The organism is Micromonospora sp. BL4 (assembly GCF_003667505.1).
Classification (GTDB): Bacteria; Actinomycetota; Actinomycetes; order Mycobacteriales; family Micromonosporaceae; genus Micromonospora.
Genome location: NZ_RCVJ01000143.1, coordinates 1 through 56712, shown reverse-complemented (window position 1 = coordinate 56712; position 56712 = coordinate 1). Strand labels below are relative to the sequence as shown.

The following is a 56712-nucleotide window of genomic DNA, read 5'->3' as shown; positions in this document are numbered from 1 at the left end:
TTGATCTGCGCCGGGTCGAACGCCAGATCCATGCCGGGCTTGCCGCTGGCCGCCCAGTAGCGCACCGCGTCCGAGCCGTGCTGCTCCAGCAACGCCAGCGGGGTGACCACGTTCCCCTTGGACTTGGCCATCTTCTTGTGGTCCGGGTCGAGGATCCAGCCGGAGAGCACCGTGTCCCGCCAGGGCAGCACCCCGTGCTCGAAGTGCGACCGGACCACGCTGTCGAAGAGCCAGGTCCGGATGATCTCCTGCCCCTGCGGCCGGAGGTCCATCGGGAAGACCTGGGCGAACAGCTCCGGGTCGGTCTCCCAGCCGCCGACGATCTGCGGGGTCAGCGACGAGGTGGCCCAGGTGTCCAGCACGTCCGGGTCGCCGACGAAGCCACCCGGCTGGCCACGTTGCGACTCGTCGTAGTGGGGCGGCGGATCGGTGGATGGATCGACCGGAAGCGCGGACTCGTCCGGCGTGAGAGGCTGGGACCAGTCCGGCTCGCCAGCGTTGTCGAGCCGGTACCACACCGGCACCGGCACGCCGAAGAAGCGCTGCCGACTGACCAGCCAGTCCCCGGTCAGGCCGGCCACCCAGTGGTCGTAGCGGTGCTTCATGTGCGCCGGCACCCAGTGCAGCTCGTCGCCCCGCGCCAGCAGCGTCGCCCGCAGATCGTCGTCCCGGCCGCCGTTGCGCACGTACCACTGCCGGGTCGAGACGATCTCCAGAGGCCGGTCGCCCCGTTCGTAGAACTTGACCGGATGGGTGATCGGGCGCGGCTCCCCGATCAGGTCGCCCGCGTCGGCGAGCATTCCGACGATCTCCCGACGGGCGCCGTTGACGGTCTGCCCGGCCAGCGCCGCGTAGGGCTGCGCCGGCACCCCGGCCGGCGGCTCGGGGAGCAGCCGGCCGTCCCTGCCGAGCACCACCCGGGTGTCCAGCCGCAGCTCACGCCACCACGTCACGTCCGTCAGGTCGCCGAACGTGCAGACCATCGCGACGCCGGTGCCCTTGCTCGGGTCGGCCAGCGGATGCGCGTACACCGGCACCTCGACGCCGAACAGCGGACTGCGCGCCGTGCCGCCCACCAGGTCGGCGTACCGCTCGTCGTCGGGATGGCAGACCAGCGCCACGCAGGCGGGCAGCAGCTCGGGCCGGGTGGTGTCGATGAGCACCTCCCGCCCGCCGGGCCCGGTGAACCGCAGCCGGTGGTAGGCGCCGGGCCGCTCCCGGTCCTCCAGTTCGGCCTGGGCGACCGCCGTGGCGAAGCCGACGTCCCACAGCGTCGGCGCCTCCGCCTGGTACGCCTCACCCCGGTGCAGGTTGCGCAGGAACGCCCGCTGGCTGGTGGCCCGAGCCACCCGGCCGATCGTGGTGTACGTCAGGGACCAGTCCACGGAGAGCCCGAGCCGCCGCCAGAGCGCCTCGAAGACCTGCTCGTCGGCGACCGTCAGCCGCTCGCACAGCTCGATGAAGTTGCGCCGCGAGATCGGGGTGGGGTCGCGGCGCGCCGCGTCGTCGACCGGGGTCGCCGGTGGCCGCCACACCGGGTCGTACGGCAGCGACGGGTCGCACCGCACCCCGTACACGTTCTGCACCCGCCGCTCGGTGGGCAGGCCGTTGTCGTCCCAACCCATCGGGTAGAAGACCGCCTTGCCACGCATCCGCTGGTAGCGCGCCACGGTGTCGGTGTGCGTGTACGAGAAGACGTGGCCCATGTGCAGCTCGCCCGATACGGTCGGCGGCGGGGTGTCGATGGAGTACACGTCGGCACGCCTCTTCGAGCGGTCGAACGCGTACGTGCCCTCCTCCTGCCAGCGGCGCGCCCAGCTCTCCTCGAGCCCGTCCAGGGTCGGACGCTCGGGAACGCCGGCGCGGGCCGTCCTCGCCGTTTCGGTCATCCTGCGATCGTAGGCAGGGGCCAACGGCCGGGCCACGGGTTAAGCCGCGCGCCACGATGGATTTCGTGCGGGGGAGCCGACCGGCTCGCGCCGGTCGGCTCCCGTCACCGGGCGACCGGCCCGGCCACCGGGCCGGAGGTGGCCAGCCGGATCCGCAGCCTTCCGTCGCTGCGGGCGTTCGCCCGCTCCAGGATCGTGGAGACCGGGGCGTACGAGTTCCGCTCGTTCGGGTTGGTGCAGGCCCCCTGCCCCGGGTCGCCGTTCGAGAGGATGCCCAGCGCCTTGCCGTCGGCCTCGGTGAACAGCGGGCCGCCGCTGTCTCCCGGCCGGGCACAGATCCGGACGTCGATGCCACCGCTGCTCTTGCCGGTGATCTCCCCGCACCGGGTGCCGGGCACGTAGCCAGCGCCGGCGCCGGAGTCGACGTACTGCTCACCGGCCTTCGGCGTGTACGCCGACCCGGTCGCGCAGACCACCCAACCGGTCTGGATGGCGCTCCACGGCACGTAGCCGGTGATCGGCACGTCCCGGCTGCCGCGGGTGGCGCACTGCTTGTTGTCCGGAACGCACCAGTAGTTGACCAGGCTGGGCCCCGAGGTGGCGCCCCGCGGGTACGCCCATCGGGAGAGCGCCCCGGTCTGGTACGGCATGATCGCGTAGTCGTACGGGTAGGCGTTCTCGGCGAGGCTCGGGTTAGGCGACTCCACGTTCACCGGCACCTTCGGGCCGAGGAACTGGTGCCAGGTCCGGTCCACCTGCTGGTGCCGTCCGCCGACGACGCAGTGCCCCGCCGTCAGCACGTACGCCTCGCGCACTCCGACGATCAGGTTGAAGCCGGTCGTGCAGCCGCCGACGGTGCCGTCGTCGCGCGGCACGTCCAGGCGGATGCCGCCGCGCATCGGCGCCTGCGGGCAGTAGCGGGGGTCGCACGCCTTCGGCACGCTGGTCGCGGGGGTCCGGGCCTGGGTCCGGGTCGGCACCCCGGCGGCGCGGCGCGCCTCGGCGAGGCGCGGTTCGTCCGCCGCGATCCGGTCGCCGGTGAGCACCACGACCTCGTTGGCCTGTTGGTCCACCACCACGTCCGAGCCGGGGGACGCGTCGAGCGCGGCGGCGACACCGGCCGCGGCCTCGGCAAGCTGACTCAGCGTGTGTCGCACGGCGACCACCCGGACGTGCGTCCGGTCCGGTACGTCGGCCACGGCCGCTTGGACCGCCGCGACGTCGGTTGCTCCGACCGTGAGCACGCCACCGGCCGCCTGGTCGAGCCACATGCCGCCGTACGAGTGCGGGACCTGCTCGGTCAGCCGCGCGTCCAGGGGCGTGGAAAGCTCCTGGAGGGCGAGCCGGCGTGCCGCCTCGGTCGTGGAGATCCGGTAGCGGTCCCGCAGGTACGCGACGGAGGCGGGCGCCGCCTCAGCCACCACCTTGGCCGGTCGGGTGCGTACCGGCCCGGAGACGGCCTTCGACTCCGTCGCGGTCCTCGTCTGCGGTGCGGTCGCCGCTGCACCGGGCGCGGCTGCACCGGACGCGGTCGCGCCCGGCGGTACGGTCGATTCGCTGGCTGTCGCGCTGCCCAGCCCCTCCTCCGCCGCGACCGCGGTCACCGCGCGGCGCTCGGCCGCGTCCCCACTGGTCACCGCGACAGTGGCCCCGACCAGACCGGCGACAGCCAGCCCAGCCACGATCATGCGTCCCCGTGTGCGCACCCCCGTGCCCTCCCCGTGCGTTCGTCGGTGCCCGGCCGGAACAGAGCAGCCGTCGTTGCCGACCGCACCGGGCGAAACCGAGATAGACGAGCCGTGATTGTAGCTACAGAAGCGACTCCCGCCACTGCCGGTGCAGGGCGGCGTACCGGCCACCGGCGTCGGCGAGCTGGCCGGGCGGGCCGTCCTCGACGATCCGTCCGCCGTCGAGGACGAGCACCCGGTCGGCGGTCTCCACGGTGGAGAGTCGGTGCGCGATCACCAACGCGGTCCGGTCCCGCAGGATGGTGCTGAGTGCCCGCTGGACCATCCGCTCGGTCGGCACGTCCAGTGCGGACGTCGCCTCGTCCAGGACCAGGACGGTCGGGTCGGCGAGGAACGCCCGGGCGAACGCGACCAGCTGCCGCTGCCCTGCGGAGAGCCGTCCGCCGCGCCGGTGCACCTGGGTGCCGTACCCCTCGGGCAGCGCGGCGATGAACTCGTGCGCGCCGATCGCCCGGGCGGCGGCCCGCACCGCGTCGTCGTCGGCGTCCGGCCGGCCGAACCGGATGTTCTCCGCCACGGTGCCGCTGAACAGGTGGTTCTCCTGGGTCACCAGCACCACCGCGCGGCGCAGATCGGTGTCGCGCACGTCGCGCAGGTCGATCCCGTCCAACCGGACCGTGCCGGCGTCCGGGTCGTGGAACCGGGCCACCAGCTTGGCGATGGTCGACTTGCCCGCGCCGGTCGGCCCGATCAGCGCGACGGTCTGCCCGGCCGGAACGGTCAACTCCAGTCCGGCGAGGATCGGGGTGTCCGCGCGGTAGCCGAAGGAGACCGCCCCGAAGGTCAGCTCGCCGCGGCCCGCGCCGGTCGGCAGCGGCACCGGCCGGGCCGGTTCGGCGACCGCCGGCCGCTCGTCCAGCACCCCGGCCAGCTTCTCCAGGGCGGCGGTGGCGGACTGGAGCGAGTTGTAGAACTGGCTCAGCTCCTGCATCGGCTCGAAGAAGCGGCGCAGGTAGAGCAGGAACGCGGCGAGCACCCCGACCTCGGTCCGACCGCCGAGCACCCGCCAGCCGCCGTAGCAGAGCACCACCGCCACCGTGACGTTGCCGATCAGCTTGATCGCGGGGGAGTAGGTGGCGATCAGCCGGAAGGCGTGCAGGCTGCTCGACCGGTAGTCCTCGCCGAGCGCCACGAAGATCCGCTGGTTACGCGCCTCCCGGCGGAACGCCTGCACCGCCCGGATGCCCCGCATCGACTCGACGAAGTGGACGATGACCAGCGCGACCGCCTCCCGGGTCCGCCGGTAGGCGCTGGCCGACGCCCGGGCGAACCAGCGCGAGAGCCAGAACAGGAACGGGAAGGCGAGCAGCGTCACCGCGGCCAGCGGCAGGTCCAGCCAGAGCAGGATGGCGGCCACCGACAGGATCGACAGCCCGGCGAGCACCAGGCTGTCGATCCCGCCGTCGACCAGCTCGGCGATCGAGTCGAGGTCACTGGTGAGCCGGGAGACCATCCGACCGGAGGTGTACCGCTCGTGGAAACCCACCGACAGTCGCAGGAAGTGCCCGAAGACCCGCTGCCGCAGGTCCAGCAGGACGGCCTGGCCGATCCGGGCGGACAGGGCGAGGAAGCCGCGCCGGGCCGCGTACTCGGTCACCGCCGCGGCGGCGAACGCCCCGGCGACGGCGACCAGCGGGCCGGGGTTTCCGGCCCGCAGCGGCGCGATGGCCCGGTCGATGCCGATCATCACCAGGTACGGGCCGGCCATGGCGGCGGCGTTCTGGGCCAGCAGCAGACCGACCGCGGCGGCGAGCCGCCTCCGGTGCGGGCGGAGCAGATCGGCCAGCAGCGAGCGACTGTGCCGGCGCAGCCGGGCGACCGCCTCGGGAGTGCTCTCCTCGGCCTGGCTGCGGTCGGCCTCCGGGTCGGTGGCCGTTCCGCGCCAGCGGGTCACCTCCGGCTCCTCCCCGGGCGGATCGGCCTGCTCCGGCACACTCACGAACGCACCAGCCCCCGTCCGTCCGCGGTGGGCGCCGTCGGCCCGGCCGCTCCGGCCGGCGGTGGCTGCCCGGCCGGTGGCTCGGCGGCGAGCAGGGCCCGATAGGCCGGTACGGTGGCCAGCAGGTCGGAGTGCCGGCCGATCGCGGTGATCCGCCCGCCGTCGAGCAGGGCCACCCGGTCGGCCAGCGCGATCGTCGACGGCCGGTGCACCACCAGCAGCGCGGTGCTGTTCCGCAGCACCCGCCGCAGCGCCGCCTCGACCAGCGCCTCGGTGTGCACGTCGAGGGCGGACAGCGGGTCGTCCAGCACCAGCAGCGCCGGGCGACCGAGCACCGCCCGTGCCAGCGCCAGCCGCTGGCGCTGGCCTCCGGAGAGGGACAACCCCTGCTCACCCACCCGGGTGGCCAACCCCCACGGCAGGTCGTACGCGAAGTCGGCCTGGGCCAGCGCCAGGGCGGCGCGTACCTCGTCGTCGCCGGCGTCCGGGCGCCCCAGGGTGAGGTTCTCCCGGACCGACATGGAGAAGAGCGTGGGCTCCTCGAACGCCACCCCGACCAGTCGGCGCAGCGAGTCGAGCCGTAGCTCGCGCAGGTCGTGCCCGTCCAGGGTGATGCGGCCACCGGTCACCTCGTGCAGGCGGGGCACCAGGGAGAGCAGTGTGCTCTTGCCGCAGCCGGTGGCGCCGACCAGCGCCAGCGTCTCGCCCGGCTCGATGGTGAGGTCGATCTCGCGCAGCACCGGCGTGGTCGTGCCCGGGTAGCGGAACGCGACCCGTTCGAAACGGAGTCGGCCGTGGACCGCGTCGCGGGGAAGGGCGAGCGCGCCGGGGGCGTCCGTGATCCGCGGCGGGGTGTCCAGGACCTCCTGGATCCGGTCGGCGGCGGTGGCCGCCTCCTGGCCGTTGGCGATGATCCAACCCAGGGACTGCACCGGCCAGATGAGCATCAGTTGGAGGCTGACGAACGCGACCAGCTCGCCGATGGTGAGCACGCTCCGCGCGGCGGCGGCGGCCCCGGCCACCAGCACCACGCCGAGGGTCAGGTTGGGCACCAGGTCGAGCAGCGCCGCCGTGTTGGCCAGCAGCCGGCCCTTGCCCACGCCGGTGTCGTGCAGCGTCCGGGCGCCGCCGGCGAAGCGGGCGGCCAGCTCGACACCCCGGCCGTACGCCTTCATGGTGCGCAGGCCCTGCGCGGTCTCCTCGACCACGGTCGCCACGTCGCCCTGCTGATCCTGCATCCGGCGGGACGCGGCGTGGTAGTGCCGGCCGAACCGGCGGCTGATCAGCAGCAGTGGCACCGCGCTGGCCGCGACCAGCAGCCCCAGCGCCAGATGCAGGTTGATCAGCAGCAGCACCACCACCAGATAGGTGGTCAGGTTGAGCACCAGGAAGAACACGCCGAAGGAGAGGAACCGCCGGATCACCGAGAGATCGCTGGTGATCCGGGAGAGCAACTGGCCGGACTGCCAGCGGTCGTGGAAGCTGGCCGGCAACCGTTGCAGGTGGGCGTAGACGTCGGCGCGCAGCGCCGCCTCCATGCCCACCGCCGAGGAGGACTGCACCCAGCGGCGGATGAAGATGAGCACCGCCTCGACCACGCCGAGCAGCAGCGCCAGGCCACCGAGCTGGAGCAGGCCGGCGGGATCGTGCCGGGCCACCGGCCCGTCCACCACCCGTTGCACCACCAGCGGTACGGCGATCCCGGCCGCCGTGCTGGCGAGCCCGGCGACCAGCAGCCAGGCGAACTCGGAGGCGTACGGGCGCAGGTAGCGGCGCAGCCGCCAGAGGTTGTGCACGGGGTGGGGGCCCGCGGCGACCCGGGCGGCCGGGTCGCCGTCGCTCTCCACAGGCACTACCCGACGGTAGCGTCAATGGGTGTCGATGCTTGTGTCAGGTTGTTGTCAACCGCCGCTCATGACCGAGAAGCCACTTCTTCACGTCCAGCCCCCAGCGGTAGCCACCGAGCGTTCCGTCGGTACGCAGCACCCGGTGACAGGGCACGAACAGCGCCACCGCGTTACGGGCGCAGGCGGCCGCCGCGGCGCGCACCGCCGGCGGCCGCCCGGCCAGCGCGGCGTACCCGGTGTAGGTGACCGGGGTGCCCGGCGGGACCTCGCGCAGCACCTGCCAGGCGTGCGCCATGAACTCGCCACCGGTGCTCTGCCGCACCGGCACCGCGTCGATGGCGGTGAGGTCGCCGTCCAGGTAGGACCGGACGGCCACGCTCACCGGCCCGAGGTCGGTCCGCGGCCGCAGGGGCGCCCGCAGGGTGGGGTGGACCAGGGGCAGCAGCGCCGCCGGGTCGGGGGTGAAGCCGGCCGCCCGGACCTCGCCGTCCGGGCCGGCGAGGATGCTCAGCGGACCGGTCGGGGTGCTCAGTATGGTGCTGTCGATGTTCATGCCGCTCTCCAGAGTCTGATCGTGGCGTAGGACCGCCAGGGGCGCCAACGTTCGGCGTACGCGTCGAGGGTCTTCGCGGTGTCCGGCAGGCCGAGCGCGGCCGTGCCGCGTCGGACCGCCAGGTCGGTGGGGAGCAGGACGTCGGGGTCGCCGAAGGCGCGCATGGCCAGGTAACCGGCGGTCCACGGGCCGATGCCGGGCAACGCCAGCAGCCGCCGGACGGTCTCCTCCCGGTCGCCGCCCGACGCCAGGTCCAGTTCCCCGCCGGCTACCGCCCGCGCCAGCGCGCGCACCGTCTCCCGCCGCCCGACCGGCATTCCGAACCCCTCGTCCGGCACCCCCAGCACCTCCTCCGCGCTGGGGAACCCCCGAAGGCCTCCCGGCTGGGCACCGCTGTCATCGGTGGGATCTCCGTGCGTCCCGTCGACGCCGGGGTCGACGCGGTCACGGGCGGCCAGCAGGCGGGTGAGGGTGGTGCGGGCGGAGGTGACCGAGACCTGCTGGCCGATGATGGCGCGCACCGCCAGCTCGAAGCCGTCCACCGCACGGGGGACCCGGATGCCGGGTTCGGCGGCGACCGCCGGGGCGAACGCCGGGTCGGCCCCGAGCGTGGCGTCGATGGCGACCGGGTCCGCGTCCAGGTCGAGCAGCCGGCGGCAACGGGCCACCGCCGGCGCCAGGTCACGCAGGTCGGCCAGGCGCAGCGTCGCCGCGACGTGCCCGTCCGCCGGGGTCAGCGCCACCTGGCCCGCGCCGTGCGGCAACCGCAACCCCCGGTGGTACGTCCCGTCGCGGACCTCCTCCACCCCGGGCAGCGCCCGCACCGAGAGGAAGTCCAGCAGCGCCTGGGCGTGCAGCGGCGGACGGTACGCCAGTCGGAGCGTGATCGTCCCCGCCCCGACCGGGGCCGGGTGTCGGCCACGGGCAGCCCGCAGCTCGGACGGGGCGATCGCGTACACCTCGCGGACCGTGTCGTTGAACTGCCGCACGCTGCCGAACCCGGCGGCGAACGCGATCTCGGCCATCCCGAGGCCGGTCGTCTCGATCAGGATCCGGGCGGTCTGTGCCCGCTGGGCCCGGGCCAGTGCGAGCGGCCCGGCGCCCATCTCGGCGCGCAGCATCCGGTGCAGGTGCCGTTCGGTGTAGCCGAGCCGGGCGGCCAGCCCGGGGATGCCGTCCCGGTCGACCACCCCGTCGGCGATCAGCCGCATCGCCCGGCCGACCACGTCCGCGCGGACGTCCCACTGGGGTGAACCCGGTGCGGCGTCCGGCCGGCAGCGGCGGCAGGCGCGCAGCCCGGCGCCCTGCGCCGCGGCGGCGGAGGGGAAGAACCGGACGTTGTGCCGCTTGGGGGTGGTCGCCGGGCAGGACGGCCGGCAGTAGATCCCGGTCGACGTCACGCCGGTGTAGAACCAGCCGTCGAACCGCTGGTCACGGCTGTCCACGGCCCGGTAGCACCGCTCGAAGTCCATCTCCACGTCACCGATGATGCCCCCCTCGCCGGGCTGTCGGCTGGCGGGAATCGGACCTGGGCGTGCGGGGACCGGCCGGCGCGGGCGGGTGACCGTCAGCGGCGGCGCCGATGCGGCTGGCCGGACCGTGCGGGCTGCCCGGACCGGGCGGGCTGACTCGACCGCGCGGGCTGCCCGGACCGGGCGGACTGGTTGGACCGCGCGGTTCGGGCGGTCAGCAGCGCCGACCGGAACACGCCGTCCGGGTCGTACCGCTTCCACAGCCGCCGCACCCGGACGCCGGTCTCACCGGGGTAGATCCGGGCGAACGCGGCCGGGTCCGGCCGGCTCTCGAAGTTGACGTACGCGCCGTCGGCCCGGCCCGCGACGCCCCGCCACGCGGAGTCCAACGCCGCGCCGCCCTGCGGAGGAAACACCGAGGCGACGACGAGGGTGCTCTGGTGGCGGTGCGCGTAGGCGGTCGCGTCGGGGGCGACGTCGTTGACCGCCCCGCCCACCGAGCGGAGCTGGACCACCGCCCGACCCGGCCCGGTCACCGCACGCGTCACGGCCCGTGCGCCGGCGTCGTCCAGCCCGCTGAACAGGCCGTTGGTGGTCGTGCCCCGCTGCTGCCCGACGTTCGGGTGCAGGTGCGCGGTCGGCACCAGGGCCGGGTAGGGCAGCAGGTCGGTCCGGTGTTCGAGCAGCTTCCCGATGGCCAGCAGCGGCTCCACCACGGGCCGGGCCCGGCGCAGGCTCTCGGCGGCGACCACGGCGGTGATGGACAGGAGAGCCGACCGGCCCTCCGCGTACAGCACGGCACCGGCGGACAGCTCTCGGGGCGCCTGCGCCAGGTAGGCCACCCAGTCCCGGACGGTGCGGCCGTCCGGGTGCGCCTCGACGACCAGCTGTGCCACCCCGACGTTGCGCTGCTCGGTGGCTTCGATCTCGAACGCCACCACGATCCCCGCCCCGGCCCCGGCGCCCCGGACCAGCCAGAACAGCTCCGGCTCGTGCTCGGCGTCCGCGCGCACCACCGTGCCGTCGGCGAGCACCACCTCCACCGCCCGTACGCGGTCGATGGTCAGGCCGGACGAGCGGACGAGCCAGCCGACACCGCCTCCGGTGGTCAGACCGCCGACGCCGACGTTGCCGTAGTCGCCGGAGCTGATGACCAGGCCGTACGGCGCCAGCGCGGCGGCGACGTTCGCCCAGCGGGCCCCGGCCTCGACCCGGACCAGCCCGGACCGTTCGTCGAGGACCTGCACCCGGTTGAGCATGGACAGGTCGATGACCAGGCCACCGTTGTTGGAGGAGACGCCGGAGAGCCCGTGCCCGCCGCTGCGGACCGCGATCGGCAGCCGCTGCTCGCGCGCGTAGCGGATCGCGGCGACGACCTGCGCGGTGTTCTTCGGCAGCAGGATGCCGGCCGGTGACGCGGTCGTGGTGTACGTCGAGCGCAGGTGCGCGTACCGGCGGTCGCCGGGTGTGACGAGCTGCCCGGTGAGCGACCCGGGGACCCGGGCCAGCGCGGCGCTCATCGCCGCCCCCGCGGCGCGCGGGCCGGCGGACGGTTGGCGTGCGTCGGCACCGCGCCCGCTGTGGGGCGGGCCTGGTGTGGCGCGGCGTCCCGTTCGTCCACGGACGGATCGAGGCTCCGGCCGACGGCGGTCGGGTGTCCGTGGACGGTCATGATCCAAGAGTGGGCGGACCCCGCCCGTCTTTGCCAAACCGGGGTGACCAGGATCTCCGAGCGTCGCGTACCTGGTCCGGCTGACCTGGCCGGCCACCGCAGCGCCTGCCGGTCGGCCGGGCGGGGGAGCGCCCGGGCCGACCGACCTTGATCACTTCTGCGGGCTGGGCACCACGACCGGCTCGGACGGGCTCGGCTTGACCGTCGGTGTGGGCCGGCCCGGCACGCCCGGCGCCCCGGGCGCGCCGCCCGGCATCCCGGGCGCTCCCGGTACGCCGGGCACAGCGGCCGGCCCGGGTGGGCTCGGCTCGACCGCCGGCCCGGGCTGGCCCGGCACACCGGGCGGACCCGGCTTGGCGGACGGGCTCGGCGCGACCGGCCCCGGCTCGGTCGCCGGGCCGGACGGGGTGGGCACGGGCGGGCTGGGCTCGACCGTCGGGTTGGGCGCGGCCGGTCGGGGCTGGTCCGAGCCGGTCGCCGCGAGGGCGAGCGGGGTGGCGATGAGGACGGCCGCGAGGGTGCCCACCGCCCCCATGGTCACCGTGGCCCGGTGCCGGTTGCGCACCCGCCGTTCCGCTCGGCTCAACTGGTCATGCACGATCGGTGCCTCCTCGGCCAGGTCGGTGAGGGTGGCGCGGATGAGGTGCTCGAAGGGATCGGTCATCGCCGTACCTCCAGCATGTCGACCTCCGGCAGCAACTCGCGCAGCCGACTGACGGCCCGGTGGGTACGGCTGCGTACCGTGCCCACCGAACAGCCGAGCAGCTCGGCGACCCGTGCTTCGGGCAGGTCCTCGTAGTAGCGGAGGACCACCACCGTCCGCTGCGCCGGTGGCAGGTGGCGCAGTGCGGCGCGCATCGCCAACCGCACGTCCGAACCGCCGCTCGGATCCGCGCCCACCGGCTCGTCCGCCGGGTTGAGCGGCGTCTCCCGCCACCGCCGCAGTCGCCGCCACCAGCTGATCTGCTCGCGGTACATCACCACGCGCAGATACCCCTCGGGGTCGGCGTGCCGGATGGTCCCCCATCGCGGGATGGTTCGCGCCAACGCCGACTGGAACAGATCCTCGGCGGCGTTGCGATCCCCGGTCAGCAGGTACGCGACCCGCAGCAACGCCGGAGTCCGGCTGGCGACGAACTCGGCCAACCGGGCACGCTCGTCCTCGTCCACCCACCACCCCCGTTTCGTTGTCACCCGTACAGACGCACCAGGTCATCCTCGCTATCCACGATCCGAGCGGCTTTTCCGCCCGAAAGTGTCGGTCGTGGCGGGTAACGTCCCGGCCACCAACTCAAGAAGGGGTGCGGTGATGGCGAGCGTGGCGGGTCGGGCGGCGACATCGACACGGGACGCGTTCCCGCCGCTGCCCCGCGCGGTGGTGCAGTCCTTCTACCGACGGATGCGGGCCGTGGCGCCGGCCGCCGTCGGGGCGATCGAACGGGACCGGGCGGCCGACGTCGAGCGGGCCTTCGCCGACACCGCCTGCGGTCGGCTGGCCCGCTCGCTCGACGACGCCGGCCTGCGTGCCCTCGGCATGTGGACGCACCACTGGTGCATGCGGTTCTACGACGACGACACCCGGGTCGGCCGGCGGCTGGTCCGGGAGATCGCCGTCCGGCCGGGGCTGGGCTGGACGGCCGACGAGGTGCGCTGGATGCTGCGCGAGTCGGTCTCGGCCGGCCCGGCCGCCGCCGAACGGTTCACCCTGCCCCGCGCCGCCGCCGCGCAACTGCCCCCGGAGGAACGGCCGTTCGCTGAGCTGCCCCCGGGTCACCGGCCGGAGGACGCGCCGTCCATCAGCGACCGGCCGGCCGGCGCGACACCCCCCGTTGGTCCGGCCGAGGGCCAGCCTGGCGAGCCGGCGGAGGGCCCACCCACCGAGCCGACCGCGGCGATCGCCGACGTCCTGGCCCTGGTGCCCCGCCAGAGACGCGCCGGCTGAGCGGGCGCCGGCCTCGGTCTCCGGGCGGGGTGATCGACCGGCGGCCCGCTGCGGCAGGATGAAAGCCGTCCCGCACCGACGGAAGGACCCACATGCCCGCCAGCGAACCGACCATCCTCGCCACCAGCATGGGTTTCTTCCGGGGCGACCGCGGCCCCACCGACCTGCGCCCCGGCCCGGTGTTCGAGCTGGCGGCCGAGCTCGCCGAGGCCGGCCCGCAGCCGCGCATCTGCTACCTCGGGCAGGCCGTAGGGGACCAGCCCACCTCGCAGACGGCCATCTACGGCGCGTTCGCCGGCACCCGATTCCGGCTGTCGCACCTCGCCCTGTTCCCGATGCCGAACGTCGAGGACGTCCGCGCCCACCTGCTCGCCCAGGACGTGATCTGGGTCGGCGGCGGCAGCGTGGCCAACCTCGTCGCGCTGTGGCGGGTGCACGGGCTCGACGAGATCCTGCACGAGTGCTGGCAGGCCGGCGTGGTGCTGGGCGGCGTCTCCGCCGGCTCGATCTGCTGGCACGTCGGTGGCGCCACCGACAGCTTCGGCCCCCGGCTGCGCGGCTTCACCGACGGCCTGGGCTGGCTGCCGTACGGCAACGGGGTGCACTACGACAGCGAGGGCCAGCGGCGTCCGCTGATGCACGAGCTGGTCGGTGACGAGACGTTGCCGACCAGCCACTGCACCGACGACGGGGTTGGGCTCGTCTACCAGGGCACCCGGCTGGTCGAGGCGGTCGCCGACCGCGAGGGCGTTTCGGCGTACGAGGTCAGCCGCGGCGCGGACGGCAGCGTCCGGGAGGCGGTCATCGCCCCGCGCCTGCTCGGCTGACAGCCGTCCGGCGTCCCGCTGGCGCGGGTCCGCCGGAGTCGAAAACCGAGCCGCCTGGACCGGCCCGTCCAGCACCGGCGTAAGCTGGCCCGTCGTGAGTCTCACCATCGGCATCGTCGGCCTGCCCAACGTCGGCAAGAGCACGCTTTTCAACGCGTTGACCAAGAACGACGTGCTGGCGGCGAACTACCCGTTCGCCACCATCGAGCCCAACGTCGGCGTGGTCGGGCTGCCCGACGAGCGGCTGGGCAAGCTGGCCGAGATCTTCTCCTCGCAGAAGGTGCTGCCGGCGCCGGTGTCGTTCGTCGACATCGCCGGCCTGGTCCGCGGCGCGTCGAAGGGGCAGGGTCGGGGCAACGCCTTCCTGGCCAACATCCGGGACGCCTCGGCGATCTGCCAGGTGGTGCGGGCCTTCTCCGACCCGAACGTGGTGCACGTCGACGGCAAGGTCTCCCCGGCCGACGACATCGAGACGATCAACACCGAGCTGATCCTCGCCGACCTGCAGACCCTGGACAAGGCGCTGCCCCGGTTGGAGAAGGAGGCCAAGCTCCGCAAGGACCGCCTGGCCGCGGTCGCCGCCGCGAAGGCGGCCATCGAGGTGCTCGACGGCGGCACGACCCTGTACTCCGGGGCCGCCGCCGCCAAGATCGAGCTGGAGCACCTGCGCGAGCTGCACCTGCTCACCACCAAGCCCTTCCTGTACGTCTTCAACGTCGACGAGGCCGAACTGGCCAACGCCGCGTTCCTCGACGAACTGCGTGCCCTCGTCGCCCCCGCCGAGGCCGTCTTCATGGACGCCAAGATCGAATCCGAGCTGGTGGACCTGCCCGAGGAGGAGGCCCGCGAGCTGCTGGAGTCGATCGGGCAGAACGAGCCCGGCCTCAACCAGCTCGTCCGGGTCGGCTTCCGCACCCTCGGGCTCCAGACGTACCTGACCGCCGGTCCCAAGGAGGCGCGGGCCTGGACCGTCCCGGTCGGCGCCACCGCGCCGGAGGCCGCGGGCGTCATCCACTCCGACTTCCAGCGTGGCTTCATCAAGGCCGAGGTGGTCTCCTACGACGATCTGGTTGCGGCCGGATCGATGGCGGCGGCCAAGGCTGCGGGCAAGGTCCGCATCGAGGGCAAGGAGTACGTCATGCAGGACGGCGACGTGGTGGAGTTTCGCTTCAACGTCTGAATCCGGGCTGTTCCCGCAGGTCAGCGTTCTGATCGATGCTGGCCAGCCGCAATCCGCCGCCCCGGAGACGATAGAGCGTGCACTCCGAGAAGGTGATCACGTATCTGGAGATGACAGGTCCGGCCCAGCTGCGGTGGGCGAAGGCTGTGGAGGGCCTGGCGTTGGCGCCGGTCGAGGACCCTGCCGGGGACAGCCTGTCCCAGTTGCAGGAGGTACACGATCGCATCGCGGCGGCGCATCGATGGTCGAGCCTGGAGTGGTCGACACGGAACTGGGTCGACTGGCTCAGCGACCCGGCGTTGCGGCACTGGTGGATCCGCGTGCGAGACGAGGTGGCCGGTTGGGGCTGCCTGCGCCGACATCCAGGGCGAGACGTGGAGCTGGATACCTTCGGTCTCAGCCCGGAGTACATAGGCCACGGATACGGCGGCTACTCCTTGTCACTGCTGACGCATGCCGCGTGGAGCCTTCAGTGGCCGGAGAACGGTGTGGAACTGGACGTCCGGACGCGCGTCGTCTGGCTCCGTACCTCGAACTGGGACCATCCGCACGCCCTGGCGAACTATCAGGCTCGCGGCTTCGTGCAGCGCTTTCGCCCGGCAGTTGCTCCGTTTCAGGTCGCTCCTCCCGGGAACGACGCTGCCATGTCCGAGCCCATGGAGGAGCGTGCGAAGAACGCGGTGCGCGACGTCCATCGGGCCGCCACCCGGCATCAGGACGACAGTCTGCACCAGGCGGCGGTGGAGATCAGCCGCATGGCTGGTGAACTGGGGCACGATCCTGGCTCGATCGAGGATTGGCGGTCCTGCCCGGTGTGCGGGGCTGAGCCGGGCGCGCTCTGCATCAGCGTGCCGGGGCACGACATGGTCGATAACGTGCATCCGGAGCGGACCAGGGGGTAGGACGGTGACCTTCTCGATCGCCGCACGGTGCCCGCGTACCGGCCAGCTCGGGGTGGGAGCCCTGACGGCCAGGCCTGCCGTCGGCAAGCTCGTCGCACACGTCCATTCGGGCCGTGGTGCGGTGGCGACCCAGGCCACCCCCAATCCGTTCCTGGCCTACGACGGCCTGCCGCTGCTCGGCGAGGGCCGCTCGCCCCAGGACGTCCTGACCGAGCTGCTGGCCCGGGACCCGGGTCGGGAGGTGCGGCAGGTGGGCATGGTCGACCGCCAGGGCCGCTCGCACGCCTTCACCGGCACCCGTACGAAGGACTGGGCGGGGCACCGCACCGGGCCGGGTTACGCGGTGCAGGGCAACCGCCTGGTGGGTCCGGAGACCCTCGCCGAGATCGTCCGGGTGTTCGAGCACAGTGGGGAACTCGACCTGGCGGAGCGGCTCGTTCTGGCCATCGGGGCCGGCGAGGAGGCCGGCGGTGACCGGCACGGCGCGCGGTCGGCGACCGTGACGGTGATCGGTGTTCAGCCGTACCCGCTCTGGGACGTGCGGGTCGACGATTCCGGGCATCCGGCGCGGGAACTGCGCCGGCTGCACGGCGTCTTCCGGGAGGAGGTGCTGCCGACCATCCAGGGGATGCCCACCCGCGACGACCCCATGGGCGAAGCCGCCCGGCAGGCGCTCGGCGCACAGATCGGGCACGAGACACCGTCAGACGCCGGCAACCAGCAGCCATCAACGATGGCGCCCCGCGAGGCCCTGTGAGCAGGCGTCGGACGCGTTTCGGCCGGTGGCGGGAGAGCGGCTACAGGTTCCGCTCCAACGTTTGAATCCGGGCTGGACACGTCCGCTCATGTCGGTGAACGGATGACCCCGGCGAGCATGGCTTCAGCGAGGGCGACCCGACGCTGACCCCTTGGGCCGTCGGCAGGTCCCGACCGGCGGCGAGTGACCTCTCTGACGAGCGACAGTCGCGCGTGCGGCCGCTAGTGGTTGCTTCGGCGTCCGGAGCCGCCATAGAGATGGACACGGTTGTCGACATCGCGGTCCGGTTGGCCGCGCAGGAACCGGTCGTGTCCCACATCGCCGTTGCCGATGTGGATCAACCAGTTCTCGTAGTACCAGCTGGGGTTGCAGGCGCAGTCGGTGAACCGGAACCGGAAGTTGGCCCGATAGCGGCCGACCTGCCCGTGGGTGAGGGTGAACAGGCGGGTCGAAGTTCCGACCCGGGGAAAAGCCGCCCTGCCGGGCAGTCGCTCGACGGTGACCGCCGAGCCGTCGAGGGTGAGCCACAGGGCGAGGCCGCGGGCGATGCTCACGTCGCCGGTCTGTACGTCGTCGTGGCGTGCGTAGTTGACGGCCTCATCGGCCAGCACGTCGTGGACCACGACGTCGCCTGTGGGCAGCGGCCTGGGGAGCGGCACCGCACGGTCGAGTCCTCGACGGGCGTCCGCCTGTGGGGCGCCGCGCCCAGCCGCGCTCCATCGCACGCGTGTCCGCTGGATGACGATCACACCTCAGACCATGGCCCACGGGCTCCACGCCGCGCCAGCCGTTATCGGCTCACTGCCGCAATCAGGTCCGCGGGCCGGGCACCCGACCGGCGTGCTGGCATGTGCGCGCTAGGACGCTTCGCGGACGCGCAGGTCGGCCAGCCACACCTCGGCCAGGTCGCTGAGCGCGACGCCGAGGACCTCGCTGAGGCAGACCACGGTGCCGAACGCGGGTGCCGGGAGCCGGCCCACCTCGATCTTGCGCAGCGTCTCCGGCGAGATGCCGGCCGCCAGGGCCACCTCGACAAGGCTGCGGCCGCCCCGCGCGACCCGAAGCGCCGCCCCGAGACGTTGCCCCGCTGCGATCTGTTCGGGTGTGAGCGGTGGGCGAACCATGTCAGCAGGATAGATCCGCCTTCTCGGCCCGGCAAAGCCAACTCGCGGGGCGCCCCGAACAGCGTGGTATAAATATACCGCTACGGAGAGGGAAGGGCTGGTCGTGATCGAACTTAAATCCCCCGAGGAGATCGATCGGATGGCCGTGACCGGCCAGTTCGTCGGCGAGCTGCTGGCGGAGCTGCGCGAGGTCACCGCCGTCGGGGTCAACCTGATGGACCTGGAACACCACGCCCGCCGCCGGATCAAGGAACGCGGCGCCGAGTCCTGCTACTGGGACTACACGCCGTCGTTCGGCCGCGGCCCGTTCCGCAACGTCCTGTGCCTCTCGGTCAACGACGCCGTGCTGCACGGCCTGCCGCACAACTACGCCCTGCGCGACGGTGACCTGCTGAGCATCGACATGGCGGTCGGCGTCGACGGCTGGGTCGCCGACTCCGCGCTGTCCGTCATCGTCGGCACCCCCGCCCCGGAGGACCTGAAGCTGATCGAGGCCACCGAGGTCGCGCTGGAGGCCGGGATCGACGCCGCGCGGCCGGGCAATCAACTCGGCGACATCTCCGCCGCCATCGGCGAGGTCGCCCATCGCTACGGCTACCGGGTCAACGACGAATTCGGCGGGCACGGCATCGGCCGCACCATGCACGAGGCCCCACACGTGCCCAACAGCGGCCGCCCCGGCCGGGGCATGAAGCTCAAGCCTGGCCTGACGATCGCGATCGAGCCGTGGCTGTGCCGCAGCACCGACAAGATCAGATTTGACCAGGACGGGTGGACGATCCGGTCCGCGGACGGCTCGCGTTCGGCCCACTCCGAGCACACCGTCGCGATCACCCAGGCTGGCCCCCAGGTGCTGACCCGCCGCCCCGGGCACGGCACGAGGCCGGGCGACCGCAGCGGGCAGTCGGCCGCGACGTCCTGACGAGCGGGCCGGCCGGGAGTGACGCGAGGCGCTACCGCTCGGCCCAGACGCCCAGCTCGTTGCCGCTGGGGTCGGTGAAGTGGAACCGCCGGCCACCGGGGAACTCGTACGGCCCGTCCACCACCTGACCGCCGGCGGCCTTCACCGCCTCCACGGACCGGTCCAGATCGGTCGAGTAGAGCAGCACGAGCGGGCCGCCCGTCCGGACCTCCTGGTCGGCGCGCAGACCGCCCACCTCCGGTGCGGAGACACCCTCCGGGCTCCGGATGCCGGCGTACCCCGGCCCGTAGTCGTTGAACTCCCAGCCGAAAGCGTCGGCGTAGAAGCGCTTGGCCCGGTCGAGCTCGGTGACTGTGAGCTCCACGTAGTCGATGGCGTTGTGTCGGTGCGGAGTCGGCTCAGACATGTCCCGCATCGTGCCCGCCGGGTACGACACGGTCCGGACGCACGTCTGCCTTCGGTGGGATCTCGCCCCCGAGCAGCGCCGCGCGCAGTCGGGCGTTCTCGCGTGCGGCGCGGCGTTTCGGGCCGATGCCGGCGGCGACGACGCCCAACCTCGCTTCCGCTGACGGAGATCGACTCCGGGGCCGTGGAGGTCGGGTGTCATCGACAGTGACACATCGACACCACCGGCTCCAGGGTCCCGGAGTCGACCAACCGCCGCTACGGGGCGCGGTAGACGGAGATGTGGGACGTGCTGTCCGCGTCGAACGGTCGACCCTGCCAGTCGGCGTACCGCTCGGTGAGCCGGAGCCCCGCCTGCTGCGCCATCGCGTCGATCTGGTGCGGCCAGGCGTACCGCATCGCGAAGGGCTTCAGGTGCACGCCCGCACTGTCGAAGGTGATGGTCTGCCGGATGAACCGCTGCGCCGGCCGGTCGTACCGGTGCAGCCGGATCGTCGCCGAGCCCTCGGTCACGGCGCGTACCTGCACCTGCTCGTCCCGGTCGAAGCTGCGCGGGTCGGGCACGAACGCCTCGACGACGAACGCTCCGCCGGGCGACAGCACCCGGGCGACGTTGCGGAAGCAGTCCGCCTGTCGCTCGGCGTCCACCAGGTTGAACAGCGTGTTGTAGACCAGGTATGCCAGACGGAACGGGCCCGGCACGGGTACGTCCGCCATGTCGGCGACCACGACCGGGATCTGGTCGCCGCCGGGCTTGGCCCGCATCTCGGCCAGCATCTCCTCGGACGCCTCGACGCCGTGCACGGTGAGGCCGCGCTCGGCCAGCGGCAGTGCGATCCGGCCGGTGCCGATCGCCAGTTCGAGTACCGGCCCGCCGTCGGCCAGGTTGGCCAGGAAGTCGACGGCCGGAATCGGGTCGGGGTTCGGTCCGTCGTCGTAGCCGGCGGCCCACAGCCGGCCGAAGAGGCCGGGATCGTCGAAGACCGACATCAGCGGCCTCCGGGGGTGGTCAGAAGGTCAGCGGTGCTTCCCCGCGTCGCGGATGTCGGAGCGGATCTGCTCACGAAGCCTCGATTCCTCAGGTCGGATGACGTTCGGTCGGAGGGTCTTCGTCAAGTGCGGCATGGCGGCTGCTCCCTTCGCGCGGCTGTCGGGTGAGGACACCAGAGGACGCCGGGGCCCGGCAAGGCATTTACCTCGACCGGGCCCGCGATTGGTCGGGCGGTCAGGAGATGTGGTGCAGGATCACGTTGTGCACGTGGTGGCTCTTCTGCGCGCCACGGAACTCCACCTCGTAGGTGTGTGTGCCGACGTGGATGGCGATCGCCCCGGTGGAGAAGAACGTGCCACCCCAGGACTTGTTGCTGACCACGCTCACGCTGGTGATCTTCGAGTACGGAATGCTGGTGATCGCATGCCGCTTCCCGACGAAGGAGCGGTCCTGGATGATCACGCGTCGGTCGGTCAGCCCGATGAACCCGGTGCCGGTGCCGACAGCGTCGTAGACGGCGATGATCTGTTCACCGTCGAGGAGCCCGCTCTCGATCTGCTGGACCTGCTCCTTGCGGTCGTACGCGATGTTCGCCATGCGAACCAGGCTAGGCAACCGGCGCCAACCGGCTGGCGTGGGCGACGACCAGGAACTCGCCGTCGCCCTGGCCGACCGGCTCGCGGCGCCAACCGCCGTGGATGCGATCCACGGTGAAACCCGCCGTGCCCAGGGAGTCGCGCAGCTGCGCTTCGGTGCGGAACCGCAGCGTGGCCGAGCTGAGCAGTTCCTCGCCGTCGGCGAAGTGGTAGTGGTGGGTGAAGCTGACCGCGTCGTCGCGTACCCCGGTGGTCTCGGTCCACGCGCGGACCTCGTCGCCGTCCGGCAGCCTGATCCGCCGCTGCGAGTCCACCGGGTTCCACCGCTCCCAGCGGCGGTCCGCCGGGTCGCGGGCGTCGAAGACCAGCCGGCCGCCGGGTGCCAGCGCCCGGTGCAGGTCGGCGAGGGTACGCGCCCACTCCGCGTCGTCGACGAAGTACTGCGCCACGTGGCTGGTCAACACCGCCACGTCGAACGCCCCGTCCGGCAGCACGGCCGAGGTGCCCTCGATCCAGGTCACCTGCTGGCCGCCCGGTCTGACCCGGGCGGCGGCCAGGGACGCGCCGGCGGGGTCGACGCCGGTGACGGTGTGGCCGGCGGCGGCGAGGGCGACGGTCAGGCGGCCGGTGCCGCAGCCCAGGTCGAGGACCCGGGCGGCCGGGGTCTCGTCGACCACCGCCCGGAAGAAGTCGTCGTCCGGCCCCCACGCGCACTCGGCGTCGTAGACCTGGACCAGCCGCGGATGGCGGAACTCGCCGTGTCTCACCGGTCCGCGCTGTTCGCGTCGGTCGCGGCACGCACGAACTCCCGTACCCGGGTGGTGGTGTTGCTGGCCAGCCACACCGGACCCCGCTCGATGGGTGGCGCGTCGTGGATCGGCACGTACGTCACGTCGGGGCGTGGGTAGTAGCGGCGGGTGTGCCCGCCCACCGGCAGCACACCGCGGCCCATCGCCACGAGGGACAGCATCTCGGAAAAGGTGTTCCCTGCGGGCCCCTTCGGCACCGGCCGGCCGGTCGGGGTGTGCTCCGGGGTCCGGTCCCGCTTGAATTCCACCGACGTCACCGACGGGTACTGCACCACGGGGTGGTCGGCGAGCACCTCCAGCGACACGGACCGTTCCCGGGCGAGCGGGTGGCCCGCGGCCACCGCCAGCATCCGGTCCTCGGACAACAGCGCCGGGCCGTTGACCATCCCGTCGAACGGGTACGAGGCGATCAGCACGTCGGTCGAGCCGTCGAGCAGGCCGGCCCGGGTGTTGGACAGCTGCGCCTCGTGCACCTCCACCGTGCAGTCGGGGTGCCGCTCGGAGAACAGCGCCACCGCCCGGAGCAGCACCGGCGCCGTCCACTCGCCGAGGAACGCCACCCGCAGCGTCCCGGTGACGCCCCGGCCGGCGTCGACCGCGCGGCGGACCGCCGCGTCGATCCCGGCCACGTGTGGCGTCAGGTCGTCGGCGAGTTGCCGCCCGATCGGGGTGAGCCGGACGACCCGACTGGTCCGCGCGAACAGCGGTGCCCCGATCTGGCGCTCCAGCTTCTTGACCACGTGGCTGACCCGGCCGGTGCTGACCCGAAGTCGCTCGGCGGTCCGGCCGAAGTGCAGCTCCTCGGCGAGGGTCAGGAACGTCTCGACCTCGTACCGCTCCAGCACATCGCTCCCATCGTTGACCGGTGGTCAACGATCGTAGCCGCAACCGATCTTGGTCGGCGGTTCCCGTCGCCGGATAGTGAAGTCGGCAAGGAGAGCACGCTCGACCGAGAGGCTGCGAGATGAGCATCGACGATTACCTGGCCGGCCTGGCCGGCCCGCTCCGCGAGGTCGGGGAGAAGCTGACGCCCGTCATCGCGGACGCCCTGCCCGGGGCGACCGGCGCGATGTGGCACGGCCACCCGGTGTGGAGTCTGGGCGACCGGCCCGGTCGACGTCCGGTCTGCCTGGTCAAGGCGTACGGCTCCTACGTCACCTTCGGGCTGTGGCGGGGGCAGGAGATCGCCGACCCGTCCGGGCGACTGGTGCCCGCCGCGCGGGCCATGGCGGTGGTGAAGCTGCACGGCGTCGCGGACATCGACCCGGCCCTGTTCACCGACTGGCTGCGCGCGGCCGCCGCGCTGGAGGAGGCGTGAGCGAGCGAAGCAGCAGGCACAGCGCCGTACGGGTGACCGGCTTCGACCACCTGGTGCTGACCGTCACGGACGTGGAGCGGGCGCTGGACTTCTACTGCGGCCGGCTCGGGCTCGCGCCGGTACGGGTCGACGAGTGGCGAGCCGGAACCGTCCCGTTCCCGTCGGTGCGGATCAGCCCCGAGAGCATCATCGACCTCGTCCGAGGCGACCGGCGGGGCACCAACGTGGACCACTTCTGCCTGGTGGTGGCGCCGCTGGACTGGGAGCGGGTGATCGAGTCGGGCGTCTTCACGGTGCTGACCGGGCCGGTCGACCGGTTCGGCGCGCGCGGCTCGGCAACCTCGATCTACGTGCGGGACCCGGACGGCAACTCGGTGGAGCTGCGCTGGTACCCGCAGGACGCCCGCGCCGACGGATGAACCCGACCATGCGAAAGCCCCGCCCTTCCCCGTCCGAACGGGAAGTGCGGGGCTTTCCGCGGTGCGTCAGTGGTCGCTGCGCGGGTCGTGGTCGGCGCTGCGGCTGCCGGACTTGGCCAGGCCGCGGCTCACCAGGTAACCGATGGTCAGCAGGGTGATGTACCACCAGGCCTTGTCGGCGGCGAAGTAGTCGCCACCGTCGTTGGCGGCGCCGTCGCCGACGGCGTTCGAGGCGATCAGGACCCCGATGACGGCGAGCAGGTAGACCGCCAGTTCGGTGGTCTTCCAGGACGGCTTGGTCTCGTCGCCGTGCCGGTGCACGCGGCGGACGTCGTGCTGGCCGGCGTGCTCGACGTGGTCGGCGCCGCGGTTCTGGATGGGGGTGGTCATGTCAGCTCCCGAAAAGTGAAGTATCAGAGACTCAGGTTGGTTGCGGCTTGTTGTCCGCTACCGCACCGAATCGATACCCGGGTACTTTTCAGGGAAACCTCAGTATTCTCACGACTTCACACCGAGCCCTCAGGACTCGATGACCGCGCGGTAGGCGTCCTCGATGCGGGCCGCCAGCAGGACCTCGCCCTCGGTCAGCGGCTCGTCGTTACCGTGCCCGACCCGGATCTGGGTACTGTCTGACCGGCGGCTGATCTCGGGACGCAGCCGCAGTGCGTCGGCGACGACCTTCACCCGCTCGGTCAGCGCCGCGTGTTGGGTATCGTCGATCTCCAGAGTCCGTCGGATCTGCTCGCCTTCACGCGTCCAACCCGAGAGCAAGGTCAACGCGTCGGAAAGGTAGTCGTGCTTGGCCCGGCTGTTGAACAGCACGCGCATAACCGCACCCCCCAAGCGCCGTTGCCGGCTTGTGGCCAAATCGTCGCCATCCCGTGTCTTGTCGGTGCCCTCTAGTCTGTCGTCGCTCGCTAGGAGTGTCCACGCCCACACTTCCGTGTTCTGTTGGCCTAGCGGACGGCGACGGTACCCAAACCGCCGATTGATCTGGCACCCTGGACGCCCGTGCGGACCGAACGGGCTAATGGTGGCGGGCAGACCGAACGACGGGACCTGAAGGTGATCGTGGGAGCGGCGATCATCCGGGACAGGCGGGTGCTCGCCTGTGCCCGCTCCGCCCCGCCCGAGGTGGCGGGGATGTGGGAGTTTCCCGGCGGAAAGGTCGAGCCGGGGGAGGCCGAGACGGACGCGCTGGTCCGGGAGTGCGCCGAGGAGCTGGCCGTACGCGTGCAGATCGGCGACCGGGTCGGCCGCGACGTGCGGATGGCGCACGGCCGCTCGGTGCTCAAGGTGTACGCCGCCCGGCTGCTGCACGACGATCAGCCGCAGGCGTTGGAGCACTCGGCGCTGCGCTGGCTCACCGCCGACGAGTTGGACTCGGTCACCTGGCTCCCGGCCGACGCCCCCATCGTCGCCGCGCTCCGCCCCCTGCTCGCGGATCCCCGGTTGCCAACCGACTGATCATGGTGTGGCGCACTCATGATCAACTCTGGAAATGGGGGACGGGGGCCCCGGCAATGCCGGCCGGCCCCCGTCCTGGTGGTCGTGCTCAGTGCTTGTCGTCCTGCTCCGGGTGGGCGAAGTTGAGGTGCTCCGGAGGCAGCGGGAAGGTCACGTCGTCACCGAACGGCGACGGCGCGGCGGCCCGGTCGAAGGTGAGCTCGGTCAGCGGCAACCGGCCCCGGTCGTCGACGGCCGGCGCGGTCGGGTGCGGCACCTCCCGGTGCCAGTTGACGCCGCTCTGCGCCTGCGCCTCGGCGTGCGGGTCGTGCGAACCACCCGCGTGCGAGTGCGTCCCGCCCCGGCTCGTACTCGGCGGCGTCGCCGAGCCCTGACGGGCGGTGGTCACGCTGGTCTGGGGCGTCTCGCCCCGGCGGAAGATCTTGCTACCAAGCCACACAAGGGGATCGTACCTGCGGTCGACGACCCGTTCCTTCATGGGGATGATCCCGTTGTCAGTGATCTTGATGTGCTCGGGGCAGACCTCCGTGCAGCACTTGGTGATGTTGCAGAAGCCGAGGCCCTGTTCGGCCTGTGCGTACTCCTTGCGGTCGGTCCGGGCGTCCAGCGGGTGCATGTCCAGCTCGGCCGCCCGGATGAAGTAGCGCGGCCCGGAGAACGCCTGCTTGTTCTCCTCGTGATCGCGGACCACGTGGCAGACGGTCTGGCACAGGAAGCACTCGATGCACTTGCGGAACTCCTGCGAGCGCTCCACGTCGACCTGCTGCATCCGGTAGTCGCCGGGGGCCACGTCGGCCGGCGGGGCGAACGCCGGCGTCTCCCGGGCCTTCTCGTAGTTGAACGAGACGTCGGTGACCAGGTCCCGGATCACCGGGAAGGTACGCAGCGGGGTGACGGTGACCGTCTCGTCCTCCGTGAAGGTGGACATCCGGGTCATGCAGCCCAGCTTCGGCATGCCGTTGATCTCCATGGAGCAGGAGCCACACTTGCCGGCCTTGCAGTTCCACCGGCAGGCCAGGTCCGGCGCGTCGGTGGCCTGGAGGCGGTGGATGATGTCGAGGACGACCTCGCCCTCGTTCACCTCGACCGTGTAGTCCTGGAGGTCGCCGCCGTTCTCGTCGCCCCGCCAGATGCGGAACTGCCTCTTGGTTCCCATCAGTTGCCCGCCTCCTCAGCGAGGGCGTCGAACTCCGCGAGCTCCTCGTCGGTCAGGTACTTGGCCAGCTCCGCCCGGTCGAAGAGGCCGATCAGCTCGGCCCGCATCTTCGGGAGTGGTTTGCGGGTCAACCGCACGGTGTCCCCGTCCAGCGCGCAGACCAGGTTCACCTGCCGCCACTTCGGCTCCATCGCCGGATAGTCCTCCCGGGTGTGCCCGCCGCGCGACTCCTGCCGCTCCAGCGCGGCCTTGGCGGTGCACTCCGAGACGACCAGCATGTTGCGCAGGTCCAGAGCCAGGTGCCAGCCCGGGTTGTAGCGCCGGCCACCGGCCGCGCTCACCTTGGCCACCCGCTCGCGCAGCTCGGCCAGCCGGCCCAGCGCGTCGGCCAGCTCGCCCTCCCGGCGGATGATGCCGACCAGATCCCCCATCACCGCCTGGAGATCCTGCTGGAGGACGTACGGGCTCTCGCCCGTGTCGCGCTGCAGCGGAGCCAGAGCGGTCTCCACCGCCGCCTCCACCGCGTCCACGCCCACCTTCGGCCGGGCGTCCAGCCCGTCGGCGTAGCTGGCCGCGTGCCCACCCGCGCGCTTGCCGAAGACCAGCAGGTCGGACAGGGAGTTGCCGCCCAGCCGGTTGGAGCCGTGCATACCGCCGGAGACCTCGCCGGCGGCGAAGAGCCCGCGTACGTGGCCGAAGGCGGCGCCCGAATCCGGGTCCACCTCGACGCCGCCCATCACGTAGTGGCAGGTCGGCCCGACCTCCATCGGCTCGGCGGTGATGTCGACGTCGGCCAGCTCCTTGAACTGGTGGTACATCGACGGCAGCCGCCGGCGGATCTCGTCGGAGGAGCGCCGGCTCGCGATGTCCAGGAAGACACCACCGGCGGGGGAGCCACGCCCCGCCTTGACCTCACTGTTGATCGCGCGGGCCACCTCGTCACGGGGCAGCAGCTCCGGTGGACGCCGGTTGTTGTCCGGGTCGGTGTACCAGCGGTCCGCCTCCTCCTCGGTCTCCGCGTACTGCTTGCGGAAGACGTCGGGGACGTAGTCGAACATGAACCGCTTGCCGTCGGAGTTCTTCAGGACGCCACCGTCACCACGCACCGACTCGGTGACCAGGATGCCCTTCACCGAGGGCGGCCAGACCATGCCGGTCGGGTGGAACTGGAGGAACTCCATGTTGATCAGCGTCGCCCCGGCGCGCAGCGCCAGCGCGTGCCCGTCCCCGGTGTACTCCCAGGAGTTCGACGTGACCTTGTAGGAGCGTCCGACGCCGCCGGTCGCCAGCACCACGGCCGGCGCCTCGAAGAGGATGAACTCCCCGGACTCCCGGTAGTAGCCGAACGCGCCGGCGATCCGGTCACCGTCGAGCAGCAGCTCGGTGATGGTGGTCTCGGAGAACACCTTGATCCGGGCGTCGTACGAGCCGAACTCCCGGTGGTCCTCCTGCTGGAGCGAGACGATCTTCTGCTGGAGGGTGCGGATCAGCTCCAGGCCGGTCCGGTCGCCCACGTGCGCCAGGCGGGGGTACTCGTGGCCGCCGAAGTTGCGCTGGGAGATCTTGCCGTCCTTGGTGCGGTCGAAGAGCGCACCGTACGTCTCCAGCTCCCAGATCCGCTGCGGCGACTCCTTCGCGTGCAGCTCGGCCATCCGGAAGTTGTTGAGGAACTTCCCGCCGCGCATGGTGTCGCGGAAGTGCACCTGCCAGCTGTCCCGGCTGTTCACGTTGCCCATCGCGGCGGCGGCGCCGCCCTCGGCCATCACCGTGTGCGCCTTGCCGAAGAGCGACTTGGAGATGATCGCGGTCTTCTTGCCGGCGAGCCGGGCCTCGATCGCCGCGCGCAGACCGGCGCCGCCGGCCCCGATGACGACGACGTCGTAGTGGTGTCGTTCGATACGAGTGGTAGTGGTCATGTCAGGGGCCCTTTAGTTGATGAACCGCAGGTCGGAGAACCAACCGGCCGCGAGCGCCATGATGTAGAAGTCGGCCAGCGCCAGGGTGCCGAGGGTGATCCAGGCGAGCTGCATGTGCCGGACGTTCAGGGCCGAGACGAACGTCCAGGCCTTGTACCGCACCGGGTGCTTGGAGAAGTGCTTGAGCCGGCCGCCGATGATGTGCCGGCAGGAGTGGCAGGAGATTGTGTACGCCCAGAGCATCACCACGTTGAGCACCAGAATGATGTTGCCCAGCCCGAAGCCGAAGCCCTTCGGCGAGTGGAAGGCGAGGATCGCGTCCCAGGTGTTGATCAGCGAGATGATCACCGCGGCGTAGAAGAAGTAGCGGTGCAGGTTCTGACCGAGCAGCGGGAACCGGGTCTCACCGCCGTACTCCTTGTGCCCGTCCGGCACGGCGCAGGCCGGCGGCGACAGCCAGAACGACCGGTAGTACGCCTTGCGGTAGTAGTAGCAGGTGAGCCGGAACAGCAGCAGGAACGGCAGCGTCAGCGCGGCGTCCGGGATGATCCACCAGCCGGGCAGGAACCGGCCGAAGTGCGACGCCCCCTCCACGCACCGCTCTGTCACGCACGGCGAGTAGAACGGGGTCAGGTAGTGGAAGTCGTCCACCCAGTACCACTTGTGCATGAAGACCCGGACCGTCGCGTACGCGACCCAGGCGCTCAGCCCGATCACGGTGATCAGCGGGGCGAACCACCAGCGGTCGGTACGCAACGTCTTCGCCGCGATGGCGGCGCGCGCCCGCGCTCCCCGCGGCCTCGTTGCCGTTGATGTCATTCGAGTCGTCTCCTCGACGGGCCCGTACGGGCGGGCTGATCTTCTCCGGTCGGCACGCGGACCGGCGAACCCGCACCCGCTGCCACGTCATGCGCACACCAACAACCACGCCGGATCGACCGGCGCAGCTAAGTGACACACGTTACGCCGATCTCTGCGAGCCGTCCGCGCAAGGGACCGTCCCGTGTGTCCGACCTGCGCAAAAGCCCTGGTACGCCGGTCAATGGCACGGTGTTGAAAAGATCACTGTCGGCCCGCCCGCTCAGCCGGAGGCACCCCCGGTGAAGTGCCAGGACGCCAGCCGCACCGGCGGCGCCGCCCACCACACACCGTCCACCCGGTCCGGTTGACGGACCGGCCGCCCGCCCAGCCCGAGCACCGCGCCCGGCCCCAGCGCCCGCGGGTACGACTCGGTGAACCGCAGATCGCGGACCGCCCGCACGACCGTGCCGTCCTCGACCAGCCAGACGCCGTTGCGGGTCAACCCGGTGACGACGAGGCTCTTCGGGTCGAGCACGCGGGTGTACCAGAGGTCGGTGACCAGCAGCCCCCGGCGTACGCCGGCGACCAGCGCGGCGGTGTCCGCGTCGACCACAGCGCCGGCCGCCGCGCCCGTGGTGCTCCGGCCCGTCGCGCTGGCCGGGCCGGCCGCCGCACCGGACATGCGCAGGTTGCGGGCCATCGGCCCCCAGGTGGCGCCACCGGCGACCGCGTGCCCGGTGGACTCCGCGCCCACCTCGGCGGCGGTGCGCCGGTCGTGCGCCACCGCGCGAGTGGTGCCCGCCTCGACCAGGGTCAGCGCCCGCCGGCCGGTGCCCTCGGCGTCGAAGGGCAGCCCCGACGCGCCCAGCGGGTCGTCCACCAGGGTCACCGCCCGGTCGAACTGCGCCGCCCCCGGCTCGGCGAAGGACTGCCGCTCGGCGTACCGCTTGCCGTTGAAGCCGTACCAGGAGAGGTTCTGCAACAGGTCCGCCACGGCGGCCGGCTCGAACACCACCTCGTAGCGCCCCGGCGGCAGCTCGACCGGGTCGGCCGCGGCCCGGGCCTTCGCCGCGGCCTGCCCGCCCAGTTCGGCGCCGTCGATGTCGGACAAGCGGTCGGCGCAGCGCCGGGCCACCCCGTCCGCGCCGGCCTGGCGCGCGATGCCGTCCATCGCCGCCTCCACCGAGCGGCCGTGCGCGGTGTGCCCGGCCGAGTTGGCGTACGCCGACGAGCGGTGCGCCGTGCGGCAGTAACCGGCGGTGCTGAGACCGCCGGCGGCGGCCACGAACGCGCGGACCCGGTCGGCCCGCTGATCCGGCTCGGCGTGCGCCGTGGCCTCGTCGACGGGCGGGGCGAGCGGCGCGGACGTGGGTGGGACCAGCCCCGGCCAACCCGGGTCAGGCGGGCAGAGCCGTGCCGCGGCCAGGGTGCGCTCGGCCAGCGCGCGCAACCCGTCGGCGGTGACGACGCTGCCGCTGCCGGCGGCGGTCCGCCCGTCGACGTGCACCCGCAGCCGGATGCCGACGGTCGACTCGGCGACGTTCTGGTGGATGGCCGAGTTGGCGAACCGGGTCAGCGCCAGGTCGGCGCGGGTCACCACCGCCTCGGCCTGCGCGGCCGGGCCGCCGAGACGCCGGACCAACTCGACGACCTGCCCGGCCAACTCCAGCTCGGTAGGCGCGCTCACGCCGGCACCCCTTTCGTTCGCGACTGCGGGGCTCGCAAACCCGGCTCACTCCTCGCGCTCACGCTGGCACCTCTTTCGTTCGCGACTGCGGGGCTCGCAAACCCGGCTCACTCCTCGCGCTCACGCTGACACCCCCACCCGGACGTTACGAAAGCGCGCCGGCGCCGCCGGATGGCCGGTGTGCCCGGTCTGGCCGGGCTGGCCCTTGCCGCAGTTGGGCGTACCCCAGGGCACCGTCTCGCCGGAGAGCATGTCCATCGACCGCCAGAAGAGCGGGCCGATCCCGGTGTAGGTGGGATTGCGCAGCATCCGCCCCCGCCGCCCCTTCTTGATCTCCCAGCCGACCTCGCAGCCGAACTGGAAGTTGAGCCGCTTGTCGTCGATCGACCACGACCGGTTGAGGTCCATCAGCACCCCGTCGTCGGTGGCCGCGATGATCTCGTCCAGCGTGTGCGGGCCGGGTTCCAGGCCCACGTTGGTCATCCGCACCATCGGCAACCGGGCCCACCCGTCGGCGCGCACGCTGCCGCCGTAGTCGAGGCTGGCCATGGCGGCCGAGTCCCGGCCGGCGAGCACGCCCACCCAGCGCCCGTCGCGGACCGCGTCCCGCTTGACCGCCGGGGAACCCTCGTCGTCGAAGCCGAAGCTGCCCAGCGCGCCCGGGATGGTCGGGTCGATGGTGATGTTCATCAGCTCGGAGCCGTAGCGCAGCGAGCCGAGCTGAGCCAGGTCCAGCCAGGACGTGCCGGCGAACGCGGCCTCCCAGCCGAGGATCCGGTCCAACTCGATGGCGTGCCCGACCGACTCGTGGATCTGCAGGGCCAACTGCTCGCCGCCGAGGATCAGATCCGTCTCGCCGGCGGGGCAGGGCGGCGCGGTGAGCAGCGCCCGGGACTCCTCGGCGATCTGCGCGGCGTGGGCGGCCAGGTCGAGCGACTCGACCAGCTCCCAGCCGGTGGTGCCGTACTGCCCGCGGTAGCTGGGCCAGGAGCGCCGCTGCGTCTCGCCGTCGCCGATGGAGGTGGCCGAGATGCCGCCGCCGCACTCGCGGATCCGCTGGTCGATCCGGTGGCCCTCGCTGGAGACGAACCACTTGGCGGTGTCCCAGATCTGGTACAGCCCCTCGGCCAGGTCGGCGCCGTGCTCGGCCATCGTGCGTGTCGCGCCGACCAGCAGGTCGCCCTTGTCCGACAGGGGCACCCCGAGCGGATCGATCTGACAGCCCGAGGACCAGCTCGCGGTGACCGCCTCGACCGGCACCAGATCGACCGGCGGACCGGGCACCCGCGCGCTCGCCGTGGCGATCCGGGCCGCGCGTCGGCCGGCGTCGCGGGCGGCCGCGTCAGAGAGATCGGGTACGGCGTGGAAGCCCCAGCTCGCCCCGACCAGCGCCCGGACGCCGAGCCCGATGCTCTCGTCCTGGGTCAGCTCCTCCACGTCGCCGTTGCGCGCGGTCATCGACTCGTAGCGGCGGTGCATCACCCGCGCGTCGGCGTACCGGGCGCCCGCGTCGAGGGCGGCCTGTACAGCGGCGGTGGCCGCGTCGAACTCGGTCATGCGACCGACCCTAGGCCAGCCGACCGACGTCCGTCAGGGGACGAGATCCTCGGGCTCCAACACCGTTGCGAGGGCGCCGACGATCGCCTGGTGCCGGACTGTCGGCGGCGGGCCGACGAGTAGTCCCCCGTCGAGGAGTTCGATCCGGCACGCCGTGACACCGAGGGCGAGGTAGTCCGACTCGGTCCAGGGCAGTCGGTGACCAAGAATTTCGGCAGGAATCACCCGCCCATTGCAGCTGAGGCCGCGCCACCGACGTCGCACGCGGCGTGTGAGCGGGGCATGAATGGCCATGGATGGCGAGGTGAGGGGTGTTCAGGGCCGATGCCGACTCGTTACGCTCGGGCCCGCTGACAGGTGCCGACTTTGTAGCTTATTTTCACCCTCGGGACTTTCCTGTAAGTTCTCTTCGTCACTGAGGGAGGCGGCCGTGGACAGCTCGGATCCGGCGCCGTCCGGGGAACCGGACGACCGTCCCACCGTGCCGGTGCAGCGCTCCGACCAGGACGCCTACCTGCGGGTGACCGACCTGCGGGTCCGGTTCGACACCGAGGACGGCGTGGTCCGCGCGGTCGACGGGGTGTCGTTCGCCGTCGAGCGGGGTCGCACCCTCGGCATCGTCGGCGAGTCCGGCTCGGGCAAGAGCGTCACCTCGCTGGCCATCCTCGGCCTGCACGACGCCAAGCGGACGACCATCACCGGCGAGATCTCCGTCGGCGGCCGGCAGTTGGTGGGCCTCGCAGACGAGGAGGTACGCCGGCTGCGCGGCCGCGACATGGCGATGATCTTCCAGGACCCGCTCTCCGCGCTGCACCCGTACTACACGGTGGGCCGGCAGATCGCCGAGGCGTACCGGGTGCATCACCCGGAGGCCAGCCGGCGAGAGGCCCGCCAGCGGACGGTGGACATGCTGGACCGGGTCGGCATCCCGCAGCCGGCGCGCCGCTTCGACCAGTACCCGCACGAGTTCTCCGGCGGCATGCGCCAGCGGGCGATGATCGCCATGGCGCTGGTCAACGACCCGGCCCTGCTGATCGCCGACGAGCCGACCACCGCGCTGGACGTCACCGTGCAGGCGCAGATCCTGGACCTGCTCGCCGACCTCCAGGCCGAGTTCCACTCCGCGATCATCCTGATCACCCACGACCTCGGCGTGGTCGGCCAGGTCGCCGACGAGGTGCTGGTGATGTACGGCGGTCGAGCCGTGGAGCGGGGCAGCGTCGAGCAGGTGCTCCGCACGCCGCAGCACCCGTACACCTGGGGGTTGCTCTCCAGCGTGCCGTCGCTGCACGGCGACGCGGACGCGGACCTGTTGCCGATCCGGGGCAACCCGCCCAGCCTGATCAACCTGCCGCCCGGCTGCGCCTTCCACCCGCGCTGCCGGTACGCGGACCGCCCCGGCGACCGGTCCCGCACCGAGGTGCCCGAGCTGCGCCCGGCAGGCCCAACCGGCGAAGCGGGCTCAGCCGGCCACCTGGTCGCCTGCCACCTGACCGCCGAGGAGCGCGCCACGCTCTACGCCGAGGACATCGCATCCGTGGGGGTGGCCCGATGACCGACCAGCCGCTGCTGCGGGTACGCGGCCTGACCAAGCACTTCCCGGTACGCCAGGGGTTGCGCTCCACCGGCCTGGTGCAGGCGGTCGACGGGCTCGACTTCGACGTGCAACCCGGCGAGACGCTCGGCCTGGTGGGGGAGTCCGGCTGCGGCAAGACCACCACCGGTCGGATGCTGGTCCGGCTGCTGGAGCCGACCGCCGGCAGCATCGAGTTCGCCGGGCGGGACATCACGCACGCCGGCCGGCGTGAGCTGCGCCCGCTGCGCCAGGACCTCCAGATCATCTTCCAGGACCCGTACGCCTCCCTGAACCCCCGGCACACCGTGGGCCGCATCGTGGCCATGCCCCTGCAGGTCAACGGGATCAAGCCGCCGGGCGGGATCAAGGCCCGGGTGCAGGAGCTGCTGGAGCTGGTCGGGTTGAATCCGGAGCACTACAACCGGTACCCGCACGAGTTCTCCGGTGGCCAACGCCAGCGCATCGGCATCGCCCGAGCGCTGGCCCTGCGGCCCAAGCTGATCGTCGCCGACGAGCCGGTCTCCGCGCTGGACGTCTCGATCCAGGCGCAGGTGGTCAACCTGCTGCGGGACCTGCAACGGGACCTCGGCCTGGCGTTCGTGTTCATCGCCCACGACCTGGCCGTGGTCCGGCACTTCTGCCAGCGGGTCGCGGTGATGTACCTCGGGCGGATCGTGGAGATCGGTGACCGGGCGGACATCTACGAGCGCCCGCAGCACCCGTACACCCGGGCGCTGCTCTCGGCGATCCCGGACGTCACCCGGCTCGGCCCGGGTGGCCGGATCCGGTTGAGCGGCGACGTGCCCACCCCGCTCGACCCGCCGTCGGGCTGCCGGTTCCGCACCCGGTGCTGGAAGGCGCAGGACATCTGCGCCACCCAGGAGCCGGCGCTGGTGCCGCGCGACGGCGGCAACCAGGCCACCGCGTGTCACTTCCCCGAGGCCGTGGGCGCGAGCTTGCTAGCGGAAGGGGCCCCCGCGGGGGATGCTGCCGGCGCGATCGTCGAGGAGGTGTCGCCGTGAGCCTGTCCCCGGTGGAGGGTGTGGCGCTGGCCGAGATCGAGTCCAGCGCGGACGCGGGCGGGCCCGCGGTGAAGGGTGTCGTCGGTCGTTCGCCCGGTCAGCTCGCGTGGCTCCGGCTGCGGCGCGACCGGACGGCCATGGTCAGCGGTGTGCTGCTGATCTTCTTCATGGTGCTGGGGCTGGCCGCGCCGCTGATCGAGATGGTCTACGGGATCGGCCCGCGTGAGCAGTTCCAGAACCTGCTGGACGGCTTCGGCATGCCGCTGGGCTACGCCGGTGGGGTCACCGGCGAGCACTGGTTCGGCCTGGAGCCGGGGCTGGGCCGGGACATCTTCATCCGGTTGATCTACGGGTTGCGGACGTCGCTGTTCATCGCGTTCGCCGCCGCGTTGATCACCGCGACGATCGGGGTCGTGCTCGGGGCGCTCGCCGGTTACCTCGGCGGCTGGCTCGACGCGGTGATCAACTGGATCACCGACCTGACCCTGGCCATGCCGTTCCTGATCATCGCGCTGGCCCTCACGCCCACCATCACGCTGCGCTTCTACGGCGAGCGGGGGCAGGTGTCGTCCGCCTTCGGGGTGGGCGTGCTGATCGGCGTCTTCGCCATCTTCGGCTGGACCAGCACGGCCCGACTCGTACGCGGGCAGGTGATCGCGCTGCGTGAGCGGGAGTTCGTGGAGGCGGCGAAGGCCAGCGGCGCCGGGCTGGGGCACATGCTCTTCCGGCAGTTGCTGCCGAACATCTGGGCGCCGATCCTGGTCTCCTTCTCCCTGGCGGTGCCGCAGTTCATCACCAGCGAGGCCGCGCTCTCGTTCATCGGCGTCGGCCTCAGTGACGAGACGCCGAGCTTCGGCCGGATGATCTACCGCAGTCTGGACTTCCTCCAGACCGACCCGGCGTACGTGTTCTTCCCGGGCATCACGATCTTCGCGCTGGTGTTCGCCTTCAACCTCTTCGGCGACGCGTTGCGTGACGCGCTCGACCCGAAGTCGTCCCGGTAGGGGTTTCCCATGGCGCGATTCCTGATCAAGCGACTCTTCTCGGCCACGCTGACGCTCTTCGCGGTGAGCGTGCTGACCTTCCTGATGTTCTTCGCCCTGCCGCGTGACCCGGTCACCGGCATGTGCCCGAAGAACTGCAGCCCGGAGCGGCTGGAGCGGGTCCGGACCGAGCTGGGCCTCAACGACCCGCTGATCAGCCAGTACGCCGGCTACATGAAGGGCATCGTCATGGGGCGGGACCTGGGCAGCGCCCAGGGCGGCCGGTGCGACGCGCCCTGCCTGGGCTGGTCGTACGTCACCAACGAGGCGGTCTCGGACACCATCGCCCGGGTGCTGCCGGTGACGCTGAGCATCGTGATCCCGGCGGCCATCCTCTGGCTGCTGCTCGGGGTGGGTCTGGGCATGGTCTCCGCGCTGCGCCGGGGCACCTGGCTGGACCGGCTGGCGATCGGCTTCTCGCTGACCGGCGCCTCGTTGCAGCTCTACTTCGTGGGCGCGGTGCTGCTGCTGGTGTTCGTCTACAACCTGCGGTTGCTGCCGGTGCCGAGCTACACCTCGATCTTCGACAATCCGGCGAAGTGGGCCAGTGGGCTGGTGCTGGCCTGGGTCGCGTTGGCCTTTCTCTTCTCGGCCATCTACGCCCGACTGTCCCGGGCGCAGATGCTGGAGACACTGTCGGAGGACTTCGTCCGCACCGCGCGGGCGAAGGGCCTGGCAAAACCCAAGGTGTACGGGCGACACGCGCTGCGCGCGGCGATCACGCCGGTGGTGACGATCGCCGGCCTGGACGTCGGCGGCGCGCTCGGCGGCACGGTCATCACCGAGACCACCTTCGGCATCCAGGGGCTGGGTCGCACGGCGGTGGACGCGGTGCGCTCGGGCGACCTGCCCACCATCATGGCCACCGTGCTGATCGCGGCCGTCTTCGTGGTGCTGGCGAACGTGCTGGTGGACCTGCTCTACGCGGCCATCGACCCCCGGGTCCGGCTGCGCTGAGCCGGCGGCCGACCGGCGTGTCCACCAGCCCGGTCGGCGGCGAAAGTTATCGACAACTGTTACACAATTCGTAGGTTTTCTTCTTTACGATCCTCGAGACGTCGGCGGTTCTCGCCCCGACGGACCGCACGGCACATTGATGAAGGAGGTACTTCATGCGACCACGCGTGGCGGCCGCCGTAGGCGGCGCGATCGCTCTGGTTGTGGCATTGGGTGCGTGCTCGGAGAACACGGGCGAGGGCACCACGGTGGACACCGAGCGGCAGCAGACCGGGGTCATCGCGAGCGACCCCAAGGACTCCAAGGGCCCTGCCGCCGAGGTGAGCGGGGCACAGAAGGGCGGCACGTTCACCATCATCCGGGAGTCGCCGATCTCCCACCTCGACCCGCAGCGGACGTACTCGTTCGCGGGCCTGATGGCGAACCCGCTCTTCGCCCGCTATCTGACCACCTGGAAGGACGACGGCAAGGGCGGCCTGGTTCTCGTCGGCGACCTGGCCGAGACGCCGGGCACCAACGTCAACAAGGACTGCAAGGTCTGGGAATTCAAGATCAAGGACGGGGTGAAGTTCGAGGACGGCCGCCCGATCACCTCCAAGGAGATCGCGTACGGCATCGCCCGCTCCTTCGACCCGGACCTCTCCGGCGGCCCGACCTACCTCCAGGAGTGGCTGGCCGACAGCCCGCAGTTCGACACCAAGTGGGACTTCAAGAAGAACAAGACGTCGCTGCCGCCCGGGCTGACCACGCCGGACGAGAAGACCTTGCGCTTCGAGTTCGCCAAGGCCCGCTGTGACCTGCCGTTCGCGGTCTCGCTGCCGACCACCGCGCCCCTGCCGCCGGACAAGGACACCGGCGTCGACCTGGACAAGCAGCCGTTCTCGTCCGGCCCGTACAAGATCGCCAAGAACCAGGTCGGCGTGCAGATCACCCTGGACCGCAACCCCAACTGGGACCCGAACACCGACCCGGTCCGGCACCAGTACCCGGACCAGTTCGTCTGGACCTTCGGCCCGACCGCGGACGCCGCCAACAACCGGGTGATCGCCGACAACGGCGCCGACCAGAGCGCGCTCGCCTTCAACGCCGTGCCCGCCTCGTTGGTCGCCAAGGTGGCCGGGGATGCCTCGCTGAAGTCGCGCAGCATCCTCTCGCCGACCCCGAGCGCCAACCAGCTGGTGATCAACAACCAGCGGGTCAAGGACCTCAAGATCCGGCAGGCGCTCAACTACGCCATCGACCGGGAGGGCCTGATCAAGGCGCTCGGCGGCCAGACCGTCGCCGCGCCGCTGACCACGCTGATGCCGCCGGCCACCATCGGCTACAAGGCGTACGACGCGTACCCGGCGGGGGCCAACGGCGACGTCGCCAAGGTCAAGGAACTGCTCGGCGGGCAGACGCCCGCGCTGGTCCTCGGTGTCGCCGACAACACGACCGAGCAGCAGATCGGTGCCCAGCTCAAGGCCAACCTGGAGCGGGCCGGCTTCAAGATCACGTTGCGGAACATCTCGGACGACGCGAAGCTCGACGAGATCAAGAAGAAGGACAACCCCTGGGACCTGTACATCGGTAACTGGGCGGCGGACTGGCCGAGCGGCGCCTCGATCCTGCCGGTGCTCTACGACGGCCGCACCATCAAGGCCGAGGGCAACAGCAACCAGTCCTACTTCAACGACCCGACGATCAACGCCGAGATGGACCGGATCTCGGCCCTGTCCGCGGCCGAGCAGGGTCCGGAGTGGGCCAAGCTCGACGAGCGGATCATGAAGGAGCACGCGCCGGTGGTGCCGCTCTTCGTCGACGTGGCCTACAACGTGCACGGGTCCAAGGCCGGCGGAGTCTTCATCTCCAGCGTCTTCGGCTACGCGTCGTTCGTGAACGCGCACGTCAAGCCGTAGGTAACACCGCAGGCAGGCAAGGGTCCCCTCCCGACAGCGCCGTCGGGAGGGGACCCTTGTCGTCTCCACCCAACAGTTGACGGCGCGATCCGGGCAGCTCGTATCGACGTCCGCCGAGGTGACGGCCCGGCTCGGCCTCGCCGCGTTCCTGGCAGTGCGTGAAGTCCCGTAAAACCTCCGGTACCGCGTCGAATACGGGGCGAGCCGTTCGTAGAACAGCTGAGAGGCGGTCGCAGGAGACCGCCGGGACAAGGGAGCCATGGGATGACCCGGTACCTGATCTCGTTCAGTGAAGGCTCGATGGACCACATCCCCGACGAGGACTGGGCTGACGTGGGCAAGGCCTCGCACGCCGTCGTCCAGGACGCCTTCACCGCCGGCGTGTGGGTGTTCGGCGCCGGACTCGAACGCCAGAGGGCGAGCGTCGTGGCCACGGACGGGACGGTCACCGACGGCCCGTACCCGGAGACCAGGGAGGTCATCGGCGGGTTCTCGGTCATCGACGTGGCCTCACGCGAGGAGGCCTTGGAGTGGGCTGCCAAGATTGCCGTCGCCTGCCGCTGCGCGCAGGAGGTCCGGGAGCTCATGCCCGACGCCGAACAGGACGCGATGCTCCGCCAGGCCAACTGGCGAGGGTGACACCCCACATCGACTGATCCGGGTGACTGACGTTGGACGATGACGCCGCCGACGGGGCGGCCATCGTCCAACAGATCTTGGACAGTTTCCGTCAGTCGCGAACGGAAAGTGTCCAAGATTCACGAACGCGGAGGGGCCGGTGGCGCTGGCTTCCGGTCGAACACCGTGCGGCGCGCCTGATCGACCCCGCCCGCGCCCGCCTCAAGACGGGCGACCGCGACGCGGCGGTTTGCCCTGGGGTTCCGCCAACGCGACGGTTCATCCCAGATGGGTACGGAGGAAGTCCAGCTCCAGGGGGAGCAGGCGTTCGGCCGTGCCGTTCGCGGCCATGTGGGTGGCGCCGGTCAGCGGCAGCACGGCGTGCGGCCGGCCGGTGTTCAGCAGGGCCGCCGAGAGCCGGAGCGTGTGCGCGGCCACCACGTTGTCGTCGGCCAGGCCGTGCACCAGCAGCAACGGCCGGGCCTGGTCCGGGCCGGTGACCGGCTCGGCGGCCAACTCGACCAGCGAATGGTGGGCGTAGATGTCCGCCCCGTCCTCCGGCATCCCGAGGTAGCGCTCGGTGTACGCGGTGTCGTACAGCGCCCAGTCGGTCACCGGGGCGCCGGCGATCCCGCATCGGAACAGCTCCGGGTGACGCAGCACCGCCAGCCCGGCCAGCCAGCCCCCGAACGACCAGCCGCGCACCCCCATCCGGCCCAGGTCGAGGTCGGGATGCTTGTCGGCGAGCGCGGTCAGCGCGTCGATCTGGTCGGTCAGGATCACGTCGGCGACCCGCCGGTGGATCGCCTTCTCGAACGAGGGTGCCACCCCCGGCGTACCCCGGTTGTCGATGGTGACCACCGCGAACCCGGCGTCGGCCCACCACTGCCGCTCCAGCCACGCGGCCCGGGCCGCCACGACCTCCTGGTGCCCCGGCCCGCCGTAGATGTCCAGCAGCACCGGCAGTCGCCGGCCCGTCACGTGGTTGTCCGGGTAGAGCACCGCCGCCGGCAGCCGCCGGTCGGTCACCCGCTCCAGCAGCGGCAACGGCGAATATGGCGGGGTGGCGGCCAACGACCGCAGCTCGGCAAGCTCCTGGTCGCCGCGGCGGACCGTCCACCGCACCCCGGCGTGGTCCAGCGAGGCGACCCCGACCGCCAGCACGTCCCCGCCGACGGCGGCGGTGTGCCAACCGGAGTCGGTGGTGAGCCGGCGGGCGTCCACCCCACCGCCGATGGTGGTGCGGACCCGGAACAGGTGCCGCTCGCTCGGCTCGCCGTCGCTCGCCTCGACCAGGAGGTCGGCTGGGCCGGTGCCGGCGGGCAGCCGACCCACCACCCGCCGCACGTACAGCGACGGCGGGGTGAGCAGGGTGCCGTCGGCGAACAGGCACCGCGCGTCGTACCCGTCGTGGGCCAGTTCGCCACCGACCAGCACGCGGCCGTCCGGCAGGTGCGCCGGTGTGCCGGCGATCGGTTCCACCCAGCGCGGATCGGCCAGCTCGGCGTGCACCTGCGTCTCACCGGTCCGGGGGTCCACCGCCAGCACCAGCCCGTGCTGCTGCGAGCGGCGCAGCACGGTGATCAGCGGGCTGCCCTCGCCCCAGCTGACCCCGGTCAGGTACGGGTAGGTCTCCCGGTCCCAGTGCACGTCGACCCAGCCGTCGTCCAGGTCCAACAGGTGCAGGCTGACCTCCGCGTTCGGCCCACCCGCCCGGGGGTACGCGACAGCGGTCGGTGGGCTCGACGGCTCGGCCGGATCGTGCAGGTGCCAGCGGTCCAGCCGGGACTCGTCGACCCGGGCCGCGAGCACCGAGCCGCCGTCCGGCGCCCACCAGTAACCCCGGAACCGCCCGAACTCCTCGGCCGCGATGTGCTCGGCCAACCCCCAGCTCACGCCGGCGTCCTCACCGGCCAGCAGGGTGTCGGTGCCGTCCGCGTCGATCACCCGCAGCTCACCCCGGCGGGCGCCCTCGGCCGCGTCGGTCACGTACGCCAGCCGCCGCCCGGTCGGGTCCGGCCGTGGGTCCAGCACCGGGCCGACGGTGGCCACCTCGACCACGTCGCCGTGCACCAGGTCGGCCCGGAACAGCCGGCCCGCCAGCGCGAACACCGCCACCCGGCCGGCGGCGTCCAGCGCGTACGAGCCGATGCCGGCGGCGCTGAGCCGCAGCCGCTCGCGTAGCGCGCGCTCACCGGGGGAGAGGGCCCGGGGGTCGCTGTCGGCGCCCAGCAGGGTGGCCGGGTCGGCGACCAGCCGCTCCTCGGCGGTGGCCACGTCCAGCAGCCAGAGCGCGTCCGCCGGATCCTCCGGGCCGGCGGAGCGCAGGAAGATCACTCGGGAGCCGTCCTCGGCCACGGTGACAGCACGCGGCGCGCCGTGGCTGAACCGGCGGGTGCGGGCGGCCAGCTCCGGAAAGTCCACAGCCCAAATCGTAGAGCCGTGCCCGGCGTGATGTGGCCGACCTGGGCGGACGCGTTGGCGGCTGCCGACCGGAACCGCCAGTTAGAGTGACCGTCGTGACGATCCTGCCCGACCGCCGCCTGCTGCTGGTCCACGCGCACCCCGACGACGAGTCGATCGGCACCGGCTCGACGATGGCCCACTACGCCGCCGCCGGCGCGCACGTCACGCTGGTGACCTGCACCCTCGGCGAGGAGGGCGAGATCCACGTACCGGCTCTGGCGCAGCTCGCCGCCGCCGAGGCCGACCAGCTCGGTGGGTACCGGATCGCCGAGCTGGCTGCCGCGTGCGCCGCGCTCGGCGTCGCCGACCACCGCTTCCTCGGCGGCGCCGGCCGCTACCGCGACTCGGGGATGATGGGGCTCGCGACCAACGAGCACCCCCGCGCCTTCTGGCAGGCCGACCTGGACGAGGCCGCCGGGCACCTGGTGGAGATCATGCGGGAGGTACGCCCGCAGGTCTTGATCACGTACGACCCGAACGGCTTCTACGGCCACCCCGACCACATTCAGGCGCACCGGGTGGCGATGCGCGCCGTCGAGCTGGCCGCCGCCGAGGGCTGCGCCCCCGCCAAGGTCTACTGGACGGCCATGCCGCGCAGCGTGCTGGAGGCCGGCCTCACGCACTTCGCCGAATCCTCGGACAACCCGTTCGCCGGCATCGAGGACATCGCCGACCTGCCCTTCGGTACCCCCGACGACGAGATCGCCGCCCGGATCGACGCGACGGACCAGCACACCGCGAAGGAGGCCGCCATGCGGGCACACGCCACGCAGATCCCGGCCACCTCCTGGCTCTACTCGATCGCGGGCAACTTCGGGGGCGAGTTCATGGGCGTGGAGTTCTTCACGCTCGCGGTCGGTGAGAAGGGCCCGGGCGCCGGCCCGTACGGCTGGGAGGACGACCTCTTCGCCGGGCTGCCTGACGAGAGCGCCCCGGACCGGCTTTCGGTCGCCGGGGCCGGTCTCCGGTGAGCCTGCCCGCCGCCCCGATGTCGGTCGTGAAAGGCCAGGACGCCCCGCCTCCGGCGGGGCCGCCTCCGCGCCTGCTGGACCTGGGTCTGCGGCTGGCCGGCGCGATCGTCGTGGTGCTGGCCGGGGTGCTGACCGGGGTGCTGGAGCTGCTGCTCTCCACGGTTCGCGTCGGCGGGCAGCTGATCGGCGTGTCGGCGCTGCTCGCCGTCGGGGCCAACATCGCGCTGAGCTGGTTCGCGCACGAGGCGGTCGGCCGCCGGTGGGCGGTGGCGCTGCCCGCGGTGCCGTGGTTCGTGCTGATGGCGGTGGCCTCGGTCCGGACCAGCGAGGGCGACCTGCTGCTGGCCGGCGACAACTGGGTCGGCCTGGCCATGATCGTGGCCGGTGCGATGACCTTCGCGGTGATGGGCTTCCGGCAGATCCTCGCCCCTACGCCCACACTCGGCGGCTGATGACGCCACCCAGGTACGGGTGGTAGATATTCCTGCCAGGGATGAGGCCCCGCAACGGGGCGTACGGCAGGAGGTCGTGCGATGGACGGACGGTGGCGTGACGTCGGGGTGCTCGCCGGAGCGCTGTTCGCGGTCAACGTGGTCGCCCGGCTGATCATCCGGCTCTGGTTCGACGGTGACGACACCGTCGCCGACCGGGTGACGCTGGCGATGTTCGTGGTGATCGGGCTGATCCTGGTCGTGGTCGCCTTCCGCTGGGGGCGTCGTCGGCCGCTGGCCGCCTGGGCGGGCGACGTGACGGTCGCGGTGCTGGTGGCGATGGCCCTGACCGTGCTGGTCGGGCCGCTGCTCGTCGGTTACAACCCGTTCGCCGACGGGGCGGGCACGTTCTTCGCCCAGATCTGGCTCTACCTGCTCGCCAGCGGCGCCGGGGTGCTGATCGGGTACCTGGTGCTCACCGCGCTCGGGCTCGATCACCGCTCGCAGCAGCTCAAGCGGTACGCCGAGGTCAAGGCCGCCAAGCCGCGCCGGGTCGTCCGCCGCTGACCACCGCCGGCCGACCCGGGCGCGCGCCGGCCAGGCTGGGCGCGTGCCGACCAGGCCGAGCGTGTGTCGACGGGTCGTGCGTGTTGCGACGGGTCGTGCGCGTGCCGACGGGTCGTCCGCGTGCTGGGCGGGCCGTCCGTGGGTTGATCCACTCGCTTTCGCCGATATGGCGGTATCCCGGGCCGTTGGACACCCCGATATCGGCGAAGTCGAGTCGATCAAGCCGCAGGGCATCCGCCGCCGCGGTCGGTGCGCGGCGGAGGTCGGTGTGCGGTGGAGGTCGGTGTGCGGCGGCGGTCGGGGTCAGTGTGGGGCGACCCGGGTCAGGTACGTGTGGTGCGTGGTGAACCCGAGCCGCTGGTAGAGCGCGACCGCCGCCGTGTTGCGTTGCTCGACCTGGAGGAAGGCGTGCGTGGCGCCGGCCGAGCGGCCCCAGTCGGCCAGCGCCGCGATCACCGCCCGCGCCAGCCCCTGACGGCGCGCCTCGGGCAGCACCTCGACGAGGCTCAGCCCCAGCCAGCGGCCCTGGCCGGTCACCGTGCCCCGGCCGATCGCCACCAGCGTGCCGTCGGCGTACGCGTGCGCGAAGCGGACCTGGTCCACGGCGGTGAGCACGTGCCGGGCGGCGTCCGGAAGGCCGCCCTTGCGACCTGCGGCGATGGCGAGCCACGCCGCGGACGGCGCGGCCACCAGCTCCATGTCGGCTCCCGGGACCGGTTCAGCGCCGGCTCCGGAGGTCGGTTCGACGTCCGCCCCGGTGACCGGCTCGACGCCGGCTCCCGCGACGGCTGATCCGTTCCTGGCGACCGCCGTGTCCTGGGCGGGCAGGGGAAGCGGCGCGGTCTGCACGAGGGTCGGCGGGCGGCTGCCCCAGCCGCGGCTGTCCAGCTCGGCGCCGACCGGCGCGGCGAGCGGCAGCGGCGTGTTGATCAGCGCCGGTTGGCCCTGCTCGGCGTACCAGCGCTCGACCGCGTCCACCGCCGCCGGCAGCGGCCGGTCCGGGTCGCCGATCGGCAGCGCCGAGTTGGCCCGCCCGGTCCAGCCGTCGGCGGACCGCAGCAGCCAGTCGCCGAGTCGACCCCGCGTCGGTGCCGGCCAGGCCTCGTCGGCCGCCCGCTCGAGCGCCACCACCGCGGCGGCGGTCGGTCGGCGGGTCGGCGGCACCCGCTTGGCCCGGTGCACCTGCGCCACCGGGACCCGCAGCTGGCCCTGCGCGGTGGCCAGCGTGAGATGAGTCTCGCTCAGCTCCACCAGCTCGCCGAGGGCATCCGAGAAGAGCGGGCGGCCTTCGCGAATCCCCACAATCCGGCGGACCACTATCCGGTGTCCCACATCCTGCTGTCGGAGCACGATCGACCCCCTCCCCGGCGAGATACTAGGCTCTAACCGTCGCGGGAGATCGCGGCGTGTCTTGCGGAGGAGAAGACCGGTGACCTACATCATCGCCGAGCCGTGCGTGGATGTGCTCGACAAGGCATGTATCGAGGAATGCCCGGTCGACTGCATTTACGAGGGCAACCGGATGCTCTACATCCACCCCGACGAGTGCGTCGACTGTGGTGCCTGTGAGCCCGTCTGCCCGGTGGAGGCGATCTTCTACGAGGACGACGTCCCGGAGCAGTGGAAGGACTACACCGGCGCCAACTACGAGTTCTTCGAGGACCTGGGCTCGCCCGGTGGCGCCTCGAAGATCGGCAAGGTGGAGAAGGACGCCACCTTCGTCGCCGCGCAGCCGCCGCGCGGCGAGGGCCACTGAACGGGCCCGCGCCGGTCTCGTCGCGGCTGCCCGAGTACACCTGGGACACCCTGGCCGCCGCGGCCACCCTGGCCGCGGCGCACCCAGAGGGCCTGATCAACCTCTCCATGGGTACGCCGGTCGACCCGGTGCCCGAGGTGATCCGGCAGGCGCTGGCCGACGCGTCCGACGCTCCCGGCTACCCGCTGACCGCCGGCACCCCGGCGTTGCGGGACGCGATCGCGGCGTGGGTCGCCCGGGCCTGTGGCGCCGGGGTCGATGGTCTCGGTGTGCTGCCGACCATCGGCTCCAAGGAACTGGTCGCCTGGCTGCCGACCCTGCTCGGCATCGGTCCGGGTGACGTGGTGGTGGTGCCGTCGATCGCCTATCCCACGTACGAGGCGGGGGTCCGGCTGGCCGGAGCCACCGTGGTCCGGGCCGACTCGCTCACCGCGGTCGGGCCGACCTCCCGGGTCCGGCTGGTCTGGGTCAACTCGCCCGGCAACCCGACCGGGCGTGTGCTGCCCGCGGCGCACCTGCGCAAGGTGGTCGACTGGGCCCGGGAACGCGGCGCGGTGGTGGCCAGCGACGAGTGCTACCTGCCGCTCGGCTGGTCGGCCGAACCGGTCTCGGTGCTGTCCCCGCAGGTCTGCGGCGGCAGCTACGACGGGGTGCTCGCGGTGCACTCGCTCTCCAAGCGGTCCAACCTCGCCGGCTACCGGGCCGGGTTCGTGGCCGGTGACCCGGCGCTCGTCGCCGAGTTGCTGAAGGTCCGTAAGCACGCCGGCATGATCGTGCCCGCGCCCGTGCAGGCGGCCATGGTGGCCGCACTGCAGGATCAGCGGCACGCCGACGAGCAGCGGGAGCGCTACCGCGCCCGGCGTGCGGTGCTGACCGCGGCATTCACCGGCGCCGGCTTCACGGTCGAGCACTCGGAGGCCGGCCTCTACCTCTGGCTCACCCGTGGTGAGGACTGTTGGGAAACGGTCGACTGGCTGGCCCGACGGGGCATCCTGGTCGCGGCCGGCGTCTTCTACGGCCCCACCGGGAACCAGCACGTCCGGGTGGCGCTGACCGAGTCCGACGAGCACGTCGCCGCGGTCGCCGACCGGCTGCGGGCCTGACCCCGGGCGACCGGCCATGACCGACGGCGGGACCACCCGGTACGCCGGAGTGCGGGCGGCGGTGGTCGGCACCGGTCTGATCGGCGGCTCGGTGCTGCTGCGCCTGGCCGACGCCGGCCTGGACGTGGCCGGTTGGGATCCCGACCCGGCGACCCGTGCGCAGGCCCGAGCCCGGGGCGTGGCCGCACCCGACACGCTCGAGGAGGCCGTGGCCGGCCGGGACGTGGTCTTCCTCGGCGGTCCGTTGCCCACCCTGCCCCGGACGTTGGCCCGGGTCGCCGCCGCCACCGCGTCGGGCTGCGTGCTCACCGACGTCGGCAGCACCAAGGTCGAGGTGGCCGAGGCGGCCGACCGGCTCGGGCTCACCGACCGGTTCGTGCCCGGGCACCCGATGGCCGGCGCGGAGTCCGCCGGCCTGGGCGCCGCCTCCACGACGTTGCTGGCCGGTGCCGCCTGGGTGCTGTGTCCGGCGCCCGGCGCCGCGACGGCCGGCTTCCGCTGGTTGACGGGGCTGTTGGTGGAGCTGTTCGGTGCCCGGGTGGTGCCGATGTCCGCGTCGGCGCACGACTCGGCGGCCGCGCTCGCCTCGCACGTGCCGCACCTGCTCGCCGGCGCGCTGGCCGGGGCGGCGCAGCGGGCGCCGCTGCGCGACGCGGTGCTGGCGCTCGCCGCGGGCAGTTTCCGGGACGGCACCCGCGTCGCCGGCACCCCGGCGGAGCGGACCGCCAACATGCTGCTCGGCAACCGCGCCCGGGTGCTGCACGAGTTGGCCGACGTGAGCGCGTTCCTGGACGGGCTGGCCGCCGCGCTGCGGGCCGGCGACGCGGCGGCGCTCACCGCCCGGTACGCGGAGGCCGCCGCCGCCCGGTCGGCGCTGCTCGACCGGCGGTACGCCACGCGGGACCGGACGTTCCCGGCCGACGGTGATCATGCCGCCGAGGTGACCTGGCTGCGGGAGTTGGGCGACGCCGGTGGCCACCTGACCGGGTGCCGGGTCGACGCCGGCACCGTCGCCTACACGGCACGGCTTCCGGTGACTGACTAGGCTCAGGGGCATGGCGGCAGACGGCCCGGTGGTGCAGGTGCGCGGCGAGGCGTACCGGGAGGTGCCGCCCGAACTGGCCCGGTTCGCGGTCACCGCGACGGCCCGGGACCGCGATCGCGAGGCCACGCTGACCCGGCTGGCCGAGCGCGCCGCCGCCGTCCGGGTGCTGCTCGACAGCTCCGAGCCGGTCGTGGCCCGGCGGGAGACCGGCGACCTGCGGGTCCGACCGGAGACCCGGCGTTCGGGCGAGCGGGTGGTGGCCTGGCACGGCAGCGTCACCACCACGGTCACCGTCACCGACTTCACCGCCCTCGGTGAACTGATGCTCCGGCTGGCCGACCAGGACCAGGTCGAGGTGGCCGGTCCCTGGTGGGAGCTGCGCCCGGACAGCCCCGCGCACCGCGAGGCGCGGCACGCCGCGATCACCGACGCGCTGCTGCGCGCCCGGGAGTACGCCGAGGCGCTGGGCGCGCGGGTCACCGCGCTGATCGAGCTGGCCGACGCCGGCCCGGGCGACCGGCCGATGTTCGCCCGGGCGGCGTACGACGGTGGCGGCGGCGGGCCGGAGCTGGAGCTGGAGCTGGACCCTCAGCCACAGACCGTGCAGGCGGCCGTGCAGGCGCGGTTCACCATCAGCGACCCGGTTCTCGGCTGATGCCGCCGGCCCGGGTGCTCTCGGTCGACGAGCTGGTCGCGCGTGCGCGGACGCTGGCTGAGGCCGGTCCGCGGCAGCTGCTGGGCATCGCCGGCGCGCCGGGCGCCGGGAAGTCCACGCTGGCTGAACAGATCGTTGCCGGGGTCGGTCCGACCGCCCGGCTGGTGCCGATGGACGGCTTCCACCTGGCGCAGTCGCAGCTGGTCCGGCTGGGGCGCGCCGATCGCAAGGGCGCGGTGGACACCTTCGACGCCAACGGGTATGTCTCGCTGCTGCGCCGACTGCACCGGCTGGAGCCGACCTCGGTCTACGCGCCGGAGTTCCGCCGGGACCTGGAGGAGCCGGTGGCCGGGGCGATCGAGGCGCCGCCGTCGGTCCGGCTGGTGGTGACCGAGGGCAACTATCTGCTGCTGCCGGACTTCCCGTGGCAGGAGATCCGGTCCCTGCTCCACGAGGCCTGGTTCCTCGATCTGGACGCCGAGCTGCGGCAGCGCCGGCTGACCGCGCGGCACGAGGCGTTCGGGCGGTCGCCGGAGCAGGCGCGGGCCTGGGCGCTGGGCACCGACGAGGCGAACGCCTCTCTGGTCACGGGCACCGCCGGCCGCGCCGACCTGGTGGTCCGCCTGCCTGAGCCGCCTTCGCCCTGACCCGCGCTGGCCCCGGCGACCCGGCAGAACGGGCCGCTCGCGTCGCCTCGGGGCTGTGCTGATCAGTCCAGCTGACGGACCGGCCGGGCCGGGTTGCCGACCGCGAGCACGTTGGCGGGCAGGTCCCGGGTCACCACCGCGCCGGCGCCGACGACGGTGTTCGCGCCGATCGTCACCCCGGCCAGCACGATCGCGCCACCGCCGAGCCAGACGTTGTCGCCGATGGTGATCGGCTTGGCCGCTTCCCACTTGTCGCGGCGCGGCCCGGCTTCCACCGGGTGCGTCGGGGTGAGCAACTGCACGTTCGGTCCGACCTGGACGTCCGCGCCGAGGGTGATCGCGGCGACGTCGAGGAACACCGCGTTGTAGTTGACGAAGCTGCGTGGCCCGATCCGGATCTGCCAGCCGTAGTCGCAGTAGAACGGTGGGCGGATCCAGGTGCCGTCGCCCAGTTCGCCGAGCAGCTCGCGCAGCGCTGCGAGGCGAGCCTCCTCGTCGGTGGCCGAGCTGGTGTTGAAGCGTTCCATTCGCCGGGCGGCCTGGTCCAGGTCAGCGACGATCTCGGGATCGTCGGCCAGGTACGGCTCGCCGGCGAGCATTCGGTCCTTCATGGAAGTCACCCGCTCGATGATGCCGTTCCGACCGGGTAGGGGTTGGCTGGTCCGTCATTTTTTGGACTTCCTTATGCATACGCGGTATGCAACTCTGACGGTGGTCAATGCGTCTCTATCCGTAACGACGCTCCATCGAGGAGGATCCGTTGCATCGAAGCAGCAGAATGGCCGCCGCCGCCGTGGTCGCCCTCATGCTGGGCAGTCCGGCAGTCGCCGTGGCAGCCCCGCCGACCACCGCCACCAGCCCGGACGCCGTCGGGCGCACCTCGACCGACGCCGCGTCTCCGACCACCACCGTCACCCTGCTCACCGGGGACCGGGTCACCGTCACCGGGTCCGGGTCCGCCGCCGTGCGTCCCGGCCCCGGGCGTACCGACATCCGCTTCCTCACCACCCGCGACGACGGCCACCTCACGGTGCTGCCGCAGGACGCCCTGCCACTGATCCGCGACGGCCGGGTCGACCGGCGGCTGTTCGACGTGACCGGGCTGATCGCCGCCGGGTACGACGACGCCCGCAGTGACCATCTGCCGGTGCTGGTGACCGGCGACGCGGGCGCCCGCCGGAGCGCCGCCGCTCCCGCCGGGTTGACCGTCACCACACAACTGCCGGCCATCGGCGGTGTCGCCGCGAGGGCGGACAAGCAGCGGGTCGCGGCGGTCTGGACGGCGCTCACCGGCGCCGGCGCCCGGGTCGGCACGGCGGGGGGTGCCGACCGGATCTGGCTCGACGGTCGCCGACAGGTCACCCTCGACCACAGCGTGCCGCAGATCGGCGCGCCAGCCGCGCACCAGGCCGGCTTCACCGGCCAGGGGGTCCGCGTCGCGGTGCTGGACACCGGTGTCGACGCCGGCCACCCCGACCTGGCCGGCCGGGTCGCCGAGGCCCGCAACTTCACCGAAGACACCGACACCCGGGACACCGTCGGTCACGGCACCCACGTCGCCTCGATCATCGCCGGCAGCGGTGCCGCGTCCGGAGGGAAGTACCGGGGGGTCGCCCCGGACGCCACGCTGCTCGCCGGCAAGGTCTGCGAGGAGGGCGGCTGCCCGGAGTCGGCGATCCTGGCCGGCATGCAGTGGGCCGCCGTCGACCAGCACGCCGACGTCATCAACATGAGCCTCGGCGGTCGGGACACGCCCGACGTCGACCCGCTGGAGGCGGCGGTCGAGTCGCTCACCGCGCAGACCGGCGCGCTCTTCGTGATCTCCGCCGGCAACGACGGCACGGATGGCTCGGTCGGCTCGCCGAGCACCGCGGACGCCGCCCTCTCGGTGGGCGCGGTGGACCGTGACGACGCGCTGGCCGACTTCTCCAGCCGGGGTCCCCGGGTGGGCGACGGCGGGCTGAAGCCGGACATCACCGCCCCGGGGGTGGAGATCGTCGCCGCCCGCGGAGAAGGCACGCTGCTGGGCGACGCGGTGGGGGAGGCGTACGTCTCGATCTCGGGCACCTCGATGGCCGCGCCGCACGTCACCGGCGCGGTGGCGCTGCTCGCCCAACAGCACAGCGGCTGGGCGGCGGGCCAGCTCAAGGCCACGCTGATGGCCTCGGCGAAGCCGCACCCGGCGCAGACCGCCTTCCAGCAGGGTGCCGGCCGCGTCGACGTGGCCCGGGCGATCACCCAGCAGGTGGTCAGCGACCCGGTCAGCGTCGCCTTCGGCCAGCCGGCCTGGCCGCACGGCGACGACACCCCGATCACGCGCGAGGTCGACTGGCGCAACGACGGCCCGGCCCCGCTCACCCTGGACCTGACGCTCGAGGTCACCGGCCCGGACGGTCAGCCGGCGCCCGCCGGCATGTTCGCCCTCGGCGCGAGCCAGGTCACCGTGCCCGCCGGCGGCACCGCGGGCACCACCGTCACCGCGGACACCCGGCTCGGCACGGACGGCTACTGGACCGGGCGGATCGTGGCCCGCTCCGGAACGACCGTGGCGGTCACCCCGGTCGGAGTGAACCGCGAGGTGGAGAGCTACCAGCTCACCGTGCGACACCTGGACGCCACCGGTGCGGCCGCCACCGACCACATCACCGTCCTCGTCGACCTGGCCACCCTCACCACCTACGACCTGTACGACCTGGACGGCACCGTCGACACCCGGTTGCCCAAGGGCCGCTACGGACTCGTCAGCCTCCTCTTCGCCGAGGACGGGCTCGCCCAACTGGCCCAGCCGGAGCTGATCATCGACCGCGACACCACCGTGGCCGTCGACGCCCGGAAGGCCCGGCCGGTGCGTACCGCCGTTCCGGAGCGTACGGCCGCGCCGGCGCTCGTGGACATCGGAGCGAACTGGGTGGCCGACGACGGCGCCTACGGGTTCGGCGTGATCTCGCTCGATTTCACCGGGCTGTCCACCGGGCACCTCGGTCGTGCGGTCTCCGGTGACCGGTTCTTCGCCACGGTGAGCAGCCAGTGGTCGCAGCCGGAGGTCGCCATCAGCCCCTACCTGTACGCGCTCGCCGAGAAGTTCCCCGGCCGGATGCCGACCGGCTTCGACAAGACCTACCGCAGTCGCGAGTTGGCCAGCGTCACGCACCAGTTCCGGGGCGGCTATCCGGGCCTGGTCGCCGAGCGGCTGGTCTTTCCGCACCTCGACCCGGATCTGGGCGCCTGGGCCGTCGGCCTGCCCACCGCGGTGCCGGGGCAGCGGGTCGAGCACTACAACACCCGCGGGCTGCGCTGGTCCTCCGAGCTGATGTTCTCGGTACCCACCGACGAGGGGTGGCCGGAGCGGAAGGTGTCGCTGAGCGCCGAACCGCGGGCGTACCGGCCCGGGAGGCACACCCGGGAGAGCTGGAACAGCGCGCCGTACGGGCCGTCCTTCCCGGCGCCGCGCTGGCCCGGGCAGGGCGTCACCCGGCTCGGTGACGAGATCCAGGTGGACGTGCCGCTGCACAGCGACGCCGAGGGGCACGCCGGCATCTCGTACGGCGACACCAATCGGACCGCCCTGTACCGCGAGGGTGTGCTGGTCGGCGAGTGGCCGGAGCCCGGTTTCGGGCAGTTCACGGTGCCGCCCGGTGCCGCTGACTACCGGCTGGAGGTCTCGTCGAAGCGGAGCTTCACGGATCTCAGCACCGAGGTCAGTACGGCGTGGACGTTCCGGTCCCGGCACGTGCCGGGCGAGGACCACCGGGCCCTGCCGGTGTCCGCCATCCGGTTCACGCCACCGCTCGACGACACCAACACCGCCCGGGCCGGCCGGACTCTGGTCATCCCGGTGCAGGTGCAGCGGCAGCCCGGCGCCGCCGGGTCACGGGTGACCGGGTTGACCGTGGACGTCTCGTACGACGGCGGCCAGAGCTGGCGACCCGCCCACGTCCGGCACGGTGGACACGGCTGGACGGCCACCGTCCGGCACCCCGCCGGGGCCGGATACGCGTCCCTGCGGGCCACCGCCCGGGACGCCGCCGGCAACACGGTGACCGAACGGATCATCCAGGCGTACCGGCTGCGCTGAGGCGTACCCCGTCGGGTCCGCGGCCCAGTGCCGCGGACCCGGCGGGACCGTCAGTCGTTGGCGTGCAGGGCGGCGTTCAGCTCGATGCCCCGGCCGGTGCGCGGCCGGGCCTCCAGCGCACCGGTCACCGAGTTGCGCCAGAACAGCAGGCCGTCGACGCCGGAGAGTTCCCGGGCCTTGACCACCCGGCCGTCCGGCAGGGCGATCTTCGAGGCCGCGGTGATGTAGCAGCCCGCCTCCACCACGCAGTCGTCGCCGAGCGAGATGCCGACGCCGGCGTTCGCGCCGACCAGGCTCCGCTCGCCGATGCGGACCTTGTCCGTGCCGCCGCCGGAGAGGGTGCCCATGATCGAGGCGCCGCCGCCGATGTCGGAGCCGTCGCCGACCACGACGCCCTGCACGATCCGCCCCTCGACCATCGAGGTGCCGAGCGTGCCGGCGTTGAAGTTGACGAAGCCCTCGTGCATCACGGTGGTGCCGGCGGCCAGGTGTGCGCCGAGCCGGACCCGGTCGGCGTCGGCGATCCGTACACCGGCGGGCACCACGTAGTCGGTCATCCGGGGGAACTTGTCCAGCCCGTACACCGCCAGGTGGCGCCCGGCGGCCCGCTCGATCACCCGCAGCTCGTCCACCCGCTCCGGCGGGCACGGCCCGGCGGAGGTCCAGGCCACGTTGGCCAGCTTGCCGAAGATGCCGTCCAGGTTGAGCTGGTTGGGCCGGACCAGGCGGTGCGAGAGCAGGTGCAGCCGGAGGTACGCGTCCGGGGCGTCCTTGATCGGGTCGTCCAGCGAGCCGATCACGGTGACCACCTGGACGGTACGCAGACCAGGCAGCGACCGGTCGCCGAGCGCGGCCGGCGGCAGGTCGAGCACGTCCGTCTCGTCCTCACCGGCGACCAGCGGCAGTTCACCCAGGCCCAGCTTGCCGGTCGGGTACCAGGTGTCGAGCACCTGCTCGTCGGCCGTGACAGTGGCCAGGCCGATGCCCCAGGCGGAATCTGCGGACGTCACTGTTGCACCTCTCGGTCGCGGCCGGACCGGCCTCTGCTCACGACGGCGGGGCTCGCAAGCTCGCTCCTCGCGCTGGCCGCAGGCGGCCGCAAGCTCACTCCTCGCGCTGACAGACCTGAAGGTACCGTGCGAACCATGGAGAACCCGCTGACCCCCGAGGTCCTCGCCGATCCGGTGGCGCTGACCCGCGCCCTGGTCGACATCGAGTCCGTGTCCCTCAACGAGAAGGCGATCGCCGACTGCGTTGAAGAGGTGCTGCGGGGCGTACCGCACCTGACCACCCACCGGCACGGCAACACGGTGATGGCGCGCACCGACCTGGGTCGCGCGCAGCGCGTCGTGCTGGCCGGGCACCTGGACACGGTGCCGCTGAACAACAACTTCCCGTCCACCATGCGTGGCGACCTGATGTACGGCTGCGGCACCTCGGACATGAAGTCCGGCACGGCGTACGCGCTGCACCTCGCCGTGACCCTGCCCGAGCCGCGCTACGACGTGACGTACTTCTTCTACGAGGCCGAGGAGATCGAGTCCCGGTACAACGGTCTGCACCTGGTCGCGCAGGCGTACCCGGAGTGGCTGGAGGCGGACTTCGCCGTCCTGCTGGAGCCGACGTACGGCGTCGTCGAGGCGGGCTGCCAGGGCACCATGCGGGCCCTCGTCACGACCACGGGTGAGCGGGCTCACGCGGCGCGCTCCTGGCACGGGGTGAACGCCATCCACGCCGCCGGTGAGGTGCTGCGGCGGCTCCAGGAGTACGAGGGGCGCCGGATCACGATCGAGGGATGCGACTACCGCGAGGGTCTGAACGCGACCCGGATCACCGGTGGCGTCGCGGGGAACGTGATCCCGGACCACTGCGAGATTGAGGTCAACTACCGGTACGCCCCGGATCGCGACCCGGCGGCGGCGGAGGCGCACCTGCGGGAGGTCTTCGCGGGCTTCGAGCTGACCGTGACCGACGCGGCGGCCGGCGCGGCCCCCGGGCTGGAGGCGGCCCCGGCGAAGGAGTTCCTGGCGGCGGTCGGCGCGGCGCCGATCGGCAAGCTGGGCTGGACGGACGTGGCCCGGTTCGCGGCCATGGGCATCCCGGCGCTGAACTTCGGCCCCGGGGACCCGAACCTGGCCCACCACAAGGACGAGCACGTCGAGATCACCAAGATCCGCGACGGCGCCGCAACCCTGCACCGCTGGCTGACCCCGGCCTGACCCCGTTTCCGGTGATCAAGAGGTTTGCGTCAGCCGGGCCCGTTGTCGGCGACGCAAACCTCTTGATCAGCTCCGGAAGCGGCGGGGGAGAGGGGATGGGGTTCGTCGAGCTGGCGGGTGCGGCGGCGCTCGGCCACCACGTCTCGGATCCGTCGCTGCATCTGCCGACGGATCCGGATCATCTCGTTGCTGCTGATCACGCTGTCTCCTCCCCCGAAGGCGCGCGCCGGGGCATACCCGGTATGTGAATAGTAAGACGTACGGGGAAGCGGAATAGTTGCCCAAGATCTCGAACTATTTCTCCGCGTCCTCGACCCGCCCCAGCAACGGCCGGGTGGACCACTACGGTTGCTCCATGAGCCAGAGCAACGGGCGGGAGGCGGGCCGCGGTCCCGGACAGGAGCGGCATCGGGGCGCGGTGACGCTGCGCCGGGGGGCGATTCCGAGCAGCACCGCCGACCAGCGACTGCTGGACTCGCGCGGGCGGGACGACTGGAAGACCAGGGACGCCTGGCGGGCGCTGCGGATCCTCTCCGAGTTCGTCGAGGGCTTCGACACGCTCGCCGACCTGCCGCCGGCGGTCAGCGTCTTCGGCTCCGCGCGCAGCGGCCCGGACACCGCCGAGTGCCGCCTGGCCGAGCAGGTGGGCGGCGCGCTCGCCCGGGCCGGCTACGCCGTGATCACCGGTGGTGGGCCGGGAGTGATGGAAGCCGCCAACCGGGGCGCCAGTGAGGCCGGCGGGCTCTCCGTCGGGCTCGGCATCGAGCTCCCGTTCGAGCAGGGCATCAACGAATGGGTCGACCTGGCCATCGACTTCCGCTACTTCTTCGCCCGCAAGACGATGTTCGTCAAGTACGCGCAGGCGTTCGTGGTGCTGCCCGGCGGGTTCGGCACCCTGGACGAGCTGTTCGAGGCGCTCACCCTGGTGCAGACCGGCAAGGTCACCCGGTTCCCGGTGGTGCTGATGGGGGTCGACTACTGGCAGGGGCTGCTCGACTGGATGCGCGACACGATGGCCGCCGGTGGCAAGATCGGGCCCGTCGACCTGGACCTGATCTGCCTCACCGACGACGTCAACGCGGCGGTCCGGCACATCATCGAGGCCGAGGCGACGCTCTCCGCCGAGCAGGAGGCGGTCCGCGACGAGGCCGTCGCCCGTACCGCCGCTGACCAGCAGGCCGCCGCGGAGCAGACGACCGACCGGCCGCGGGAGAGCTGATGGCGGCGATCTGTGTCTTCTGCGCCTCCTCCCGTACCCTCGACCAGCGCTGGCTGGACCTGGCCGCCGAGACCGGCGCGGAGCTGGCCCGGCGCGGACACACGCTGGTCAGCGGCGGCGGCTGCGTCGGCATGATGGGCGCGGTGGCGGACGGCGCCCGGGCCGCCGGTGGTCGGACCCTGGGCGTCATCCCGCAGGCGCTGGTGGACCTGGAGGTCGCCGACCTGGCCTCGGACGAGCTGCTGGTGACCGACTCGATGGCCACCCGCAAGACCCTGATGATCGACAAGTCGGACGCGTTCCTCACCCTGCCCGGTGGGCTGGGCACCCTGGACGAGCTGTTCGAGGTCTGGACCACCTCCACCCTCGCCCTGCACACCAAGCCGATGGTGCTGATCGACACCGACGGTTTCTACCGGCCGCTGCTGGACTGGCTCGGCACGCTCGCCGACCAGCACTTCCTCAAGCCGGCCGGTCTCGATCTCCTCACCGTGGCCACCTCCGTCCCCGCCGCCCTGGACGCCCTCGAATCCCACCTGACCTGACCC

The 56712-nt window shown here is 72.3% G+C and carries 56 protein-coding genes and 1 pseudogene (1 of these 57 only partly in view); 28 read left to right on the top strand and 29 right to left on the bottom strand.

Annotated elements, in window-relative coordinates:
* From valS to EAD89_RS18190, 10 genes are all read right to left on the bottom strand, one after another.
* A protein-coding gene (gene valS, locus EAD89_RS18230; RefSeq protein WP_121676581.1) for a valine--tRNA ligase crosses the window boundary here: on the bottom strand, window positions 1-1889 show its 5' portion. The gene continues 676 nt to the left of window position 1, outside the view; the window shows 1889 of its 2565 coding nt (coding positions 1-1889); the start codon lies at window positions 1887-1889; its stop codon lies off the left edge, out of view.
* Window positions 1890-1993: 104 nt separating this feature from the next.
* Entirely contained in the window at window positions 1994-3571 is a 1578-nt protein-coding gene (locus EAD89_RS18225) for a trypsin-like serine protease (RefSeq protein WP_158610754.1), read from the bottom strand.
* A 127-nt stretch (window positions 3572-3698) separates the two neighbouring features.
* Window positions 3699-5576 carry an ABC transporter ATP-binding protein gene (locus EAD89_RS18220; RefSeq protein WP_121654394.1) on the bottom strand — a complete coding sequence of 626 codons (1878 nt, stop codon included), beginning with the start codon at window positions 5574-5576 and terminating at the stop codon, window positions 3699-3701.
* Window positions 5573-7429: an ABC transporter ATP-binding protein gene (locus EAD89_RS18215; protein ID WP_121676579.1), complete on the bottom strand. Its 1857-nt coding sequence runs from the start codon at window positions 7427-7429 to the stop codon at window positions 5573-5575. Before EAD89_RS18215 ends, EAD89_RS18220 begins: the two co-directional genes overlap by 4 nt.
* 37 nt (window positions 7430-7466) lie before the next feature.
* Window positions 7467-7976: a methylated-DNA--[protein]-cysteine S-methyltransferase gene (locus EAD89_RS18210; protein WP_121676578.1), complete on the bottom strand. Its 510-nt coding sequence runs from the start codon at window positions 7974-7976 to the stop codon at window positions 7467-7469.
* Entirely contained in the window at window positions 7973-9454 is a 1482-nt protein-coding gene (locus EAD89_RS18205; RefSeq protein ID WP_121676577.1) for a DNA-3-methyladenine glycosylase 2 family protein, read from the bottom strand. The genes EAD89_RS18210 and EAD89_RS18205 overlap by 4 nt, the downstream gene beginning before the upstream one ends.
* Window positions 9455-9543: 89 nt before the next feature.
* A complete protein-coding gene (locus EAD89_RS18200; protein WP_121676576.1) occupies window positions 9544-10968 on the bottom strand; it encodes an FAD-binding oxidoreductase in 1425 nt (474 codons plus the stop codon).
* Entirely contained in the window at window positions 10965-11120 is a 156-nt protein-coding gene (locus tag EAD89_RS30505; RefSeq protein WP_158610753.1) for a hypothetical protein, read from the bottom strand. The genes EAD89_RS18200 and EAD89_RS30505 overlap by 4 nt, the downstream gene beginning before the upstream one ends.
* 151 nt (window positions 11121-11271) lie before the next feature.
* Complete coding sequence (locus EAD89_RS18195) at window positions 11272-11784, bottom strand: hypothetical protein (protein WP_121676575.1); 513 nt, start codon at window positions 11782-11784, stop codon at window positions 11272-11274.
* Window positions 11781-12290, bottom strand: a complete 510-nt coding sequence (locus tag EAD89_RS18190; RefSeq protein ID WP_121652650.1) for a SigE family RNA polymerase sigma factor — start codon at window positions 12288-12290, stop codon at window positions 11781-11783. Before EAD89_RS18190 ends, EAD89_RS18195 begins: the two co-directional genes overlap by 4 nt.
* Window positions 12291-12429: 139 nt before the next feature.
* On the opposite strand from EAD89_RS18190, the pseudogene EAD89_RS18185 reads away from it, so the two are divergent.
* The 5 genes and pseudogenes from EAD89_RS18185 to EAD89_RS18165 form a co-directional block, all read left to right on the top strand.
* Window positions 12430-12858, top strand: a pseudogene (locus tag EAD89_RS18185) (hypothetical protein); the annotation flags it as partial.
* 296 nt (window positions 12859-13154) lie between these two features.
* Window positions 13155-13889 (top strand): peptidase E, encoded by a 735-nt coding sequence (locus tag EAD89_RS18180; RefSeq protein ID WP_121652649.1) that lies wholly within the window; start codon window positions 13155-13157, stop codon window positions 13887-13889.
* Between the two features lie 94 nt (window positions 13890-13983).
* The gene (gene ychF / locus EAD89_RS18175; protein ID WP_089019066.1) at window positions 13984-15069 is read left to right on the top strand and encodes a redox-regulated ATPase YchF; all 1086 of its coding nucleotides are present in this window, start codon (window positions 13984-13986) and stop codon (window positions 15067-15069) included.
* A gap of 92 nt (window positions 15070-15161) precedes the next feature.
* Window positions 15162-15971: a GNAT family N-acetyltransferase gene (locus EAD89_RS18170; RefSeq protein WP_158610752.1), complete on the top strand. Its 810-nt coding sequence runs from the start codon at window positions 15162-15164 to the stop codon at window positions 15969-15971.
* A 4-nt stretch (window positions 15972-15975) separates the two neighbouring features.
* Window positions 15976-16728 (top strand): DUF1028 domain-containing protein, encoded by a 753-nt coding sequence (locus tag EAD89_RS18165; RefSeq protein WP_121676573.1) that lies wholly within the window; start codon window positions 15976-15978, stop codon window positions 16726-16728.
* Between the two features lie 221 nt (window positions 16729-16949).
* On the opposite strand, the gene EAD89_RS18160 is transcribed toward EAD89_RS18165, so the two are convergent.
* Window positions 16950-17477: a hypothetical protein gene (locus tag EAD89_RS18160; protein WP_233578789.1), complete on the bottom strand. Its 528-nt coding sequence runs from the start codon at window positions 17475-17477 to the stop codon at window positions 16950-16952.
* A gap of 108 nt (window positions 17478-17585) precedes the next feature.
* Window positions 17586-17852, bottom strand: coding sequence for a helix-turn-helix domain-containing protein (locus EAD89_RS18155; RefSeq protein WP_089016955.1), 267 nt, complete (start codon window positions 17850-17852; stop codon window positions 17586-17588).
* Between the two features lie 103 nt (window positions 17853-17955).
* Here EAD89_RS18155 and map point away from each other — a divergent pair, with 103 nt between their 5' ends.
* Window positions 17956-18774: a type I methionyl aminopeptidase gene (map, locus tag EAD89_RS18150; RefSeq protein ID WP_121676571.1), complete on the top strand. Its 819-nt coding sequence runs from the start codon at window positions 17956-17958 to the stop codon at window positions 18772-18774.
* A gap of 31 nt (window positions 18775-18805) precedes the next feature.
* Here map and EAD89_RS18145 read toward each other — a convergent pair whose 3' ends face one another.
* The 5 genes from EAD89_RS18145 to EAD89_RS18125 form a co-directional block, all read right to left on the bottom strand.
* Window positions 18806-19180: a VOC family protein gene (locus tag EAD89_RS18145; protein ID WP_121676570.1), complete on the bottom strand. Its 375-nt coding sequence runs from the start codon at window positions 19178-19180 to the stop codon at window positions 18806-18808.
* Window positions 19181-19437: 257 nt separating this feature from the next.
* On the bottom strand, window positions 19438-20169 hold the full coding sequence (locus EAD89_RS18140) for a class I SAM-dependent methyltransferase (protein WP_121676569.1): 732 nt from the start codon (window positions 20167-20169) through the stop codon (window positions 19438-19440).
* A gap of 235 nt (window positions 20170-20404) precedes the next feature.
* Entirely contained in the window at window positions 20405-20767 is a 363-nt protein-coding gene (locus EAD89_RS18135) for a PH domain-containing protein (RefSeq protein ID WP_007464929.1), read from the bottom strand.
* A gap of 10 nt (window positions 20768-20777) precedes the next feature.
* Window positions 20778-21533, bottom strand: coding sequence for a class I SAM-dependent methyltransferase (locus EAD89_RS18130; RefSeq protein ID WP_121676568.1), 756 nt, complete (start codon window positions 21531-21533; stop codon window positions 20778-20780).
* Window positions 21530-22420, bottom strand: a complete 891-nt coding sequence (locus tag EAD89_RS18125; protein WP_121676567.1) for a LysR family transcriptional regulator — start codon at window positions 22418-22420, stop codon at window positions 21530-21532. The genes EAD89_RS18130 and EAD89_RS18125 overlap by 4 nt, the downstream gene beginning before the upstream one ends.
* Before the next feature lie 119 nt (window positions 22421-22539).
* Between EAD89_RS18125 and EAD89_RS18120 the strand changes: the two genes are divergently transcribed.
* Window positions 22540-22893: a DUF1801 domain-containing protein gene (locus EAD89_RS18120; protein ID WP_121676566.1), complete on the top strand. Its 354-nt coding sequence runs from the start codon at window positions 22540-22542 to the stop codon at window positions 22891-22893.
* Window positions 22890-23312, top strand: a complete 423-nt coding sequence (locus EAD89_RS18115; RefSeq protein WP_121676565.1) for a VOC family protein — start codon at window positions 22890-22892, stop codon at window positions 23310-23312. The genes EAD89_RS18120 and EAD89_RS18115 overlap by 4 nt, the downstream gene beginning before the upstream one ends.
* 66 nt (window positions 23313-23378) lie before the next feature.
* Here EAD89_RS18115 and EAD89_RS18110 read toward each other — a convergent pair whose 3' ends face one another.
* Both EAD89_RS18110 and EAD89_RS18105 read right to left on the bottom strand, forming a co-directional pair.
* Entirely contained in the window at window positions 23379-23702 is a 324-nt protein-coding gene (locus tag EAD89_RS18110) for a hypothetical protein (protein WP_121652632.1), read from the bottom strand.
* Window positions 23703-23831: 129 nt separating this feature from the next.
* Entirely contained in the window at window positions 23832-24140 is a 309-nt protein-coding gene (locus EAD89_RS18105) for a 4a-hydroxytetrahydrobiopterin dehydratase (protein WP_121652631.1), read from the bottom strand.
* A 183-nt stretch (window positions 24141-24323) separates the two neighbouring features.
* Here EAD89_RS18105 and EAD89_RS18100 point away from each other — a divergent pair, with 183 nt between their 5' ends.
* Window positions 24324-24779, top strand: coding sequence for a (deoxy)nucleoside triphosphate pyrophosphohydrolase (locus tag EAD89_RS18100; protein ID WP_121676564.1), 456 nt, complete (start codon window positions 24324-24326; stop codon window positions 24777-24779).
* A gap of 88 nt (window positions 24780-24867) precedes the next feature.
* Here the strand turns inward: EAD89_RS18100 and EAD89_RS18095 are convergent, their stop codons facing one another.
* The 6 genes from EAD89_RS18095 to EAD89_RS18070 form a co-directional block, all read right to left on the bottom strand.
* Complete coding sequence (locus tag EAD89_RS18095) at window positions 24868-25935, bottom strand: succinate dehydrogenase/fumarate reductase iron-sulfur subunit (RefSeq protein ID WP_121652629.1); 1068 nt, start codon at window positions 25933-25935, stop codon at window positions 24868-24870.
* Window positions 25935-27851 carry a fumarate reductase/succinate dehydrogenase flavoprotein subunit gene (locus tag EAD89_RS18090; protein ID WP_121652628.1) on the bottom strand — a complete coding sequence of 639 codons (1917 nt, stop codon included), beginning with the start codon at window positions 27849-27851 and terminating at the stop codon, window positions 25935-25937. The genes EAD89_RS18095 and EAD89_RS18090 overlap by 1 nt, the downstream gene beginning before the upstream one ends.
* Before the next feature lie 12 nt (window positions 27852-27863).
* On the bottom strand, window positions 27864-28670 hold the full coding sequence (locus tag EAD89_RS18085; RefSeq protein ID WP_121652627.1) for a hypothetical protein: 807 nt from the start codon (window positions 28668-28670) through the stop codon (window positions 27864-27866).
* Between the two features lie 262 nt (window positions 28671-28932).
* The gene (locus EAD89_RS18080) at window positions 28933-30339 is read right to left on the bottom strand and encodes a TldD/PmbA family protein (protein ID WP_121676563.1); all 1407 of its coding nucleotides are present in this window, start codon (window positions 30337-30339) and stop codon (window positions 28933-28935) included.
* 120 nt (window positions 30340-30459) lie between these two features.
* Complete coding sequence (locus EAD89_RS18075; RefSeq protein ID WP_121676562.1) at window positions 30460-31896, bottom strand: TldD/PmbA family protein; 1437 nt, start codon at window positions 31894-31896, stop codon at window positions 30460-30462.
* A gap of 33 nt (window positions 31897-31929) precedes the next feature.
* The gene (locus tag EAD89_RS18070) at window positions 31930-32121 is read right to left on the bottom strand and encodes a hypothetical protein (protein ID WP_121676561.1); all 192 of its coding nucleotides are present in this window, start codon (window positions 32119-32121) and stop codon (window positions 31930-31932) included.
* Window positions 32122-32377: 256 nt separating this feature from the next.
* On the opposite strand from EAD89_RS18070, the gene EAD89_RS18065 reads away from it, so the two are divergent.
* The 6 genes from EAD89_RS18065 (at window position 32378) to EAD89_RS18040 (ending at window position 39031) form a co-directional block, all read left to right on the top strand.
* Window positions 32378-33451, top strand: coding sequence for an ABC transporter ATP-binding protein (locus EAD89_RS18065; protein WP_199733551.1), 1074 nt, complete (start codon window positions 32378-32380; stop codon window positions 33449-33451).
* Window positions 33448-34494 (top strand): ABC transporter ATP-binding protein, encoded by a 1047-nt coding sequence (locus EAD89_RS18060; RefSeq protein ID WP_233578787.1) that lies wholly within the window; start codon window positions 33448-33450, stop codon window positions 34492-34494. Before EAD89_RS18065 ends, EAD89_RS18060 begins: the two co-directional genes overlap by 4 nt.
* Window positions 34491-35498: an ABC transporter permease gene (locus EAD89_RS18055; protein ID WP_121652623.1), complete on the top strand. Its 1008-nt coding sequence runs from the start codon at window positions 34491-34493 to the stop codon at window positions 35496-35498. Before EAD89_RS18060 ends, EAD89_RS18055 begins: the two co-directional genes overlap by 4 nt.
* A 9-nt stretch (window positions 35499-35507) precedes the next feature.
* The gene (locus EAD89_RS18050) at window positions 35508-36494 is read left to right on the top strand and encodes an ABC transporter permease (protein ID WP_121652622.1); all 987 of its coding nucleotides are present in this window, start codon (window positions 35508-35510) and stop codon (window positions 36492-36494) included.
* Window positions 36495-36649: 155 nt separating this feature from the next.
* Window positions 36650-38392, top strand: a complete 1743-nt coding sequence (locus tag EAD89_RS18045; RefSeq protein WP_121652621.1) for an ABC transporter substrate-binding protein — start codon at window positions 36650-36652, stop codon at window positions 38390-38392.
* Window positions 38393-38656: 264 nt separating this feature from the next.
* Complete coding sequence (locus tag EAD89_RS18040; RefSeq protein ID WP_121676559.1) at window positions 38657-39031, top strand: YciI family protein; 375 nt, start codon at window positions 38657-38659, stop codon at window positions 39029-39031.
* Window positions 39032-39289: 258 nt separating this feature from the next.
* Here EAD89_RS18040 and EAD89_RS18035 read toward each other — a convergent pair whose 3' ends face one another.
* Window positions 39290-41434, bottom strand: coding sequence for a prolyl oligopeptidase family serine peptidase (locus EAD89_RS18035; protein WP_121676558.1), 2145 nt, complete (start codon window positions 41432-41434; stop codon window positions 39290-39292).
* 86 nt (window positions 41435-41520) lie between these two features.
* On the opposite strand from EAD89_RS18035, the gene mshB reads away from it, so the two are divergent.
* The 3 genes from mshB to EAD89_RS18020 all read left to right on the top strand — a co-directional run bounded on the left by mshB (window position 41521) and on the right by EAD89_RS18020 (window position 43445).
* Window positions 41521-42447: an N-acetyl-1-D-myo-inositol-2-amino-2-deoxy-alpha-D-glucopyranoside deacetylase gene (mshB, locus tag EAD89_RS18030; RefSeq protein ID WP_121676557.1), complete on the top strand. Its 927-nt coding sequence runs from the start codon at window positions 41521-41523 to the stop codon at window positions 42445-42447.
* A gap of 17 nt (window positions 42448-42464) precedes the next feature.
* On the top strand, window positions 42465-42899 hold the full coding sequence (locus EAD89_RS18025; RefSeq protein WP_121676583.1) for a hypothetical protein: 435 nt from the start codon (window positions 42465-42467) through the stop codon (window positions 42897-42899).
* 81 nt (window positions 42900-42980) lie between these two features.
* Window positions 42981-43445, top strand: a complete 465-nt coding sequence (locus tag EAD89_RS18020) for a hypothetical protein (RefSeq protein WP_121652616.1) — start codon at window positions 42981-42983, stop codon at window positions 43443-43445.
* 303 nt (window positions 43446-43748) lie between these two features.
* On the opposite strand, the gene EAD89_RS18015 is transcribed toward EAD89_RS18020, so the two are convergent.
* Window positions 43749-44795, bottom strand: coding sequence for a GNAT family N-acetyltransferase (locus EAD89_RS18015; protein WP_121676556.1), 1047 nt, complete (start codon window positions 44793-44795; stop codon window positions 43749-43751).
* Window positions 44796-44874: 79 nt separating this feature from the next.
* Here EAD89_RS18015 and fdxA point away from each other — a divergent pair, with 79 nt between their 5' ends.
* Genes fdxA through EAD89_RS17990 form a run of 5 tightly spaced genes read left to right on the top strand, consistent with a single transcriptional unit; the run spans window position 44875 to window position 48651 of the window.
* On the top strand, window positions 44875-45201 hold the full coding sequence (gene fdxA, locus EAD89_RS18010; RefSeq protein WP_007464872.1) for a ferredoxin: 327 nt from the start codon (window positions 44875-44877) through the stop codon (window positions 45199-45201).
* Entirely contained in the window at window positions 45198-46304 is a 1107-nt protein-coding gene (gene dapC / locus EAD89_RS18005) for a succinyldiaminopimelate transaminase (protein WP_305034187.1), read from the top strand. Before fdxA ends, dapC begins: the two co-directional genes overlap by 4 nt.
* Window positions 46305-46320: 16 nt before the next feature.
* The gene (locus EAD89_RS18000) at window positions 46321-47349 is read left to right on the top strand and encodes a prephenate dehydrogenase/arogenate dehydrogenase family protein (protein ID WP_121676554.1); all 1029 of its coding nucleotides are present in this window, start codon (window positions 46321-46323) and stop codon (window positions 47347-47349) included.
* A gap of 10 nt (window positions 47350-47359) precedes the next feature.
* Window positions 47360-48004 (top strand): SIMPL domain-containing protein, encoded by a 645-nt coding sequence (locus tag EAD89_RS17995; protein ID WP_121676553.1) that lies wholly within the window; start codon window positions 47360-47362, stop codon window positions 48002-48004.
* Window positions 48004-48651 (top strand): nucleoside/nucleotide kinase family protein, encoded by a 648-nt coding sequence (locus tag EAD89_RS17990; protein ID WP_121676552.1) that lies wholly within the window; start codon window positions 48004-48006, stop codon window positions 48649-48651. Before EAD89_RS17995 ends, EAD89_RS17990 begins: the two co-directional genes overlap by 1 nt.
* A 62-nt stretch (window positions 48652-48713) precedes the next feature.
* Here EAD89_RS17990 and EAD89_RS17985 read toward each other — a convergent pair whose 3' ends face one another.
* Window positions 48714-49271 carry a sugar O-acetyltransferase gene (locus EAD89_RS17985; RefSeq protein WP_121676551.1) on the bottom strand — a complete coding sequence of 186 codons (558 nt, stop codon included), beginning with the start codon at window positions 49269-49271 and terminating at the stop codon, window positions 48714-48716.
* Between the two features lie 158 nt (window positions 49272-49429).
* Between EAD89_RS17985 and EAD89_RS17980 the strand changes: the two genes are divergently transcribed.
* The gene (locus EAD89_RS17980) at window positions 49430-52726 is read left to right on the top strand and encodes a S8 family serine peptidase (RefSeq protein WP_121676550.1); all 3297 of its coding nucleotides are present in this window, start codon (window positions 49430-49432) and stop codon (window positions 52724-52726) included.
* Window positions 52727-52776: 50 nt separating this feature from the next.
* On the opposite strand, the gene dapD is transcribed toward EAD89_RS17980, so the two are convergent.
* On the bottom strand, window positions 52777-53736 hold the full coding sequence (gene dapD / locus EAD89_RS17975; protein ID WP_121676549.1) for a 2,3,4,5-tetrahydropyridine-2,6-dicarboxylate N-succinyltransferase: 960 nt from the start codon (window positions 53734-53736) through the stop codon (window positions 52777-52779).
* Window positions 53737-53871: 135 nt separating this feature from the next.
* On the opposite strand from dapD, the gene dapE reads away from it, so the two are divergent.
* From dapE to EAD89_RS17960, 4 genes are all read left to right on the top strand, one after another.
* Window positions 53872-54945: a succinyl-diaminopimelate desuccinylase gene (gene dapE, locus EAD89_RS17970; RefSeq protein ID WP_121652703.1), complete on the top strand. Its 1074-nt coding sequence runs from the start codon at window positions 53872-53874 to the stop codon at window positions 54943-54945.
* A gap of 95 nt (window positions 54946-55040) precedes the next feature.
* A complete protein-coding gene (locus tag EAD89_RS30500) occupies window positions 55041-55193 on the top strand; it encodes a hypothetical protein (RefSeq protein ID WP_158610751.1) in 153 nt (50 codons plus the stop codon).
* 107 nt (window positions 55194-55300) lie between these two features.
* Window positions 55301-56164, top strand: coding sequence for a TIGR00730 family Rossman fold protein (locus EAD89_RS17965; RefSeq protein WP_121656823.1), 864 nt, complete (start codon window positions 55301-55303; stop codon window positions 56162-56164).
* On the top strand, window positions 56164-56709 hold the full coding sequence (locus EAD89_RS17960) for a TIGR00730 family Rossman fold protein (protein WP_121656822.1): 546 nt from the start codon (window positions 56164-56166) through the stop codon (window positions 56707-56709). Before EAD89_RS17965 ends, EAD89_RS17960 begins: the two co-directional genes overlap by 1 nt.
* The last annotated feature ends 3 nt before the right edge of the window (window positions 56710-56712 follow it).

Coding starts and splice junctions, on each gene's coding strand:
- EAD89_RS18195 (WP_121676575.1), bottom strand. CDS start 11,784: ATGACCGATCCCTTCGAGCACCTCATCCGCGCCACCCTCACCGACCTG.
- EAD89_RS30505 (WP_158610753.1), bottom strand. CDS start 11,120: ATGACCGTCCACGGACACCCGACCGCCGTCGGCCGGAGCCTCGATCCG.
- EAD89_RS18200 (WP_121676576.1), bottom strand. CDS start 10,968: ATGAGCGCCGCGCTGGCCCGGGTCCCCGGGTCGCTCACCGGGCAGCTC.
- EAD89_RS18020 (WP_121652616.1), top strand. CDS start 42,981: ATGGACGGACGGTGGCGTGACGTCGGGGTGCTCGCCGGAGCGCTGTTC.
- EAD89_RS17995 (WP_121676553.1), top strand. CDS start 47,360: ATGGCGGCAGACGGCCCGGTGGTGCAGGTGCGCGGCGAGGCGTACCGG.
- EAD89_RS18045 (WP_121652621.1), top strand. CDS start 36,650: ATGCGACCACGCGTGGCGGCCGCCGTAGGCGGCGCGATCGCTCTGGTT.
- EAD89_RS18050 (WP_121652622.1), top strand. CDS start 35,508: ATGGCGCGATTCCTGATCAAGCGACTCTTCTCGGCCACGCTGACGCTC.
- EAD89_RS17965 (WP_121656823.1), top strand. CDS start 55,301: ATGAGCCAGAGCAACGGGCGGGAGGCGGGCCGCGGTCCCGGACAGGAG.
- EAD89_RS18085 (WP_121652627.1), bottom strand. CDS start 28,670: ATGACATCAACGGCAACGAGGCCGCGGGGAGCGCGGGCGCGCGCCGCC.
- EAD89_RS30500 (WP_158610751.1), top strand. CDS start 55,041: ATGGGGTTCGTCGAGCTGGCGGGTGCGGCGGCGCTCGGCCACCACGTC.
- EAD89_RS17990 (WP_121676552.1), top strand. CDS start 48,004: ATGCCGCCGGCCCGGGTGCTCTCGGTCGACGAGCTGGTCGCGCGTGCG.
- EAD89_RS18210 (WP_121676578.1), bottom strand. CDS start 7,976: ATGAACATCGACAGCACCATACTGAGCACCCCGACCGGTCCGCTGAGC.
- EAD89_RS18180 (WP_121652649.1), top strand. CDS start 13,155: ATGCCCGCCAGCGAACCGACCATCCTCGCCACCAGCATGGGTTTCTTC.
- EAD89_RS18140 (WP_121676569.1), bottom strand. CDS start 20,169: ATGTCGGTCTTCGACGATCCCGGCCTCTTCGGCCGGCTGTGGGCCGCC.
- EAD89_RS17960 (WP_121656822.1), top strand. CDS start 56,164: ATGGCGGCGATCTGTGTCTTCTGCGCCTCCTCCCGTACCCTCGACCAG.
- EAD89_RS18110 (WP_121652632.1), bottom strand. CDS start 23,702: ATGACCACCCCCATCCAGAACCGCGGCGCCGACCACGTCGAGCACGCC.
- EAD89_RS18040 (WP_121676559.1), top strand. CDS start 38,657: ATGACCCGGTACCTGATCTCGTTCAGTGAAGGCTCGATGGACCACATC.
- EAD89_RS18105 (WP_121652631.1), bottom strand. CDS start 24,140: ATGCGCGTGCTGTTCAACAGCCGGGCCAAGCACGACTACCTTTCCGAC.
- EAD89_RS18000 (WP_121676554.1), top strand. CDS start 46,321: ATGACCGACGGCGGGACCACCCGGTACGCCGGAGTGCGGGCGGCGGTG.
- EAD89_RS18095 (WP_121652629.1), bottom strand. CDS start 25,935: ATGGGAACCAAGAGGCAGTTCCGCATCTGGCGGGGCGACGAGAACGGC.
- EAD89_RS18025 (WP_121676583.1), top strand. CDS start 42,465: ATGTCGGTCGTGAAAGGCCAGGACGCCCCGCCTCCGGCGGGGCCGCCT.
- EAD89_RS18090 (WP_121652628.1), bottom strand. CDS start 27,851: ATGACCACTACCACTCGTATCGAACGACACCACTACGACGTCGTCGTC.
- EAD89_RS18120 (WP_121676566.1), top strand. CDS start 22,540: ATGAGCATCGACGATTACCTGGCCGGCCTGGCCGGCCCGCTCCGCGAG.
- EAD89_RS18060 (WP_233578787.1), top strand. CDS start 33,448: ATGACCGACCAGCCGCTGCTGCGGGTACGCGGCCTGACCAAGCACTTC.
- EAD89_RS18075 (WP_121676562.1), bottom strand. CDS start 31,896: ATGACCGAGTTCGACGCGGCCACCGCCGCTGTACAGGCCGCCCTCGAC.
- EAD89_RS18135 (WP_007464929.1), bottom strand. CDS start 20,767: ATGGCGAACATCGCGTACGACCGCAAGGAGCAGGTCCAGCAGATCGAG.
- EAD89_RS17980 (WP_121676550.1), top strand. CDS start 49,430: ATGGCCGCCGCCGCCGTGGTCGCCCTCATGCTGGGCAGTCCGGCAGTC.
- EAD89_RS18155 (WP_089016955.1), bottom strand. CDS start 17,852: ATGGTTCGCCCACCGCTCACACCCGAACAGATCGCAGCGGGGCAACGT.
- dapE (WP_121652703.1), top strand. CDS start 53,872: ATGGAGAACCCGCTGACCCCCGAGGTCCTCGCCGATCCGGTGGCGCTG.
- EAD89_RS18145 (WP_121676570.1), bottom strand. CDS start 19,180: ATGTCTGAGCCGACTCCGCACCGACACAACGCCATCGACTACGTGGAG.